The sequence below is a fragment of the Pseudoalteromonas sp. MSK9-3 genome, assembly GCF_003590335.1.
Lineage (GTDB): Bacteria > Pseudomonadota > Gammaproteobacteria > Enterobacterales > Alteromonadaceae > Pseudoalteromonas.
The window spans coordinates 57672-115342 of record NZ_MIET01000027.1 but is presented as its reverse complement, the minus strand read 5'-3'; the positions used below and the strand labels follow the sequence as shown (position 1 = coordinate 115342).

General features: G+C 41.8%; 57 protein-coding genes and 3 tRNA genes (2 of these 60 cut by a window edge). 28 read left to right on the top strand and 32 right to left on the bottom strand.

Translation table 11 applies throughout. The features are described 5' to 3' along the window. On the bottom strand, positions 1-1007 hold the 5' portion of the coding sequence (locus BGP78_RS11775; protein ID WP_119861569.1) for an AsmA family protein. It extends 946 nt beyond the left edge of the window; the window shows 1007 of its 1953 coding nt (coding positions 1-1007); the start codon lies at positions 1005-1007; the stop codon falls past the left edge of the window. 312 nt (positions 1008-1319) lie between these two features. On the opposite strand from BGP78_RS11775, the gene BGP78_RS11770 reads away from it, so the two are divergent. After that, positions 1320-2486: a hypothetical protein gene (locus BGP78_RS11770; protein WP_119861568.1), complete on the top strand. Its 1167-nt coding sequence runs from the start codon at positions 1320-1322 to the stop codon at positions 2484-2486. 266 nt (positions 2487-2752) lie between these two features. Then, on the top strand, positions 2753-3424 hold the full coding sequence (locus tag BGP78_RS11765) for a TorF family putative porin (protein ID WP_119861694.1): 672 nt from the start codon (positions 2753-2755) through the stop codon (positions 3422-3424). Between the two features lie 52 nt (positions 3425-3476). Here BGP78_RS11765 and BGP78_RS11760 read toward each other — a convergent pair whose 3' ends face one another. Both BGP78_RS11760 and purT read right to left on the bottom strand, forming a co-directional pair. Beyond that, positions 3477-4376: an aldo/keto reductase family oxidoreductase gene (locus tag BGP78_RS11760; protein ID WP_119861567.1), complete on the bottom strand. Its 900-nt coding sequence runs from the start codon at positions 4374-4376 to the stop codon at positions 3477-3479. Then, positions 4373-5560 (bottom strand): formate-dependent phosphoribosylglycinamide formyltransferase, encoded by a 1188-nt coding sequence (gene purT, locus BGP78_RS11755; RefSeq protein WP_119861566.1) that lies wholly within the window; start codon positions 5558-5560, stop codon positions 4373-4375. Before purT ends, BGP78_RS11760 begins: the two co-directional genes overlap by 4 nt. A gap of 185 nt (positions 5561-5745) precedes the next feature. Here purT and BGP78_RS11750 point away from each other — a divergent pair, with 185 nt between their 5' ends. Both BGP78_RS11750 and BGP78_RS23050 read left to right on the top strand, forming a co-directional pair. After that, positions 5746-6054, top strand: coding sequence for a hypothetical protein (locus tag BGP78_RS11750; RefSeq protein ID WP_119861565.1), 309 nt, complete (start codon positions 5746-5748; stop codon positions 6052-6054). Then, positions 6051-6695, top strand: a complete 645-nt coding sequence (locus tag BGP78_RS23050; RefSeq protein WP_119861564.1) for a sulfite exporter TauE/SafE family protein — start codon at positions 6051-6053, stop codon at positions 6693-6695. The genes BGP78_RS11750 and BGP78_RS23050 overlap by 4 nt, the downstream gene beginning before the upstream one ends. Here the strand turns inward: BGP78_RS23050 and BGP78_RS11740 are convergent. Continuing rightward, the gene (locus BGP78_RS11740; protein ID WP_310732134.1) at positions 6621-7292 is read right to left on the bottom strand and encodes a fumarylacetoacetate hydrolase family protein; all 672 of its coding nucleotides are present in this window, start codon (positions 7290-7292) and stop codon (positions 6621-6623) included. The genes BGP78_RS23050 and BGP78_RS11740 overlap by 75 nt on opposite strands. Before the next feature lie 118 nt (positions 7293-7410). Here BGP78_RS11740 and BGP78_RS11735 point away from each other — a divergent pair, with 118 nt between their 5' ends. From BGP78_RS11735 to BGP78_RS11725, 3 genes are all read left to right on the top strand, one after another. Beyond that, on the top strand, positions 7411-8088 hold the full coding sequence (locus BGP78_RS11735; RefSeq protein WP_119861563.1) for a nitroreductase family protein: 678 nt from the start codon (positions 7411-7413) through the stop codon (positions 8086-8088). A 134-nt stretch (positions 8089-8222) separates the two neighbouring features. After that, on the top strand, positions 8223-8570 hold the full coding sequence (locus BGP78_RS11730) for a rhodanese-like domain-containing protein (RefSeq protein ID WP_119861562.1): 348 nt from the start codon (positions 8223-8225) through the stop codon (positions 8568-8570). Between the two features lie 177 nt (positions 8571-8747). Continuing rightward, on the top strand, positions 8748-11309 hold the full coding sequence (locus BGP78_RS11725) for a serine hydrolase (protein WP_119861561.1): 2562 nt from the start codon (positions 8748-8750) through the stop codon (positions 11307-11309). A gap of 145 nt (positions 11310-11454) precedes the next feature. On the opposite strand, the gene BGP78_RS11720 is transcribed toward BGP78_RS11725, so the two are convergent. Then, entirely contained in the window at positions 11455-12249 is a 795-nt protein-coding gene (locus tag BGP78_RS11720; protein ID WP_119861560.1) for an ABC transporter substrate-binding protein, read from the bottom strand. 178 nt (positions 12250-12427) lie between these two features. Here BGP78_RS11720 and chrA point away from each other — a divergent pair, with 178 nt between their 5' ends. Then, positions 12428-13549, top strand: coding sequence for a chromate efflux transporter (gene chrA / locus BGP78_RS11715; RefSeq protein ID WP_119861559.1), 1122 nt, complete (start codon positions 12428-12430; stop codon positions 13547-13549). Here chrA and BGP78_RS11710 read toward each other — a convergent pair. The 3 genes from BGP78_RS11710 to speA all read right to left on the bottom strand — a co-directional run bounded on the left by BGP78_RS11710 (position 13487) and on the right by speA (position 17718). After that, entirely contained in the window at positions 13487-14734 is a 1248-nt protein-coding gene (locus BGP78_RS11710) for a mechanosensitive ion channel family protein (protein ID WP_119861558.1), read from the bottom strand. The two genes, chrA and BGP78_RS11710, sit on opposite strands and share 63 nt — an antisense overlap. 106 nt (positions 14735-14840) lie before the next feature. Then, positions 14841-15716: an acyltransferase gene (locus BGP78_RS11705; RefSeq protein WP_119861557.1), complete on the bottom strand. Its 876-nt coding sequence runs from the start codon at positions 15714-15716 to the stop codon at positions 14841-14843. Positions 15717-15837: 121 nt separating this feature from the next. Then, positions 15838-17718: a biosynthetic arginine decarboxylase gene (speA, locus tag BGP78_RS11700; protein ID WP_119861556.1), complete on the bottom strand. Its 1881-nt coding sequence runs from the start codon at positions 17716-17718 to the stop codon at positions 15838-15840. Positions 17719-18056: 338 nt separating this feature from the next. Between speA and speE the strand changes: the two genes are divergently transcribed. Continuing rightward, positions 18057-18917 carry a polyamine aminopropyltransferase gene (speE, locus tag BGP78_RS11695; protein WP_119861555.1) on the top strand — a complete coding sequence of 287 codons (861 nt, stop codon included), beginning with the start codon at positions 18057-18059 and terminating at the stop codon, positions 18915-18917. A 67-nt stretch (positions 18918-18984) separates the two neighbouring features. Here speE and hemE read toward each other — a convergent pair whose 3' ends face one another. Then, on the bottom strand, positions 18985-20049 hold the full coding sequence (gene hemE, locus BGP78_RS11690) for a uroporphyrinogen decarboxylase (RefSeq protein WP_119861554.1): 1065 nt from the start codon (positions 20047-20049) through the stop codon (positions 18985-18987). Positions 20050-20507: 458 nt separating this feature from the next. Here hemE and rsd point away from each other — a divergent pair, with 458 nt between their 5' ends. Further along, positions 20508-20978: a sigma D regulator gene (rsd, locus tag BGP78_RS11685; protein ID WP_119861553.1), complete on the top strand. Its 471-nt coding sequence runs from the start codon at positions 20508-20510 to the stop codon at positions 20976-20978. An 85-nt stretch (positions 20979-21063) separates the two neighbouring features. On the opposite strand, the gene fkpA is transcribed toward rsd, so the two are convergent. Beyond that, positions 21064-21816, bottom strand: a complete 753-nt coding sequence (gene fkpA / locus BGP78_RS11680) for an FKBP-type peptidyl-prolyl cis-trans isomerase (RefSeq protein ID WP_119861552.1) — start codon at positions 21814-21816, stop codon at positions 21064-21066. Between the two features lie 249 nt (positions 21817-22065). On the opposite strand from fkpA, the gene BGP78_RS11675 reads away from it, so the two are divergent. Both BGP78_RS11675 and BGP78_RS11670 read left to right on the top strand, forming a co-directional pair. Continuing rightward, the gene (locus BGP78_RS11675) at positions 22066-23052 is read left to right on the top strand and encodes a WD40 repeat domain-containing protein (RefSeq protein WP_119861551.1); all 987 of its coding nucleotides are present in this window, start codon (positions 22066-22068) and stop codon (positions 23050-23052) included. Beyond that, positions 23052-23264: a SlyX family protein gene (locus BGP78_RS11670; protein WP_010363806.1), complete on the top strand. Its 213-nt coding sequence runs from the start codon at positions 23052-23054 to the stop codon at positions 23262-23264. Before BGP78_RS11675 ends, BGP78_RS11670 begins: the two co-directional genes overlap by 1 nt. Before the next feature lie 17 nt (positions 23265-23281). Here BGP78_RS11670 and BGP78_RS11665 read toward each other — a convergent pair whose 3' ends face one another. Next, positions 23282-23482: a YheV family putative zinc ribbon protein gene (locus tag BGP78_RS11665; RefSeq protein WP_119861550.1), complete on the bottom strand. Its 201-nt coding sequence runs from the start codon at positions 23480-23482 to the stop codon at positions 23282-23284. A 130-nt stretch (positions 23483-23612) separates the two neighbouring features. On the opposite strand from BGP78_RS11665, the gene BGP78_RS11660 reads away from it, so the two are divergent. The 4 genes from BGP78_RS11660 (at position 23613) to BGP78_RS11645 (ending at position 27661) form a co-directional block, all read left to right on the top strand. After that, positions 23613-25532: an ATP-binding cassette domain-containing protein gene (locus BGP78_RS11660; protein ID WP_119861549.1), complete on the top strand. Its 1920-nt coding sequence runs from the start codon at positions 23613-23615 to the stop codon at positions 25530-25532. Then, positions 25529-25993, top strand: coding sequence for a TIGR02444 family protein (locus BGP78_RS11655; RefSeq protein ID WP_119861548.1), 465 nt, complete (start codon positions 25529-25531; stop codon positions 25991-25993). The genes BGP78_RS11660 and BGP78_RS11655 overlap by 4 nt, the downstream gene beginning before the upstream one ends. A gap of 448 nt (positions 25994-26441) precedes the next feature. Further along, the gene (locus BGP78_RS11650; protein ID WP_119861547.1) at positions 26442-27425 is read left to right on the top strand and encodes a hydrolase; all 984 of its coding nucleotides are present in this window, start codon (positions 26442-26444) and stop codon (positions 27423-27425) included. After that, positions 27422-27661 (top strand): YheU family protein, encoded by a 240-nt coding sequence (locus BGP78_RS11645; protein ID WP_119861546.1) that lies wholly within the window; start codon positions 27422-27424, stop codon positions 27659-27661. The genes BGP78_RS11650 and BGP78_RS11645 overlap by 4 nt, the downstream gene beginning before the upstream one ends. Before the next feature lie 5 nt (positions 27662-27666). On the opposite strand, the gene BGP78_RS11640 is transcribed toward BGP78_RS11645, so the two are convergent. Next, entirely contained in the window at positions 27667-27993 is a 327-nt protein-coding gene (locus BGP78_RS11640; protein ID WP_119861545.1) for a hypothetical protein, read from the bottom strand. A 246-nt stretch (positions 27994-28239) separates the two neighbouring features. Between BGP78_RS11640 and BGP78_RS11635 the strand changes: the two genes are divergently transcribed. Further along, positions 28240-29424 (top strand): dipeptidase, encoded by a 1185-nt coding sequence (locus BGP78_RS11635; RefSeq protein ID WP_119861544.1) that lies wholly within the window; start codon positions 28240-28242, stop codon positions 29422-29424. Positions 29425-29593: 169 nt separating this feature from the next. Here BGP78_RS11635 and BGP78_RS11630 read toward each other — a convergent pair. From BGP78_RS11630 to nudE, 5 genes are all read right to left on the bottom strand, one after another. Then, positions 29594-29670: transfer RNA gene (locus BGP78_RS11630), tRNA-Met, on the bottom strand. Positions 29671-29739: 69 nt separating this feature from the next. After that, positions 29740-29816 (bottom strand) — tRNA-Met (locus BGP78_RS11625). 70 nt (positions 29817-29886) lie between these two features. Continuing rightward, a tRNA-Met gene (locus BGP78_RS11620) sits at positions 29887-29963 on the bottom strand. Positions 29964-30148: 185 nt separating this feature from the next. After that, on the bottom strand, positions 30149-30949 hold the full coding sequence (gene cysQ, locus BGP78_RS11615; protein WP_119861543.1) for a 3'(2'),5'-bisphosphate nucleotidase CysQ: 801 nt from the start codon (positions 30947-30949) through the stop codon (positions 30149-30151). 2 nt (positions 30950-30951) lie between these two features. Next, positions 30952-31515 (bottom strand): ADP compounds hydrolase NudE, encoded by a 564-nt coding sequence (gene nudE, locus BGP78_RS11610; RefSeq protein ID WP_119861542.1) that lies wholly within the window; start codon positions 31513-31515, stop codon positions 30952-30954. 60 nt (positions 31516-31575) lie between these two features. Here nudE and yrfG point away from each other — a divergent pair, with 60 nt between their 5' ends. Beyond that, positions 31576-32238 carry a GMP/IMP nucleotidase gene (yrfG, locus tag BGP78_RS11605; protein WP_119861692.1) on the top strand — a complete coding sequence of 221 codons (663 nt, stop codon included), beginning with the start codon at positions 31576-31578 and terminating at the stop codon, positions 32236-32238. Between the two features lies 1 nt (position 32239). Here the strand turns inward: yrfG and BGP78_RS11600 are convergent, their stop codons facing one another. Further along, the gene (locus BGP78_RS11600; RefSeq protein ID WP_119861541.1) at positions 32240-32860 is read right to left on the bottom strand and encodes a dUTP diphosphatase; all 621 of its coding nucleotides are present in this window, start codon (positions 32858-32860) and stop codon (positions 32240-32242) included. Positions 32861-32965: 105 nt separating this feature from the next. Between BGP78_RS11600 and BGP78_RS11595 the strand changes: the two genes are divergently transcribed. Continuing rightward, positions 32966-33604, top strand: a complete 639-nt coding sequence (locus BGP78_RS11595; protein ID WP_119861540.1) for a peroxiredoxin-like family protein — start codon at positions 32966-32968, stop codon at positions 33602-33604. A gap of 29 nt (positions 33605-33633) precedes the next feature. Here BGP78_RS11595 and BGP78_RS11590 read toward each other — a convergent pair whose 3' ends face one another. The 3 genes from BGP78_RS11590 to BGP78_RS11580 all read right to left on the bottom strand — a co-directional run bounded on the left by BGP78_RS11590 (position 33634) and on the right by BGP78_RS11580 (position 37114). Next, positions 33634-35982, bottom strand: coding sequence for a fatty acid cis/trans isomerase (locus BGP78_RS11590; RefSeq protein WP_119861539.1), 2349 nt, complete (start codon positions 35980-35982; stop codon positions 33634-33636). Next, on the bottom strand, positions 35982-36350 hold the full coding sequence (locus BGP78_RS11585; RefSeq protein ID WP_119861538.1) for a hypothetical protein: 369 nt from the start codon (positions 36348-36350) through the stop codon (positions 35982-35984). Before BGP78_RS11585 ends, BGP78_RS11590 begins: the two co-directional genes overlap by 1 nt. Positions 36351-36445: 95 nt before the next feature. After that, complete coding sequence (locus tag BGP78_RS11580; RefSeq protein WP_119861537.1) at positions 36446-37114, bottom strand: SDR family oxidoreductase; 669 nt, start codon at positions 37112-37114, stop codon at positions 36446-36448. Positions 37115-37282: 168 nt separating this feature from the next. On the opposite strand from BGP78_RS11580, the gene BGP78_RS11575 reads away from it, so the two are divergent. After that, entirely contained in the window at positions 37283-38023 is a 741-nt protein-coding gene (locus BGP78_RS11575) for a transporter substrate-binding domain-containing protein (RefSeq protein ID WP_119861536.1), read from the top strand. Here BGP78_RS11575 and BGP78_RS11570 read toward each other — a convergent pair whose 3' ends face one another. Further along, on the bottom strand, positions 38024-38824 hold the full coding sequence (locus BGP78_RS11570) for a VOC family protein (RefSeq protein WP_119861535.1): 801 nt from the start codon (positions 38822-38824) through the stop codon (positions 38024-38026). A gap of 100 nt (positions 38825-38924) precedes the next feature. Continuing rightward, positions 38925-41645, bottom strand: coding sequence for a bifunctional diguanylate cyclase/phosphodiesterase (locus BGP78_RS11565; RefSeq protein WP_119861534.1), 2721 nt, complete (start codon positions 41643-41645; stop codon positions 38925-38927). 51 nt (positions 41646-41696) lie between these two features. On the opposite strand from BGP78_RS11565, the gene BGP78_RS11560 reads away from it, so the two are divergent. Further along, entirely contained in the window at positions 41697-42680 is a 984-nt protein-coding gene (locus BGP78_RS11560; RefSeq protein WP_119861533.1) for an extracellular solute-binding protein, read from the top strand. Between the two features lie 4 nt (positions 42681-42684). Here the strand turns inward: BGP78_RS11560 and BGP78_RS11555 are convergent, their stop codons facing one another. Next, positions 42685-43170: a hypothetical protein gene (locus tag BGP78_RS11555; RefSeq protein WP_147386079.1), complete on the bottom strand. Its 486-nt coding sequence runs from the start codon at positions 43168-43170 to the stop codon at positions 42685-42687. A gap of 291 nt (positions 43171-43461) precedes the next feature. Further along, a complete protein-coding gene (locus tag BGP78_RS11550) occupies positions 43462-43755 on the bottom strand; it encodes a hypothetical protein (RefSeq protein WP_119861531.1) in 294 nt (97 codons plus the stop codon). Positions 43756-43928: 173 nt separating this feature from the next. On the opposite strand from BGP78_RS11550, the gene BGP78_RS11545 reads away from it, so the two are divergent. After that, positions 43929-44294, top strand: coding sequence for an RNA-binding S4 domain-containing protein (locus BGP78_RS11545; protein ID WP_119861530.1), 366 nt, complete (start codon positions 43929-43931; stop codon positions 44292-44294). Between the two features lie 134 nt (positions 44295-44428). Next, complete coding sequence (locus BGP78_RS11540) at positions 44429-44884, top strand: PaaI family thioesterase (RefSeq protein WP_119861529.1); 456 nt, start codon at positions 44429-44431, stop codon at positions 44882-44884. Here BGP78_RS11540 and BGP78_RS11535 read toward each other — a convergent pair. After that, complete coding sequence (locus BGP78_RS11535; RefSeq protein ID WP_182912279.1) at positions 44859-45590, bottom strand: ABC transporter substrate-binding protein; 732 nt, start codon at positions 45588-45590, stop codon at positions 44859-44861. The two genes, BGP78_RS11540 and BGP78_RS11535, sit on opposite strands and share 26 nt — an antisense overlap. A gap of 172 nt (positions 45591-45762) precedes the next feature. Here BGP78_RS11535 and BGP78_RS11530 point away from each other — a divergent pair, with 172 nt between their 5' ends. After that, positions 45763-46857, top strand: a complete 1095-nt coding sequence (locus BGP78_RS11530; protein WP_119861527.1) for an NAD(P)/FAD-dependent oxidoreductase — start codon at positions 45763-45765, stop codon at positions 46855-46857. On the opposite strand, the gene BGP78_RS11525 is transcribed toward BGP78_RS11530, so the two are convergent. The 4 genes from BGP78_RS11525 to BGP78_RS11510 form a co-directional block, all read right to left on the bottom strand. Continuing rightward, a complete protein-coding gene (locus BGP78_RS11525; protein ID WP_259386301.1) occupies positions 46852-47382 on the bottom strand; it encodes a DUF4124 domain-containing protein in 531 nt (176 codons plus the stop codon). The two genes, BGP78_RS11530 and BGP78_RS11525, sit on opposite strands and share 6 nt — an antisense overlap. Before the next feature lie 120 nt (positions 47383-47502). Next, complete coding sequence (locus BGP78_RS11520; protein ID WP_119861525.1) at positions 47503-48243, bottom strand: phosphoadenylyl-sulfate reductase; 741 nt, start codon at positions 48241-48243, stop codon at positions 47503-47505. 46 nt (positions 48244-48289) lie between these two features. Beyond that, entirely contained in the window at positions 48290-50002 is a 1713-nt protein-coding gene (cysI, locus tag BGP78_RS11515; protein WP_119861524.1) for an assimilatory sulfite reductase (NADPH) hemoprotein subunit, read from the bottom strand. A gap of 74 nt (positions 50003-50076) precedes the next feature. Then, positions 50077-51891: an assimilatory sulfite reductase (NADPH) flavoprotein subunit gene (locus BGP78_RS11510; protein WP_119861523.1), complete on the bottom strand. Its 1815-nt coding sequence runs from the start codon at positions 51889-51891 to the stop codon at positions 50077-50079. A 305-nt stretch (positions 51892-52196) separates the two neighbouring features. On the opposite strand from BGP78_RS11510, the gene BGP78_RS11505 reads away from it, so the two are divergent. Next, positions 52197-53834 (top strand): endonuclease, encoded by a 1638-nt coding sequence (locus BGP78_RS11505; protein ID WP_119861522.1) that lies wholly within the window; start codon positions 52197-52199, stop codon positions 53832-53834. Between the two features lie 90 nt (positions 53835-53924). Here BGP78_RS11505 and BGP78_RS11500 read toward each other — a convergent pair whose 3' ends face one another. Both BGP78_RS11500 and BGP78_RS11495 read right to left on the bottom strand, forming a co-directional pair. Continuing rightward, positions 53925-55091, bottom strand: a complete 1167-nt coding sequence (locus BGP78_RS11500; protein WP_119861521.1) for a DUF3103 family protein — start codon at positions 55089-55091, stop codon at positions 53925-53927. 222 nt (positions 55092-55313) lie between these two features. After that, on the bottom strand, positions 55314-55691 hold the full coding sequence (locus tag BGP78_RS11495) for a hypothetical protein (RefSeq protein ID WP_119861520.1): 378 nt from the start codon (positions 55689-55691) through the stop codon (positions 55314-55316). Positions 55692-55861: 170 nt separating this feature from the next. On the opposite strand from BGP78_RS11495, the gene BGP78_RS11490 reads away from it, so the two are divergent. From BGP78_RS11490 to BGP78_RS11480, 3 genes are all read left to right on the top strand, one after another. Next, entirely contained in the window at positions 55862-56575 is a 714-nt protein-coding gene (locus BGP78_RS11490) for a hypothetical protein (RefSeq protein ID WP_119861519.1), read from the top strand. 48 nt (positions 56576-56623) lie between these two features. Next, positions 56624-57241 carry an endonuclease gene (locus BGP78_RS11485; RefSeq protein ID WP_119861518.1) on the top strand — a complete coding sequence of 206 codons (618 nt, stop codon included), beginning with the start codon at positions 56624-56626 and terminating at the stop codon, positions 57239-57241. 105 nt (positions 57242-57346) lie between these two features. Further along, on the top strand, positions 57347-57671 hold the 5' end (the start) of the coding sequence (locus BGP78_RS11480) for a S41 family peptidase (RefSeq protein WP_119861517.1). Its footprint extends 1301 nt past the window's final position; only the first 325 of its 1626 coding nucleotides appear in the window; its start codon is at positions 57347-57349; its stop codon lies beyond the right edge, outside the window.

Sequence of the window (57671 nt, the reverse complement as noted above, 5' to 3'; positions counted from 1 at the left end):
ATGCCTAAATCAATATTGGCGTTAATATTAGGTTTCGTTCCTAATACAATTTTACTTTGCCCTTTTATTTCTAACTCATCTAACTTAGCAACCAACGAGTTAAGCGTAAACGTATTATCAACAAACGACATACTTCCCGCAACGCTAAACTGATTAAATGCGTTATCTTTGGCTGGGAGCGCAATATTCTGCCACTGGGTTATCGCTTTCACTGACTCACCTGCAAGGGTTAATTCGCCTTGAATGTCTTTACCCTGGTGTGCGACCACCCCATTAAATTCAAGATTCAACAGTTGTGAGCTAAGGCGCTGTTCAATGTTAAACGCCTCTCCTACAATCGCCTTTGCCGGTGTATCAACCACCGACATTAATGCAAATTTTTGTGATTGATAAGTGATCGCACCATTAACTGTAAGTGCTTTGTATAAAGACGGGAGCTGAATACTTAAATCAAGTTCATTAACACTATGTTGAACGCCAGTTTGGCCATCAATGTAAGTAATTGAACCACCATAAATGGCGACTTCACCTAGACTGACATCAAAACCACTCGGTAATGACACCGCTGAAGGCTGTTGCGTCGTTGTTGTCTGTGTCGATGTAGGAAGGTTGTCTTGTGTCGGAAATAACTGCCAGTTAGGCTGACCCTGTTTATCAGTCTCAAGCGTGATTGTCGGGTTATTAATAACAAACCGCTCTAATTTGGCTTCACCTGACAATAACGAAAGCCAAGGTATATGTACTGACAATTGCTCCATAGAGAGCATATCCTCAGTACTGCCCGTCGTCATATTGGAGAAGCGAACATTGTTTAACGTGACATTTAAGCTGGGCAATATTGATACTTCACTATCACCTGCGATTTGTAAAGTCCTACCCGTTGTAGACTCCACCTGTTTAGAAATTTGATCAATTATCGTCTGCGTTGGCACTAAAAACGGAGCTGCTACAGCTACGCCAACCACAACGACAGCCACACCGCCAACAATTTTAACTACTGCGTTCATATCTTTCCCTATCAGTCTCATTGCGCTATGCCTATATAGTAGCCTTGGTGCGGTATAAAATCATCAATGAGTTTGTGAGAGAGTGTGGTTTACCCTCATATGGAGGTAATTGAAAACCTTATATTTCACAGTAATAATGCGCTACTCATGTGCTCACTCTCTATCACTACGCCATTTACGATGTACAATTCTTTATATCGATGATTGTAACTTTCACATTCTTCGGTATGATCCACCACCTTGTCAGTTTTGCGAACCATTAGCTAAACTGTAATGATAAAAATATGCTTATGTGTGGAGGCGCCAGCCAGTATGAAGAAGTTGCTTATTTCCCCGTCGAAAATGGCTCTAGGTGAACAAGAAAGTCAGATTTACCAAAATATATTAAAACAAGCCACTGAGATAAGCTTAAACTTGATGGCAGTAAAAGTAGAGCAGCATCCAGAAGACTTTTTAAGTTGGTGCTATGAACTACATGATGTTGCAAAAAATCGCATCAATTTTGATTTACTCGATGACCACCAGTTACCCATTGTCAAAAAGTTACAAGATCAGCTTACTTCCGCTATCAGCTTTTTACAGCTTAAAACCTTGCGTGTTGCGCCTTGGCCGGTACTGACTGGTTTTGTTTCTCAGCATAGTGAAGTGCTAGCACTAGAAGAACAACTAAAGCTCACTGACTATATCGCGACATTACGTGCAACACCGCTTAAAGACATGATTGTAGAAGATAGGCTTGCATTCAGTGGTAAACATGCTGCCTCTTTAGACCCAAGCGTATACAACTTTGATGTTGAATGGTTTGCCTCGACAAAAAATGCCAAAGGCTTCCATCAACTGTTTGCAGACTTCCCCGGAGAGTTTGATGTTGCACTGGCACACATTCCACTTGAAGGACCTGTGAGCGAGCAAGATTACCAGCAGTTCATGATTGCTTACCTAACAGCTTTTGCCAACAGTGAAGAAAAACCAACTTTGGCCCCTGCTACTCGGTTACTAGCCATGCGTCGCCCTGATGTGTTTACGCCGATAGCCAACACGAAACTAGATGCACTATGCTCGGCTTTAGGCATTACCAAACTCAATAACCGTGACTTCGAACGTTACTGGACTGATATCGTCAAAACAATTCACGCGATGCCTTGGTTTACGATGACCTCGGCAGCAGATGAATTTGAGCAGCAGCTTGCAGGTATAAAGGCCCTGATCCCTTGTTGGTTTTACCATGCAGATAAAGACACTGCCAATCAATCTAATTATATAAAACTACTAAACAAGCCAACGAGAAGTACAAGCTCTGGCGCTAAAAAATCAGTTCGCCGTGGTAAAGAGTCGGCTGAAATATTAGTTGACCGCGCTTTAAGCGATGAATCTATCCCACAGCATATTCGCGATAAGCGTGACTCGATTGTCTCTGAAGTAGAAAAAGGCCGTAGTGTTGATGAAACCATCTCATTAATGCGTGCCATATTTGGCTAGCCTCATATGATATATGGCACTTCATATTAGTGCCATATATCGTGCTTTAATAAAAACCTCTAAAATTAATGCAACATCTCAGTGCAACGCTAAAAGTCGTTGCACCACGTAAGGTCAAATTTTTCCCAACAACTTTACTTTCCGCCCTAGCAAGAATAAAAAAATCAGCTATACATCAATGTAATGAATTAAAAATAATGCAACTTATTGCACATGGCGCAATTATTGCTGAATTCTGTACATCTCTAGCGCATCAAGGAATAACAATGAAAAAACTACTACCACTCATAGTTACAGCATCATTATTAAGTACAACATCATTTCATAGCGTGGCAGAAGTCACTGCGAACGTAGCCGCCAGTTCCAATTATTTTTGGCGCGGGATCACCCAAACCAAAGATGGCTCAGCTGTCTCGGGCGGAATTGACTATAGCGATGACTCAGGCTTTTACGCGGGTACTTGGGTCTCCAATGTTGATTTTGGTAACAAAACAAGTTACGAATTAGATTTATATGCAGGCTTTACTGGTACCCAAGGTGACTTAGGCTACGATGTTGGTTATATCCACTACGCTTACCCAGATGCATCAGGAAGCAGTGATTTTGGCGAGCTATATGGTGCGTTAAGCTGGCAATGGTTGAGCTTTAAAGCAAGTTACCTGACTCACGCACAAGAAGATCAAAGTACTGAAGAAGAAATGCTGTATTTAGAGTTAGGCGCCAGCTTTACAATTTTAAATGAGACAGAACTCGCATTTCATATCGGCCAATCAAGTGGCGACACCGTTATGGAGTGGACTGGTGAAGATGATAGCTATATGGATTACGGGGTAAGCATTGCTAAAAATGGCTTTACTCTTGGCTTTGTTAAAACAGACCTAGACGCTGATGATGATATTAAAGCGTACGTGAGTTATGGACTCGACTTTGAACTATAGAGTCATACTCACACAGCAACCAAAAAAGGCCCATCAGGGCCTTTAAAAAACTTTAAGGCACACTATGGCCTGTTGAGGATTGCCATATCCGATACCACTGCTCTGGATTCATCGTCAGTAATTGGCTCTTAGTCGCAGCGCTCACTCGGTCAATATTTCCGGTGCCCAATACAATCGACGGTTTACTTGGTAAAGTCGATAACCAACAATACACCACTTGGTCTAAAGACGTTGCGCCAATTTCCTCGCCAACCTGCCGTAATACAGCTTGTAATCGTAATGCTTTTTCATCATCACGACTAAATAGCTTACCACCTGCCAAAGGCGACCAAAACATAGGTGAAATATCTAATTCTTGGCATTGGTCTAACGTGCCGTTCTCTAATGCTGCCATTTCATAGGGTGAGCACTCAAGTTGATTGGTCACCAAAGGAAAATCGCATCGCGATTGTAATAGTGATAATTGCGAGGGTGAAAAATTAGAGACGCCAAAATGTAGCACATCGCCTTGCTGTTTTAATTGCTGAAAAGCTTCTGCAACTTCATCGGCACGCATTAAATAATCAGGTCGGTGGATCAGTAATACGTCAATTCTATCGGTATTAAAATGCTGCAATGATTGCTGCACAGACGCTATTATATGCGCCTTGCTTGAGTCATAATGATTTGCTTTCCCAGCCAGCCCTTTTTTAGCCAGTGCCGGACGAATGCCACATTTGGTAATAATCTTTATTTCATCTCGAATACTGGGCGCTAGTTTTAGTGCGGCACCAAATGCAGCTTCACACTCGTATTGACCATAAATATCGGCATGATCTGTATGGGTTACACCCAGCTCAATACACTCTTTCAAAAACGACACACATTGCTGTTCAGACAATTGCCAATCTAATAAACGCCAGAACCCCATCACAAATGGCTCGACTACGCGTTTACTTTTCCCTTCACTCATATGGTCACCTCCAACCTACTAACCACTTCTTTGGCTTTATCAACAGCCAGCTGCACATCTGTATCTCGCGCTAAAGCAACTCCCATTCGCCGAGTTCCTTGAACTTCTGGCTTACCAAATAACCGTATATCTGTATTTGCTAAACTCAAACCATGCGCAACATTGCCAAATATCACTTGACTTGATTCACCCGTCACTAAAATAACGCTCGATGCGGAAGGCCCATAAAAACTAATATTGGGAATTGGCAGCCCTAATATGGCTCGTACATGTAACGCAAATTCACTCAAGTCTTGTGAGATTAAAGTAACCATGCCGGTATCATGTGGTCGAGGAGATACCTCACTAAAAAAGACTTCATCACCTTTAACAAACAATTCCACGCCAAACAGCCCACGCCCACCTAACGTATCAGTGACCAAGGTAGCGACTTCTTTGCTGCGCTCCAGTGCTAACTTGCTCATTGCCTGTGGTTGCCAACTTTGCTGATAGTCACCACTTTTTTGTACATGCCCTATCGGCTCACAAAAGCTGGTTCCCTCTACATGCCTGACGGTCAATAACGTGATCTCATAATCAAAATCAACAAAACCTTCAACAATCACTCGACCTTGTCCAGCTCTGCCCCCTTCTTGCGCATATTGCCATGCTTGCGCTATATCTTGAGCATGCTTAACCACACTTTGCCCTTTACCTGAAGAGCTCATGATTGGCTTTACTACACACGGAAAACCAATGGCTTCTATAGCACGCTGAAAATCATCAAAGGTATCAACAAATTGATATTCTGACGTGAGGATATTTAACTCCTCAGCGGCCAAACGACGAATACCCTCTCTATTCATAGTGAGCTGTGTTGCCTTAGCGCTAGGTACCACCGTAAAACCTTGCTCTTCTAATGCAACTAGTTTATCCGTCGCAATGGCTTCTATCTCTGGCACAATGTAATCTGGTTGCTCTAATTGAATAATTTTCTCAAGCTGCTCACCATCTAGCATAGATAAGACATAAGACCTATCTGCCACTTGCATCGCTGGGGCGTGTTCATATCTATCGAGTACGATGACTTCACAGCCTAAGCGTTTGAACTCAATCACCACTTCTTTACCTAACTCTCCACCACCACACAACATCACTTTGCATGCGGTGGCTGAAAAAGGTGTGCCTAACTTTTTAATTTTCATTTTTTTCCTTGGTAGGGTATCAGCAAGCTTTATAATGCCCGATGTATAAATACTTGAGTAGTAAATATTTATTACTGTAAGAGATACCTGATAACAAACTTTTATCGTGGCCAATAATTAACCTACCTTGAAACATGTAGAGAGAACAGGCACAATACTCGCACAAAGTAAACAAGGTGTTTCAAATGTTAAATATAAAACCTAGAGTTTCGAAACTCTACTGGTTTACGCTTTTCGTCGGGCTATTATTTTGGGCTAGTAATTATTATCTACATTTCAATGCTGAACAACTCACAGCCAGCTGGAAAACGGGCTTAACGATGTTATTCGGCTCATTCGTCGCGGGATCAACACCATTAGGCGGCTGGGCCGTTGCTTTCCCTATATTAACTAAAGTACTTGCGGTACCTGCAGAAGACGCAAAAGTATTTTCACTGTTCATTCAGTCTATAGGTATGTCATTTGCAACACTCTTTTTTATTAGTAAAAAATAGAAATTGACTGGAAAACGCTAAGTTATGCGCTTACTTTTTCCGTTTTGGGGCAGTTTGCATGCTTGTTTATTAATATCGAAAGCGGTCTAGTTATTAAACATATATACACCTGTTTTTTACTCCTGGTTGCAATTATATTGCTTGATAGCTTCACTCATCCCCCTAGGACGCATGCTCTCATTTTTGCACGCAAAAAACTTGCCACAGCGGCTTTTATTGGCGGGTTGATTAGCGGTTTTTTAGGAGCTGGAGCCGATACACTGTTGTTCTTTTACTATGTAATTTTGATGAAACAACCTGCAAAAAAAGTGATCCCAACAACCGTTGCTCTCATGGCAGCCAACGCAATAATTGGATCTATACTTATACTATCTAGTAACTATGTCCCTTCGTCATTTGTGATAACAAGTTGGTTTTTTGCAGCACCTGTTGTCGCCTTAGGCGCACCATTAGGTGGGCTTATAAAGTCGAGATATTTTTTACACGCTATAAGCCTAGAGTGCAGAATATCATCACCTCGACCGGACTCATTAGCCGACGGATCCCCCCTAAGCCGTAAACTCTACCTAAGTAATTATCGCGGTACTGTAGTATTTTGCACCGTTTTCATACTGCAGCTGGAGCTTATCACCGTGTGCTAGTGCACCAACACCTGCTGGAGTTCCGGTCATCACAATATCACCAGGGTAGAGTGAAAAAACCTGCGTAATGTTTGCTATGAGTGCCTCAACGGAGTTGATCATCAAAGAAGTGTCACCTTGTTGTTTGAGCTCACCATTAATCCAAAAACGATATTCACTGTTGTGTAAGTTGTGATGCTTTGATACCGGTGTAAAAGGCGTCAATGCACAACTCCCATCGTAAGCTTTCGCCCGCTCCCACGGTAATCCTTGGCTTTTTAAGCGGGTTTGTACATCACGTAATGTTAAATCCAACCCTAAACCAACGCCAATCATAGCATCAGCATAATTCACAGTATCTCTGTCAACAACACTGCCAATCAGGATGACTAATTCAGCTTCATAGTGATGTTGGCCTAAGTCCTCACGTAATTTCACTTCGCTGTCAAATGCTTGGAAGCTGCTACTGGGTTTCATAAATAGCAATGGTTCATCAGGAATAGGGTTATTTAGCTCTTGTGCATGAGCAACATAATTTCGACCCACACATACAGCCTTTCCCATAGGTAAATCAACGGTTCTACCATCATCCCATGTCGCTTGATACAACATATTCATTTACTCCCTGTATTTAATTAATTACATCATAAATTAACAGATTACTAACGCATATTGCACCTAGGCACAGCACAGGTTATAACTTGCATTATACTAACTAAAATAAACAGGTAATCCTATGCAAGACCATGCCAATGTCGCCTTAAGTGACTTTATTGAGTACCCACAAGATGAAATGTTACAACGCGCCAATGACTTCCTCGCAAATACTAAGCGCCGTCACTCCATCCGCAGTTTTAGTGACCGTCCTGTACCACAAGAGATCATAGAAGCATGCATAAAGACAGCCGCAACAGCTCCCAGTGGCGCAAATCATCAACCTTGGCACTTTGTTGCGATCAACAGTCTTGATGTCAAAAAGCAAATTCGCCAAGCTGCTGAAGATCTTGAGCGTTCATTTTATGAAGGCAGAGCAGGCGAAGAATGGTTAGATGCATTAAAGCCACTCGGGACCGACGCGCAAAAACCGTATTTAGAGCATGCACCATGGCTTATTGCTGTATTCAGCCAGAAAAAAGGCGGGATCCAAAGCGAAGATAAAAATACCAATTACTATGTTCATGAATCAGTTGGACTCGCGACTGGATTTTTAATTCAAGCATTACATAATGCAGGCCTCGCAACCTTAACACATACACCGAAGCCAATGAGCTTTCTTACCGATATTTGTGGCCGTGATCGTGATAATGAACGCCCTTATATGCTCTTAATCGCCGGTTACCCCAGTGAGAATGCGAGTGTGCCAGAGCATGCATTAGTCAAAAAACCCTTCGAAGAGATCGCAACCATTTTGTAACGCGCTAATCTCGCTGGCCGTGAAATCACTAACACGTTCAGCGAACGCCTCTTATTGCAATAGGTCTATGTCTTTTTACACAAGCTTCACTTTGACTATATACTTTATGAGTAACCTAAACTAGGAGTGCCATAATGCTAACCAGCATACAAGACGTATTAAAAACCGTGCGACCTAACCAGCGCTGTATTACTGCGGCACAAGCTAAAACTGAGCTACTTAATAATCACGGCCTGCTGATTGACGTAAGAGAACCCAGTGAACATCAACAGAAATCGATTTCTAATACCCTTAATATTCCAAGGGGCTTACTAGAGTTTAAATTACCTGACATAGAAAAGGACGCCGAGCGGCCCATATACTTGCACTGTGCAGCAGGTGGTCGCGCCATATTTGCAGCAGAGCAACTAACGCGTATTGGTTATCAAGATATTAGCGTGATCACCTGTAAATTTGACGATGTTTACGCAACTTTATCGTAATCCATATTACTCCTGCTTTTGGAGGTACGTGTTGCTTTTAATCGTATCTCCTCATTGTATAAAAGTGTAGGCACACGCTTACCCTTCATAACAATTGTTCAATATTTACACACATCTTTTGCCACCCAAGTCCAGCTAAAATTCCCTTAACATAACCAGTACGAGAGGGAACATACGATGTTAAAAAAGTACAAAGTAATTGGGATACTTATCTCTGCACCATTCATGCTCATAGGCTGTAACAGCGATAAAAAGCCAGAATTTGATAACTCATTCATTGGTGTATGGCAAAAAACTGCATACGGTGAAATACTCGATATTTCTAAGGAGACTATTTTACGATATGAATATAACCAACATAGTTGTATCAAAACACATACTTTACAACGCAATAATGGGCTGCCTCCTGAAATATCAGCCCTCTCTCGTACCAGTAACAACATGCTTAATGTCACTTACCAAGGTGAACTGAGTAGTAATCCATTTACTAAAACCTCGACCCTGCCTACTTCGTGTAAATCTCCTATAAACACAACGGGCCAAGTTTCAGCAACGCAAACGTTCGATCATTTTTGGCATACGTTTAACGACTATTACGCATTTTTTGAACTCAGAGAAGTCGACTGGCAAGCACAGTATGATCAGTTTAAGCCATTAATCACTGATGCGATGGACGATGAGGCACTCTTCACTATCATGTCGACAATGGTTGAACCTTTGCAAGATGGTCATGTCTTTCTCAGTGCGGAACAATATGAGTTTTCAGGCGCAAAACCGTCTCCCTTATTAGATGCAATTCAGGGGCTCGCTCGCGCCTCGCTGAGAACAGGTCAAGAACTTGATGAGTCCGATGTGATCAGCAGCCTTATTGCCAGCCACCAAAGTATTACTAGCACTTATATTACACCCGCTAGTTTGCGCGCATTACCCGAAACGAAAGACACGAAAACATTTATTTGGGGGAAAACTACCGATAATATCGGCATTTTGACAATTAATAATATGGCTGATTTTGATGCGCTTGAGGATGCAAGTAACGCCGACCAGTTGCAGGCTTTGCAAAGCCAATTAGATATGATCATACAAGACCTTGCTGAGACAGATGCATTGATTGTAGATATTCGTATAAATACAGGGGGAAGTGATAATCTAGCCTTAGCCATTGCAGGTCGGTTTGCCACGCAAGATATTTTAGCTTTTAACAAACAAGCCATCAATGAGAGCGGCTTAGGTACCCCCGTACGAGCACTAATAAAGCAACATAGTGCACCATACAACAAACCGGTTTACTTACTTACCAGCCAAATTACAACCAGTGCAGCTGAAATCTTTACCATGGCAATGCGCCAATTTTCTCATGTAACACAAGTTGGTGAAGAAACATCTGGCGAGTTTTCAGATGTCCTTTCTTTTACGTTACCAAACGGATGGGAGATGGGCTTATCGAACGAAGTGTATCGTAATGCGCAAGGGGAGAATTTTGAGCGAGTTGGCATATCACCCCATATCAATGTGTCTGCATTCAACACCTACGAAATGGATTCACACCGCTTTGCCAGTTACGATTATGTACTCAACCACTTAGGTAAGCAGAGTTATCTTCCACTTAAGCCGCATGAATTTACAGCACAAGTGAATGAGATTATGGCTAAGTACCACTTACCAGGGCTATCAGCTGCCATAATACATGAAGGCGCTACGGTATTTTCTGCTGGGTTTGGGGTACAAGATCTTAATAACACAGCAGTGTCTGCAGATACTCCTTTCTTTTTGGCTTCAGTGAGTAAAGTATTAGTCGGCGCAACCCTTGCCCAAGCTGTAGACAAAAAGCATATTTCATTAGATGAAAAAATTACCCCGTTACTTCCCTTCCCATTGTATGTGCCTAATAACCAAGCCAACGAAATCTCTTTTCGTCACCTTATTACCCACACCAGTAGCATCATAGATAACCCGTCTATTTTTAACTGTACTTACTATGTGCTAGACAGCCAAGTGAGTTTATATAATTTAATGACAGAAGAAGATCTGTGTCCATCACAAGTTGATGCCGATTTACCTGAATTTTTCCGTCAATATCTAAGCGACAAGGGAACTTTTAATACCCCACAAAATTATAGCCAGCAATACGACTATTCTGTCGGTGAGGTACACATATACTCAAATATTGCGACTGATTTAGCCGCTTATGCACTCGCGAAAAAATTAGATACCCCGTTTACCGAACTGTCACAACGTTATGTCTTCACTCCGTTAAATATGCACAATACCTATTGGGGTCTAGATACACCCAGTTCGGATGTTGCCAAACGCCTCTATTTAGATCCAATTACGATGCAACCTGCTGTATACCCTAATTACCGCAGTATTACCTATGCCGATGGCTCAGTGATATCCACCGCCAATGATCTGACATACTTTCTCAAGGCGGCGATGAATAAAGGTAAAGTAGACGGCAAACAAGTCTTTTCGCGCAATATGGTCAACCAAATGCTGTCCTCACAAACTGAAACACCAACACGCAGTCGAGACATAGGGTACTTTTGGCAGCTAGATGGTGACATCATTCATCACAATGGGGCAGATCCTGGTGTACTCACTTATTTAATCGGTGATACTCGTACACAAAATGGCATCATCTTGCTCAGTAATGGCGATATTAACGTAGATATGCATGGAGAAGCTCTGGATGAAATTAAAACGCTAGCATTGCGCTTGGCTTACACCTACCAACCATAAACGTATTCGCGAGGTGCAATGCACCTCGCCCTACTTTTCATAGCAACTTACACTCTTCTCAAATAAGGGTTATATGTGTCATTGCGATGTACTCTATTCACTGTGTTTTTAAGCACAATATACACACCAACTGAATAGCACTTTACTAAGGTGAGTGAGGCAGCAGCACTTTTGGAATTTTGGGCAAGTGATAAGGCGCGATAACTCTATCTAAAGTGCCTACTTTTGCCATATCTATCATGCCTTGATTTAGCTGTATAGCAAGGGCGCTTTTGGCAAACGCTTTACTAAACGCCATGTGACCATATATGGTATTGGTATAACGATAAGCGACTTTTTTTAATTTCGACGCGGGTTGATCTAATACACTCATCGCAACTTCAGCGGTGTCTTCAACGGCAATGACTAAGTCAACTCTGCCCTTTAATAGCAAATCAACAGCCACGCGCTCAGAAGGAACTGCAACTTTGTTTAAACTGCGGTCTTCATTGAATTGAGTGAAATACACCCCGCCGCGCATCACAGCTATGCGTTTATTTTTAAGGTCAGCATACGCATTAACTTCAATGTCACTGCTTTGTTTGGCATAAAAAACGAAAGAAGACGGCAACGCCATGTAAGGAGGTGAAACAAACTGCATCATTCTTTCACGTTCAGGCGTACGAATAAGGCCACCTAACACATCAACTTCACCTTGGATCAACATACGCATACAGCGTGAGAAAGGACAAGGCACAGGCTCTATTTTGTAACCCTTTTTTGTATACGGCTGCAACTGCGTTAAAATATCAATAATAAGGCCGGATACATCCCCCTCATCAGTTATAACACTGTATGGCGGTGCATGGTCAATAGCGACATATACTTTATCATGATCAGCATAGGCGGTATTTACCAGTAACAATACCATTAGCCATAAACTGACAATAGAGCATTTCAAATCATCTTACCTCTGCTGTTTGGTAGCAACCCATTACGTTTATTTAAGTGTAGTGCCCAAGCATTGTCTATTCAATGACCCTCTGTTTTGTACCGCGAAAATGCGCCTTATCGCACAGTCACAAAAATGTCATAATTATATGTAACGCTGGCGTGCTAACCATAACATAAGGTGACCCATGGTATTGAGTATTTTCTATCAGTTTTTTTTATTAGGTTGCACCAGTTTTGGTGGTCCAGCCGCACATCTTGGCTTTTTCAAAAAGCACTTTGTTGATAATTTAAACTGGCTTTCAAACGAACGATACAGTTCTATGATCAGTTTGTCACAAATACTGCCAGGGCCTGGCTCGAGCCAAGTCGGCTTTGCTATTGGAGTTGAAAGGGCAGGCTTATTAGGCGGCATGGCGGCATTTATTGGCTTTACGCTTCCCTCATTCTTAATCATGTTCGTATTGGCATTGACCGCGTCCGAATTACAAGGCACTTTGAGTGCCGTGATCCATGGCTTAAAACTATTTGCAGTGGTCATTGTCGCCGATGCCATTTTAACGATGGCTAAAAGCTTTTGTAAAACAACAGCACTGAAAGTTGTGACTTTCGCAAGCACCTTATTTATGCTGATCTCACCCAGTGTATTTAGTCAGATTTGGTTGCTTGTAATAGCCGCTTTCGCAGGCGCTATTTATCGTTTCTCACATGTACCCAGCACATCAAAAAACACCACAGCTCAATGGCAATGGCCGACTTTGGTCATATTTATCGTGTTGTTTGCTTTATCTTTACTGAGTTTGCCCAGTGCCATTTTTGCTCAATTTTATCAAGCAGGCGCATTGGTATTTGGCGGGGGCCATGTGGTACTACCGCTATTGCAGAACAGTGTTGAACATGTTTCTCAAGAGAACTTTCTCACAGCCTATGCTGCTGCACAAGCTGTGCCAGGTCCAATGTTTACTATTGCCACTTATCTAGGGGCAATTGCTCACCCTGATAATGTCATCTTAGGCGCTATTGTTGCGACGCTGGCGGTCTTTCTACCCGGGTTATTACTCATGTATACATGTCAAAATAGTTGGTACGCATTAAGTAATTTACCTAAATTTGCCAGTATTACTGCCGCCATCAATGCGGCAGTTGTTGGTTTACTTGCCGCAGCATTTTATCAACCTATTTGGTTATCTGCGGTCTCAGAGCTTTGGCATATTGCCATCGTACTCATTGGCTTTTCTTGCATGAAACTATTTAAGCCGCCCATCTGGACCATGCTCATTGCCTTTGCGGCTTTGGGCTTCATCTTGTAGGGTATTTATTTGCAGTTGCCCCGATACACTTTGGTACGGGCGCAACTCAAATTCCGACATCACTGCCAACATATGATCCATTATGTCAGCCTGTAAATGCTCATAAAAAACCCACTGTTTATTTACGCTAAAGCAGTAAAACTCAATCGGTAAGCCATGGTGTTGTGGGGCGAGCTCTCGCACCATTAAAACGCAATCTTGACTAATGTCTTTATGCTTGCGTAAATACGCCTCACCGTAACGACGATACAACCCTATATTGGTCAAAGGTTCGGGTAACTCCCCCATATTCGCAATTTCAGGGAAGGTGCTTTGTAATTGTGCGACTTGGGTCTCAGTCAAGGTTATGATGCTATGCATATCAATTAACAAGGCCCGCTTGATGCGCCTTCCTGCAGACTCTTGCATTGCTCGCCAATTCTTAAATGAATCGGTGATCAGCATATAAGTTGGGATCGTTGTAACCGTATTGTCCCAATTACGAACTCGCACCGTGTTTAGCCCTAAATCTATCACCTCACCATCTGCGCCAAACGCATCAACTTGGATCCAATCACCAATGGTAACGAGTCGATTGGCCGCAATTTGTATTGAAGCAACTAATCCTAAAATCGTGTCTTTAAACACCAACAAGGTCACTGCCGCTATGGCACCAAAACCCGACAAAATATAGGTCGGTGATTTATCGAGGAGCAAACTAATAATTAAGATGCTGCAAATAATAAAAGTCATGAGCTTGGTAACTTGCACAATCCCTTGTATTGGCACATCTTTGGCAAATCTTAACTGGCTATAAATACCATGGGCCAAATTCACTAAACTGCTCACCAAAAAGCCAGATATTACAATCAGAACGATTTGACCCACCGACCTTAAGCTGATCAATACCCACTCAGGCGCGACCAACACTCTGGGATAAAATGCAAGAAAAGCAACGCAGCTGAGCATCGCGGCTAACCGGCCTGTAAACTTATTAAGATGCTCACTAAGCATGCCTAATCGTGATGGGGAGAACTTCGTTAACGTATTTTGAATTGTTGGAAAGACCAGCCTACGCGTGAATAAATACACGATTACAACGGCCATAAATCCAATACTGTTCGCTGATATAGCACTTAACAGTGTCTCTTTTGGTAGCCCGTCAAACCAAGGCGCTAATAAATCTGTTATGTGAGCGATACCCATAATTGCCTTACTCCTTATTTACGACTTTGTGTTGTTCATCACGTCCATGTGAAAACTCAACTGACACGTCAACCCCAGTACCTACTTGGGTTATAATATCAGTGAACTATTGCTGCTTTTGGAGTGCTCGCAGCTGATCATCTTTGTCACTCCATAAACGGTTCAGCTCTGACTGGAACCGCACTCTAAACTCATTATCGTTACTATAATCACCAATAAGTTCTTCACTCACTGGCATCACCTCAATATGTACATCTACTTGGTTCACTTTACCACTAACAAAATCAATAAAGTTCGGGATCCCTTCAGGGTAATGAATGGTTACGTTTACGACTCTGTTGATTTGCTCCCCCATCGCTTGCATCACAAAAGCAATACCACCCGCTTTGGGCTTTAACAAATTATCAAACGGGCTTTTTTGTCGTTGGTGCTTATCAGGTGTAAATCGGGTGCCCTCAACAAAATTTACAATACTCACAGGCATGGTTTTAAACTTTTCACAGGCCTTACGTGTCGTTTCTATGTCTTTACCTTTCAGTTTGGGGTTTTTACGCAACTGACTTTTACTGGTCCGTGTCATGAACGGAAAATCTAATGCCCACCAAGCTAAACCCAATACAGGCACATACAATAACTCTTTCTTCAAAAAGAAATTTAAAAACGGGATTTTCCTGTGTAATACACGCTGCATAATTACAATATCAACCCAGCTTTGATGATTTGCAATCACCAAATACCAATCTTTTTGCTTAACATCTTCTAGCCCTGTCACAGTTAACTTAAATGGGGCGATTAGATTTTGATTTAAGCTATTGCCTGCTACCCATAAGCTGGCACACTCTTTCGCCACTATACTGCATACCTTTTGCCATGCTGGAATAGGAATTAACTTTAATAGCCCAAAGAGAAAAATGGGAATAAACCAAACGAGAGTATTCAGTGCATACAAGAGTAAACTGAAAATGCGACGTAACAACGACATTCAATGTTTCCTTTACAACCTAATTCAAAAGGCGCACACCTTGCTATACATATGCGCCTAATTCATGACAGAGAATAATACCTTGTTTTTGCATTATGAAAAACCACAGAACCTAAAAACCTCAGTCCTCAAAGTAAGTATACCCGGCAAGTCCTGCATTTAATTCAGCCAAATATTGTTCTTTTATTTGCTGAGTAGTATCTAATTGGCTCACTTGCTCAGAGAAATTCTCCGAGAGTTTTTCATGGTCATAGTGCACCACTTTGAGCACATCAGCGACGCTGTCTCCTTTTATGGCATTCGTTAACGTATAACCTTGCTCCGTCATCTCGACATGCACCGAGTCTGTATCACCAAATAGGTTATGCAAATCCCCTAAAATCTCTTGGTATGCGCCTACCATAAACATGGCTAAATGGTACTGTTGACCAAATTTATACGGCGGTATCGGTAAACTTGATTCAATACCTGAGCCTTCAACATATTCCCGAATTTGTCCATCTGAATCACACGTAATATCTTGGATAATGGCACGTTGTGTTAGCGGCTGATCTAACGATTCAATAGGCATCACAGGAAATAGCTGCTGGATCCCCCACACATCAGGTAAAGATTGAAATAAAGAAAAATTCACAAACAATTTATCGGCCAATTTTTCGTTTAAATCATCTAACACTTCTCGGTGTGAACGCGCATTATCGTTTAACGTTTCACGGACTTGGTGCAAAATCGTAAAGTACATTAACTCAATTTGTGCCCATTGCGTCATACTCACTAGCCCATGCACATACTGCCCATGAGCCTCACTGAATAAGTGCATGGCATCATGATAAGCCTCAAGCGCTAAACGCGGTGTAATACCATGCAATACTTGCCATAACTGATGTAAAATAACATGGTCTGTTTTGCTTGGCGCAGTACCACATGTTTGTTTAGGCGCTTGTTCGATATCGATAACATCTGTCACTAACACCGCGTGGTGCGCTGTTAATGCACGGCCCGACTCAGTAATAATGGCCGGGTGTGCCAGATTATGCTGCTCACATACATCTGCAAAGGCACTCACAACATTGCGAGCATACTCTTCAACCGTATAATTCATTGAGCACGCACTACGAGAGCCTGAACCCTCATAATCAACACCGAGCCCACCGCCTACATCGACGGTTTTTAGCGGGACACCTAAACGTGTTAATTCAGCAAAGTGGCGGGCGCACTCTATCAAAGCACGTTGAATATCTCGGATATTGGCAATTTGCGATCCTATATGAAAGTGCACTAAGTTCATCAGGTGCAGTTTGTTATGCTGCTTTAATGTTTCAACTGCTTCTAAAACCTGACCCGCAGTTAAGCCGAACTTACCTTTTTCGCCACCGGTATTTTGCCACTTGCCTTTGCCGACTGAGTTTAAGCGAATGCGAATGCCAATCGATGGTTCAATACCCAAATCATCAATTTCTTTGATTAACGAAGTCAGCTCTGAGAGCTTTTCAACGACGATATTCACTTTATGACCCATCGCCTGTGCAATACAGGCTAACCGCAGAAACTCGCTGTCTTTGTATCCATTACATACAATGGTAATAGGGCTCGTCGCGATACCTAAAATAGCCATTAGTTCAGGTTTAGAACCCGCTTCAAGCCCAACTAAGCCACTCGGGTGGGCCAATAACTTACTCACAACGGAGCGCTGTTGATTCACTTTAATTGGATACACACAGGTATATTCACCTTGATATGCCTTTTGCTCACAGGCAAGTGAGAAAGCATTTGTCATGGTATCAACACGATGCTGCAAAATATCGGTGAATCGCACCAATACAGGTAACGTTAGTCCTTGCGCTTTGAACTGCTCAACTAAGTCTGTAAATGAGATTGCCGGCGTTTCTCTTTTACCATCCGGGAATGCGACCAACTCACCTTGTTCATTGATATCAAAATACCCATCACTCCAATGTGCAACATTGTAGATATCTCGTGCTGTTTCTAAGCCCCACTTCATGGCAACCTCAAATGACTTTTATCTAAACGCGTATTTTAATACGCGTTTAGATTATTAGCGACCACAATTCATCGGCTTTACTGCAAATATTGTCTTCTATTAGATTACTTTCTGCTCGTCAAAAACCTAAGTAAAAGGTATTAACACATCAAGATCGTTACTGTGAGTGATAACTTATGCTTGGGTACTCCCTATCCATGCATTTTAATTTTATTGCCGGACGTTTATTTACTATCCCGCTCTTCACCACTATTTTTAAAGATAAGTTAAAATAGATTGAGCAAACACGTGCTCACTGGCAAAATTACCCGAAATAGAATATTAAGTGTGAAATAAATATGGCAAATCTAGAAGCTAACCGCTGGTTCACTGAAGTAAGTGACCGTGATGGCAGCGCTTTTTCTCTGCGCATCAATAAAAAGCTCGATGAGATCCAATCTCCATTTCAAAAAGTCGAAATGTATGAAACAACCGATTTTGGTAATTTAATGATAATTGATGGTTGTACTATGGTGAGCAGCCGAGAAAACTTCTTTTATCATGAAATGATGAGTCATCCCGCTTTGTTTTCTCACCCAGCACCAAAAAATGTGGTGATCATCGGTGGTGGTGACTGTGGCACACTACGTGAGGTATTAAAGCACCCTGACGTAGAATCAGTGACCCAAATAGACATCGACGAAGTCGTCACCAATATGTCCCTAAAATACTTCCCTGAGCTATGCGAGTCTAATAACGACTCACGCGCTACCGTGATGTTTGACGATGGCATTAAATTTATGCGCGAAGCAACAGCTGACTCAATCGATGTAATCATTGTTGATGGCACTGATCCGGTTGGTCCTGGTGAAGGTCTATTTAACCATGCGTTTTATACCAGTTGCCTAAACGCACTACGCACAGGTGGGATCATGATCCAACAAAGTGAATCACCGCTGATGCATATGCCTTTGCTCATTGAAATGCGCGATGCGATGCGTGATGTTGGGTTTAGCGACTTACAAACCTTACCGTTCCCTCAACCGATTTACCCTAGTGGTTTATGGTCATCTACCATGGCACGAAAAGGCGAAGCTTTCTCTGGATTTAGAGAGCAAGATGCTGACAATGCCAAGTTTCATACTGACTATTACAACGTCGGCATTCACAAAGGCGCACTAGCTACACCAAACTTTATGAAGCGTGCTTTTGAAAAATAAATAGAATTATATGAATAAAAAAACCCAAGCCTTGACTTGGGTTTTTTTATTCACTCAGTAAATAACGTTACTTGTGGTATTGCGCGCTGAACTCATGTACTGCATTGATAAATACGCCCGCATTTTCTGGGTCAACTTCAGGTGTAATTCCATGGCCTAAGTTAAATACATGACCATTCCCCTCGCCAAATCCAGCTAAAATGTGCTGTACTTCTTCGCGTATACGCTCTGGCGTGCCATGTAACATTGAAGGGTCCATGTTACCTTGTAATGCAACTTTATCGCCTACACGACGTTTCGCATCACCAATGTCAATAGTCCAGTCAAGCCCAACAGCATCACACCCTGTCGCTGCAATTGCTTCAATCCACTGGCCACCATTTTTAGTGAATAACGTTACTGGTACTTTGCGACCATCATTTTCACGGATAAGACCATCAACAATTTTATGCATATATTGCAAAGAAAACTCTTTGTAATCACGCGGGCTTAACACGCCACCCCATGAATCAAATATCATCAATGATTGTGCACCAGCTTTAACTTGCGCATTCAAATAATCAATGACTGAATCCGCTAACTTATCTAATAGTAAGTGCAGTGTTTTTGGCTCTGCAAAGGCCATTTTCTTGATTTTACCAAAGGTCTTGCTGCTGCCACCTTCAATCATATAAGTAGCTAATGTCCAAGGTGAACCAGAAAACCCAATTAAAGGCACTTCACCTTTAAGTTCACGACGAATGGTACTTACCGCATTCATAACGTATCCCAACTCATCGGTTGGATCTAGCTTAGGGATTTTCTTCACATCAGCAAGAGAACTGATGGGGCGTTCAAATTTAGGGCCTTCGCCTGTTTCAAAGTATAAGCCTAAGCCCATCGCATCTGGAATCGTCAAAATGTCGCTGAATAAAATAGCCGCGTCCAGTGGATAACGACGTAACGGTTGCAATGTTACTTCACACGCTAACTCAGCATTTTTACACAAGCTCATGAAGTCACCAGCTTGAGCGCGAGTAGCACGATATTCTGGCAAATATCGGCCTGCTTGACGCATCATCCATACTGGAGTGACATCAACAGGTTGTTTCATCAACGCACGTAAATAACGATCATTTTTCAATTCGCTCATAGCGACTCTCTCAATTCCAATGCTTTAAAAATTGTGCAGATTGTATCACTATCAAAGCAAACGCTCTATCAAAAGCCCACATCAAAATGACGGAATATGATCTAGATTAAACACCCAACACTGCAAAACACAAACAAACTAACCCCAAAGCGAACGCCGTACATAAAAAACACAAAAACGCTACAAAATATAAACTTTATCATTAAATGATTTAATTACCCAAATCACAACAAACACTTTTTATAATAAAAATAGCAATTATTATCAACGAGCTATTTAGAATATTGACTATCAATTCGAATACTTTTTATTGCCTCTTAATATTAAATTCCCCAAAACAACAACGATATATAAAACAAAGGCTTACATTATTAATTGATAAATAAAAGAAAAATAGGTTGACCTTTGAGGCAGATTTCATTTTCATAGAGGAAAACAACCCGCTAAAGGAGTCCACTATGCTTTCTAGATTAGAACAAGCCCAACAAAAGTGGGGAGGTAGCCATAGTGTTATTGATGCATGGTTGGCTGAACGTCAGGAACTGTTATTACTATATTGTAAAATTGCTGGCTTTTCACCTTATGAAAAGAGTGAACAAGCACTGCCAGATCAGATGCAGATCCAATCATTTTGCCAAATATTAATGGACTATCTATCTGCTGGCCATTTTGAAATTTATGACAACATTGTTGAAGCCTGCAAAGAAAAGGGCACCCAAAGCGCACAGCTTGCTCAAGCCTTATATCCTAAAATTGCCTCAACGACTGACATTGCTTTAGACTTTAATGACAAGTATGCAGAGGCCAATCAAGACAATGCTCTGGTTGAGTTTGATAATGACTTATCTCAGTTAGGTGAAACTTTAGAGCTTCGTTTTGAGCTCGAAGATGAGTTGATTGACAACCTCTATGCAAACTATAGTCGTTAACTCGTTCTACATTGCGGGATGTTGAAATACATCTAATAAAAAAGGGCCCGATGGCCCTTTTTTATTATGAATCATTGCTTGGCAATTATTCTGCAGCCGCTTCTGCTTTTTCGTCTTGAATTTCAAGTAATTCTACTTCAAAAACCAACGTTGAATTAGCTGGGATCTTACCAAGGTCACGTTCACCGTAGCCTAGGTTTGAAGGAATAGTGAACTTGAATTTAGACCCTACTGGCATTAACTGTAAACCTTCAGTCCAACCAGAGATAACACGGTTCAATGGGAACGTAGTTGGCTCGTTACGAGAATAAGAGCTATCAAACTCAGTACCATCAATCAAAGTACCTTTATAATGTACTTTAACCACATCAGTAACTAATGGTTTTTTACCATCAGCAGTGCTTAGCACTTCATACTGTAGGCCAGATTCAGTAACCGTAACACCTTCTTTTTGAGCGTTGTCAGCTAAGAATTTTTCACCTTCAGCTTTGTTCTTTTCAGCATCAGCTTTTGTTTTTTCAGCTTGCAGCTCACGTACTGATGTATCAAGTGCAGTTAATACTTCACGAATTTTTTCTTCGTCAAGTTTCGCTTCACCCGCTAACGCATCTTGGAAACCACGCATTAATAACGCTTGATCAAGTTCTACACCAAAGCCTTTTTTGTCAGCTAAATCTTTTTGTAGGAAATTACCTACTGAAGCGCCAATACCATAAGCTTGTTGTTGTAGTTCTGTTTCAAGCTTCACTTCTACCGGCTTCTCTTCAGCTTTTTGATTACATGCAGTCAATGCTAAAATTGACGCAGCAACTAAAGACAATTTAATCGTCTGTTTCATTCTATTTAGTCTCTCTTAATCTGACTTACCTTACAGCAGTCTGTTAATATTATATTAATGGTTAAATCTATTGTAGCCACATTATCATTCATCGCAGTCGATGCCAAACGCAAACGCTAAACAGCGTATAGTAAACGCGACTTTAGCGGGTTGATACGCTAGTATCAAAGAATGCATCACTTTAAAATGGGCAGATAGCACATAGTCTACCCTTTGAGTAACATGACGTTAAGGGAAAATACCGATATTATGCCCAATGTTTTTCATGCCAGTGCTTTACTGTCACTTATGACTTTACTAGGCTGCTCTGATGCACCAAATCAATCCGATTTGACCATTGAGCATGCTGCACGAGGCGCTTTTGCAGCCGCTTTGTCTCATGACGGTCGTTATAGCCTAGTTTCGTCTGTAGAACATGGTGTTAGTCTATGGGATAATCAAGAGCATGGTTTAAAATATCAGTGGCACCAATCCCAAATACACAACAACTTAGTCCATTCGCTCGCCATTGCCTATGACAATAGCTTTGCTGTTACTGCTGAAAACAACACCTTTGCTATTTGGAATATACAAAGCGGCCAAAACCAAGGGTTCTTTCAAATAAAACAAGGGACCATTCGTGATATTGCAATTAGCAATCAAGGCCGGTACGTCTTATATGGTCGCAGTGACAACGTAGTTGTTCACTTAGACTTAGTCAGTGGTAGGCGTATAGAGTTCCTTGGTCATCAAGAAAAAATTAATAGTATTGCGTTATCCCCTAATGGCCACTTTGCCCTCACAGGTGCCAATGATTACAGCGCCTACTTTTGGGATACACGAACAGGCCAGGTCATTCACCGCTTCAACCACCCCAGTAGAGTGACTAAAGTCGCGCTGGATGCCAGTGGGCAATACGCTTTCACAGCCGACAGTTTAAAAAAAGCCAGTATTTGGCAATTGACTTCAGGTGATCTTGTTTCACAATTGCAGTATATTGCGCGACAGAAAATATTCAGTGCAGTGCGCTTTAGCGAAAAAAGCAATTTGCTGTTAACCGGCTCTCCCAGTCGCCAGCTTGACTTGTGGCAAGTAAGTAACGGTAAAAAGCTAGATTCTTGGCTGGTTGAACCCAGAGCTGGCAGCAGACCAAAATCTGCGGTCGTATTTGACGTCGCATTTTTAGAGCAAGAAAACGCACTGCTCACCGAAAGCTCCAGCGGATTACTAGAGCGATTTAAGCAAGCGAGCCATTAATGACCGATTTAGAAAACAGAGTGATGGAACTTGAGGCTAAAGTATCTTTTCAAGACGATACGATAGAAACCTTAAATGATGAACTGCGCACGCACCAAAGACACTTGGCAAAAATGCAACGCCAAATTGAATTGATCGGCGAGAAAATGAAAGAAAGTCAAGATTCAGGTCTTATACCGCAGCATCAAGAGCCACCACCGCCCCATTATTGATACATTTAGGCCAGAGTTTATTCTGGCTTAAATACACCAATCACTTGTTCAAACTGCCGAGTAGAAGCTTGTACCGCTTCTTTTGGTTGTGTCATAACGTGACCACACTCAACGCACTCTACTTTTTCTACGTCATGCTCTTTAAACAGCATCATCACATCCATCTTTTTACATTCTGGGCAAGATGCGCCGGCAATAAAGCGTTTCTTTTGTCTCACTCTGCTCCCCTAATACTGGGTTATACTACAACCCAGCTATTTTATCCTAAAGCGACTAAGCATGATACGCTTGAAAAGGATAAAGCAGATCATGTTATGATAGCCACAATGCGTCTTTAGAATTGAAATTATGATCCAGCTGTCTGATATTGAATTACTTCGTGGTGGTAAAACACTGTTAAAAAATGCCAACGCTACTTTATTTCCCGAACATAAAGTCGGCCTAGTTGGCGCAAATGGGTGTGGTAAATCGTCTCTTTTCGCGCTGCTAAAAGGTGAATTGCAATTAGACTCTGGTGATTTTCAATTTCCTAAAGACTGGTCTATTGCCTCAGTTAAACAAGAAACCCCCGCATTAGAGATAAGCGCCCTTGAATATGTATTACAAGGTCATACCGAGTATTACCAGTGCCGTATGGCGCTGAAAGAGGCTGAAGTCAATGGCGATGGTGCAGCGCAAGCCAAAGTGCATCAAAAACTAGAGCTAATTGAAGGCTATAGTATTGAATCTAAAGCAGGCGAGCTACTTCATGGTTTGGGGTTTAGCAACGAACAAATCGACAACCCTGTGAGTGCTTTTTCTGGTGGCTGGCGAATGCGTTTAAATTTAGCACAAGCACTTATTCGCGATGCTGATTTGCTGCTTCTTGATGAGCCCACCAACCACTTAGACTTAGACGCAGTGTATTGGCTTGAGCGTTTTTTACGCGCTTACACTGGCACGCTGGTACTCATTTCGCACGACAGAGAGTTTTTAGACGCGGTGATCGACCAAATCTGGCACATAGATCAAAACCTCATCAATGTATATAAAGGTCACTACTCTCAGTTTGAGCGTCAAAAAGCAGAACGAATGGCACAGCACCAAGCCATGTTTGAAAAGCAGCAAGAACATATTGCCCATTTAGAACAATTCATTACACGATTTAAGGCCAAAGCAAGTAAAGCTAAGCAAGCCCAAAGTCGCGTAAAAGCACTAGAACGTATGGAAAAACTGGCGCCCGCCCATGCTGACTCACCATTTAACTTTGAATTTGCACAGCCCAGCGCACTGCCTAATCCCTTAATGACATTAGATAACGCGGTGGCAGGATATGGCGATGTCACCATCTTACATAAAATCAAATTAAACCTTGTGCCGGGTAGTCGCATCGCTTTACTGGGTCGTAATGGCGCGGGTAAATCAACGCTTATTAAGCTATTAGCTGGCGAATTAACACCACAAGCGGGTGAAGTATTTCAGCATCAAGGGTTAAATGTCGGTTATTTCGCTCAACACCAGTTAGAGTCGTTAGACTTACAAGCAAATGCCATCACACATTTACAGCGCTTAGACCCTAAAGCCAGCGAACAATCATTAAGAGATTTTTTAGGGGGATTTGCATTTATTGGCGATAAAGCCCTAGAGCCAGTAGCCCCTTTCTCTGGGGGTGAAAAAGCACGTTTAGTACTCGCTATGCTCGTTTACCAAAAGCCTAACTTACTGCTACTTGATGAACCAACCAACCACCTAGACCTCGAAATGCGCCACGCACTCGTTATGGCACTCCAAGGGTTTGAAGGCGCGATGGTGACGGTATCGCACGATCGCCATATGCTAAAAAATACCGCTGATGAATACTATTTAGTCGATAACGGTACTGTTACACAATTTGGCTACGATTTGGATGAGTATTATCAATGGTTACTTAACGCCAACAAAGAGGCTGCTAAAAAGCCAGAAGTTGAGTCAAAGAGTCATTCGAGCAGTAACCGTAAAGAACAAAAACGCCTAGAAGCCGAATTCAGAAAGTCAGTCCAACCGCTTAAAAAGCAAATAGAAAAATTAGAAAAATCACTGGATAAATATACGGATGAACTATCCGCAATTGAACTACAGCTGGCTGACAACGATCTTTATCATGACGATAATAAAGCCAAATTGACGACACTGCTTAGCCAACAAGCCGACGTTACCCCAAAGCTCAATCAAATTGAAGAAGACCTACTGTTGTCACTAGAGGAGCTAGAAGAAAAAGAGCGCGCATTTGAAGAAGGCGTTGATGCATGAAGGTGCTTTCAGCAGCACATTTCTGGCTGTTTTCTTGTGAAGTCTATGCAATGAAAGATATGCAACCTCAGCTGTTGTCATTGCAAGACAAACACAATAAAAATGTAAATTTATGCTTGCTGTTACTGTATTTGGATACACTTCAAATACAGCTTTCAGCCGCTCAGTGTCATGCGCTGGAAAGTCTTTGTGGTGATATCGATGCGCAATTTTTAATGCAGCATCGTTTATTACGCCGTACCTTGAAATCAACCTACCAACAGCACCCCCATTATCACGATGTTCGGGCCCAATTACTCAATAGTGAGTTAGCTCTTGAAAAGTTTCAACAATCGCTATTAGTCGACGCATTAAACAAGACCGTTATGACTGAGAATTTAACAGCAGATAACCTCAGCCTGTACCTTGAAAGTCAGCACCTGAACGCACTTAAACGGTGCTATTTAGGCCCAAAAACATGATCGAGATCAAAGTGTCCAACTAAGTCCTACACCGCACCTAATAAACTTGATCTTGATCATCATTTGCTCAGCCTTGCTCTACTAATATGAGTACATCAACTAATTAGGAGGCACGGCAATGAGCGTATTCTTCAGAGACTTTTTTACTGACCCAGTCTTATTTTTATCATTCGGGTTTTTAGCGATTGTTATCGGCCTGTGTCTTTTCTATGTGTATTATTTCATGAAAAAAATAAACGATGCTGAGGTGCCTGAACAATAGCATTGTTATTCAGTACATAGATAAACCGTCAGTTCCCGACATTAAAGAATTAAGCACGACGCACAAAGCACCTTACTAACCTAGTTAGTCGGGTGCTTTTTATTAGCTGCGATTTCGCTTATATAATCCTCAACAGGCACAGTGTTTTTTGTTAAACTAGTTGGCCCGTTGATAGCAAGATGTTTTATGGACTACTCATTTAAAAGTGCATGGTGGATGCGCAATAGACATGTGCAAACGATACTGCCGCGTTTTTTTAGACCTTTTCATAAAGTCCCGGTGTGCTTTGAAGAACTGAATACGCCAGATGGCGACTTTCTTGAGCTAGCATGGGCACCACAGAAAAAAACCAAAGCACCTATTGCCATTATTTTGCATGGTTTAGAAGGTAATATTAATAGTTTTTATGCCAAAGGTATGTTGAACGCCCTGAGTAATCATGGTTTTAATACCGTTCTAATGCACTTTCGAAACTGCTCACGCGCGCCCAATAAATTAGCCAGGGCTTATCACAGTGGTGAGACAAGTGACTTGGCTTACCTAGTACAAACATTAAAGCAACGCTATGTTGACAGCCCACTCTACGCCGTCGGGTTTTCCTTAGGCGGAAATGTGCTAGCAAAGTATTTAGGTGAACAGCAGCACAATAGTGGTTTATCTGGCGCAGCGGTGATTTCAGCCCCTTACCACCTGTCATCTTCTTGCCAAGTGATCCGACAAAGCTGCTATGGTCTGTACCAAAAATACTTGCTTGATAGAATGAAAAAGTCATTCTCTCGAAAGCTACCAACTATTCAAAGTGTATTACCAATAGATAAAAACACGCTAAACAACCTAAATGACCTATGGCAGTTTGATAACCTCATTACCGCCCCTCTGCATGGTTTTAAAGGCGCGGAAGATTATTATCAAAAGGCCAGTGCCCAATCTTATCTAAAAACGATTCAAACCCCGACTCTGCTGATCCACGCCAAAGATGATCCCATGCTATCTACACAGGCTATTCCTGATCAAGGTCAAGTCAGCGGTTCTGTTAAACTGGCGGTCTCTGAACAAGGTGGGCATGTTGGTTTCATTGGCGGAAAAAATCCCTTAAAGCCTCAGTTTTGGCTTGAACAAATCGTGCCACACTATTTCTCTTCTCTTAAAGTTACGGACAAATCTCGATGATCATTCCCCATCAACAGCTCGACCCTAATACACTGACTAACCTACTAGAGCACTATGTATTGCGTGAAGGGACTGACTATGGTGAACAAGAGTTTTCTACTGAGCAAAAAATGGAACACGTTAAAGCCCTGCTTATCTCAGGAGAGGCTTTGATTGTATTCTCAGAGCTACATGAATCTGTCAATATAGTGACTAAAGCCCAATTTAATGCCATGCAAAGTGAAGATTACCAGTAGTTCAGCTACTTTTTCATCCTGAACACTGTCTTTATGTAGTAGGCAATCGCTCCCAATATAGATGTAATAAATAAATTAATAAATGCGAAATACAAAGTTCCTTTTATTTCTTCTACACGACCAAAATCAAATACTCCATATATGTTATAAGTGACCAACACAATAGCAGATACAAATGGTAGAGCTAAATAAGCGTTAATATTTTTAGCATTAAATGGATATTGCTCATGTACAAAGTAAATAAATATACCAAGTGAACCAACTAAGAGTTTAAGAATACTAGAGCTAATTATTAATTCTAATATATATGTGAATACAACGATAAATACCATACAGATCCAAGCTAATTAAGCAAAAGCAAAGCCTATGGTATCATCAAAAAAGGTACATTATTAGATCATGTTACACCATCAACCTACCTAGTTCCTAAAACATTACATTTAATATTGAGTGCTATACATCACTACCAGAAACTCGTTTTGACGCGTGAAAAATCAAGATTACTCCTAAGAAAGTTTTTACCGCTTTGTTTTTCAGTTATAGTCTAGTCATGACAACTAAACTATATAGGCAAAATCATGACCTTACGCTATTCTCTTTGCGCTTTGGCATTGGTAGTTTCAGGTGTACAAGCTAAAGATTATCAAGCATCTGAACTTGCTCACCGTCTTGCACAACAAAATATTCTGATAGATACACACATTGACGTACCGTATCGTTTAAAAATGCAATGGGATGATGTAACTAAAGCGACAGACGGTGGTGACTTTGATTACCCAAGAGCTGTAAAAGGCGGCTTAAACGCGCCATTTATGTCAATTTACATTCCCGCAAACCTAGAATTTGAAGGTAAAGGAAAAAGCTATTTACTCGCAAACCAATTAATTGATGGTATGGAAGCCTTGGCTTTTCGAGCGCCTGATAAGTTCGCAATTGCTTATTCAACAAAAGACATTCACAGCCATTTTAGACAAAAGAAAATGTCCATTGCGATGGGAATGGAAAATGGTTCGCCAATTGAAGGGGATCTAAGTAACCTCAAACATTTCTTTGACCGCGGCGTGCGTTATATCACCCTGGCACATTCACAAAGTAACCATATATCTGATTCATCGTACGATGTACGTAGAAAATGGAAAGGACTGAGCCCATTTGGCAAAGAACTCGTAGTTGAAATGAATAAGATTGGTATGTTAATTGATGTATCACATATTTCTGATGACGCTTTTTATCAAACTATGGAAATATCTAAAGTACCGGTTATTGCCTCTCACTCCTCGTTGCGCAAGTATACACCCGGTTTTGAGCGCAATATGGATGATAAAATGCTAAAAGCCCTGAAAAAAAATGGGGGGGTTATTCAAATAAACTTTGGCTCTAGTTTTGTCACCGCCACCTCAAGAAACTGGTACGACGGACGGAACAAAGCACGTCAAGAGGCGCAAGAACAGGGCACTGCAAGCACCAACTTTGCGGCGGCATACCGTGCGAAAAACCCATTCCCATTCGCTACGTTAGAGCAAGTGCTTGATCATATTGATCATGTTGTTAAGCTCATAGGCATTGATCATGTTGGCATTGGGTCTGATTATGACGGAGTAGGCGACTCTTTACCCATTGGCTTAAAAGATGTATCTACCTATCCAAACCTAGTACAAGGGTTATTAGATAGAGGATATAGCCAAGGACACATTAAAAAAATCTTAGGGGGAAATACTCTGAGAGTATGGCGACAAGCTGAAGAGTACGCACGTCAATTTTAACGTTTATATCAGGCAATGATGAGATTATTGTTGCCTATACTCACTTCATTTTAAATAGTCACTCAGGTAGTTTTCTGTAACATTAAACGTAATTTAGAAAAATCAGAAGAGAAGTCGCTTTAAAAAGCGATATTTAAGATAAGGGGTTTTAGATTTAAAATACAGGAATTGGTTGCGGGAGCCGGATTTGAACCGACGACCTTCGGGTTATGAGCCCGACGAGCTACCAGGCTGCTCCATCCCGCGCCTGTATTGCAGAGATTGTTTTAAGTTGCTCTACATGACAACTTTGGCTACCAAACTTACAAAAAGAATTGGTTGCGGGAGCCGGATTTGAACCGACGACCTTCGGGTTATGAGCCCGACGAGCTACCAGGCTGCTCCATCCCGCGCCTGTATTGCAGAAATTGTTTTAAGTTGCTCTACATGACAACTTTTGGCCACCAAACTTATAAAAAGAATTGGTTGCGGGAGCCGGATTTGAACCGACGACCTTCGGGTTATGAGCCCGACGAGCTACCAGGCTGCTCCATCCCGCGCCTGTAGTTTAAGCTATAAAATCTTAAACTTAACCCTCAAATAACACGTTAAGATAACTTGTCTTTCGAAGAGGTCGCTATAGTATAGGATCCTATTTTAAATGCAAGTATTTAAGTGCTTAATTTATACTAAACACGCTTATTTATAAGGTTACTGCGCAACTTTGGTCTCTATTGACCATTTTTCACTCTTTAGGGCGTGTGTGTGGTGTGATGATTGTGCGCCACGGCCAATCTGCATGACCCATCACAATGAAATCGGGGTTTTCAATACTATCTCGTTGATTGTAAGTTAGTGGGTTAAATTCAGCATCAGTAATGCTGCCACCCGCTTCTTCAACAATAACTTGTGACGCACCGGTGTCCCATTCCCCCGTAGGGCCTACTCGCAAAAAACAATCTGCTTTACCTTCGGCGATAATACACGCTTTAAGTGAACAGGAGCCCATAGGTACCGTATCAAATTTATTCTCTACAAATTGGCTTACCACGGCTAAGTTTTGTCTGCGGCTCACCGCCAGTGTCAAATTACTGGGTTGTGACACGCATATCTGTTGCTCATTGCCGTCGGCTCGTTTAAACGCGCCAGCACCTTTTAAAGCATAATAGGTTGTGTTTTTCACTGGCCAGTAAATCACCCCCAACACAGGTTCATTATTCTCAATCAAGGCAATATTCACCGCAAAATCGCCACTTTCTAGAATAAACTCTCCTGTCCCATCAAGGGGATCTAACAACCAGTACCGCTGCCAATGTTGGCGCTCTGATAATGCAGGAATAGGAGTTTCTTCCGACATAATAGGAATATCAGGCGTTAGCTGCTTTAATCCTGCCATCAGCACATCATTCGCTGCGATATCGGCTAATGTTACCGGCGTATGGTCTGACTTTTCACGCGCACCAATGTCATCATTTTTGTAAATAGCCATAATGGCTGCGCCAGCTTGTTCCGCTAATTTTATACAGGGCTCTAATAATGTATGCAAAATCACGCCTCCGACGCTAAAAACTGCTGAAGTAGTAATAAGGCAGCCACACTACGCGCTTCAGTAAAGTCAGACTGTGTTAATAACGACTGCCACTCATCCAAGGGCCACTTTACAACAACCAATTCTTCAGGTTCATCGCCTTCCAGTGACTCAGGATACAAATCTTGCGCCACGAGTATGTGCATCTTCGCATTAAAATAACTCGGCACCAGCGATAAAGTTTTCAAATCAGAAAATTGCTTCGCCCCCATACCCACTTCTTCTTTTAACTCGCGATTACCCGCTTCAATGGGCGCTTCTCCGGGATCAATAAGTCCTTTCGGGAACCCTAATTGGTAGTTGTGCGTGCCCGCACAATACTCTCTAACTAGTAAAAGCTCATTATCAGCGGTGATTGGGATCACCATCACAGCCCCGCGCCCACCGCCACGTACACGTTCATAAGTACGGTTTTCTCCATTAGAAAACTGTAAATCAAGAGACTCAATGGTGAATAGCTTACTTTTGGCCACAACTTCACAAGTTATGATCTCAGGTGGTGACGGGTGCTTTTTCTGTGACATAGGCGTTTTTTTGCTATTATGGCGGTAACTTAATCATAAAGCCTTTAACGAAAAATGCCTATGCTAAATTGGTCAAATATCGATACCGTTTTACTTGATATGGATGGAACGCTACTTGATTTACACTTCGACAGCCACTTTTGGTTAACCGTTATCCCACGAGAGCATGCCAAAAAACAAAATATCACGCTAGCTGAAGCAACCGCTGACATAATGAAGCGTTATGAAGCCGTGGGCGGGCAAATTCAATGGTATTGCTTAGATTATTGGCAAGCACAGCTCGATTTACCAATAATGGCACTCAAGCGCGAAATACAACATTTGATTACCATACGTGAAGACACGCCCGCTTTTTTAAACGCGTTAAAATCGGCAGGGAAAGAGCTTATTCTATTAACGAACGCACACCCGGATAGCCTGTCCTTAAAGATTGAGCGCACCCAATTCGATCAGTATTTAGATAAAATAATTTCAACGCATGAATATGGTGTGAGTAAAGAAAGCCAAAGCTTATGGCAACAAGTACAAGCAGACCTACAATTTGATAAAGCCCGTACTTTGTTTGTTGATGATAGTTTAGCGGTGCTCGATGCAGCAAAGCAGTATGGTATTGCCCACTTATTAGCCGTGGCGAATCCGGATAGTCAGCAGCCAGCAAATAACATTACTGGCTACCATGCAATCACAGATTACCGTACTCTATTACCATTAACTGATCACTAAATTAGCTTGGGTAGCGTTCGACTAGTCCAGCATAGACGTTCTTCGCAAAGTCTGGGTGCTCTGTATCTAGACTTTTTACCACCTCTACGAGATGTTCGTTGTCTTCTTGACCATTCCACACTTTAATATATGTACCATCTTTATATCCATGGTCTTGACGGAAGAAGTTGAGTGTATTTTTACCTACATAACCCCGGTATAAATCGTCAATACTCATATCAATTTGCTGCATACAACCCGAAAATGCTTGCGCATTGAATGTTTTTTCAGCGACAGCAGAAGCAGCAAGTTGCTCTAATGTTTGCTTAAAATCAGCGTCACACTGTGGTTGCTGTAATTGCGTATCAAGCTGCTCTGCAAGCGCTTGGTATGAGGTTTTTCCATCAATGCGCAGTGATAATCCAAAATGGAAAATATCGACAAGCTCTAGAATCACTTGCTCTGTATCAGGCGTTTGTTTTTTCCACCACTTCCAGCCGTAATGGTCCAGCATTTCGGCACATTCAACCCAGATAGCACGATACCAATCAAACCCTTGATTAAACCATTGCTCATGAACTTTAGTGTTCATGGCATTTTGCATTTCTAGCATTACAACCAGTTTAGTGACATTGGCAGACATTGTGCTCTCTCTATGATCATTTCAAAGGCAATATGATACCCCACTGAAAGAAATTCGCCACTTGTCCGTTCTAATACTGTTCACTAATTTAAGAATGAGAGTTCTATGCGTTTTTTTACTGTAATATCTATGATAGTCATCGCCCTAGTGAATATTCACTCAGCAAATGCCGCTCAAATCACCAACATTGCTTCATCTCCTGAACAAGTAAGCCCCCTATTACCTGGACTAAACGCTCCAAAACTTACCCTTATGAACCAAAGTAATAAAGCGGTAAATTTAGAGCGTCTTTATGCAAATAAAGCCACCGTTGTGGTGGTCTATCGCGGAGGCTGGTGCCCATATTGCTCTCGCCAACTTGCTGGTATAAAGAAAATTGAAAGCCAAATTGCACAATATGGTGCGCAAATTATTGCAGTGGCACCAGATAGCCCTGCAGAGCTGGCAAAAAGCAAAATAGACTCCCCCAACTACCAGTTACTATCAGATAACAAACTGGCATTTACTCAAGCATTGGGATTGGCCTACTTTTTAGATGATAAAACGGCCAAAGCGTATCGCGATCGTATGGGAGTCAACTTTGTTGATTTAGACGGACAAAGTAAAGTTGCATTACCTGTACCAGCAGTATTTGTGATTGATAAAAAAGGGTTGGTGCAATTCCAATATGCTAATCCAAATTACAAAGTGCGCTTGGATGAGTCTGTTTTGCTAGCAGCAGTGAAAGCAGCCAGCGCGCTATAGGCTATATTTAAAACCGCTAGTACATTGAACTAGCGGTTTTCTAAACGATTGTAGTCAAATACACCATGCTCAATTCCACGATATTCTTTTGCCACTTTATGCAAAATATCGCTGTATTGCCAAAATTGAGGGTGTGTACGACGAATCGCAAAGTCCGCTTTTAAATCAGCATACTGCGCTTCATTTGATATTTGCTGAATCCGTGACACAAATTGCTCTGCATGCGCTTCATTAGGTAAATACCAAATAGCTTCTGGATAATCCCCAATAAATCCGGGTACTAACGTTGCTGTATCTTCATGGTAGGCGCGTTGCCCCGTTTCATTTAATAAGCTAGAAATATTGTAATGCGCATTATGATGGATAAGCGTGTACGCGCTATGCCCATTACCCTCTTTATTTTGCTGTAAAATAAACGACACTTGTGGCAGTAAATTAACGGCTTGACTAGGTAAATTGTTAAGGACGTTAAACAGCTCAGGCACAGCTTGATAGTCGTATTCTTTACTCAATATCGGGGCTAAGTATTGCTCCATCTTTGTCATTAACTCGTCTTTAGGCGTGTCAGTAACATATTCAATACCTGTTTGTGCTCCCCATAAAGCGTTGCGATTAATGAACTCACTTAAACTAATATGCGAACGACGATACCAGTGCTGCTTTACGTGTTTCCGAGCCTGTTTAGGCAGCAAATTAATAAAGTTTTGCTCCCCTTCTAAGCGTAAAAAGTCCATATATAGACGAGTATTTAATTGATGCCCAATATTGCCATAGACATCAAACCCAGCCACCAGCAAGTAATGAATACGTTCAAATAGTGCATAATCTAACACCCACATGGTCTTAGGCTGCTGCCCAATAAATCCTTTAACCACAGTGGCACTATCAAAATGACGAAATACAGTTAAAGCCGCATTTTTATTGTGCCCTTCTCCTTGCCATAACAAGTCCAACGTTAACTTATTGCTCTGCGCCAACAGTTTATTTGCTAAGGCTGTTTTTGCTTTCAAGTAATCATGTTGATGCGCCGCATATTTAGTCCAACTCGATATAGGCAGTACATTACTTTGATCTGATGCAGGCAATGCCAGTTCATCATCGTGAGTCAGTAATAGTTCACTCACCTGCGCTGAGCTATTTTTATCTGGGTCAACAAACGCGACCCAAAAATGGTCATTGATCACATTTAGAGCAACCTGACCACGACACACAGGGCCTTTGATGTAGCCTTTGATGATCAACTCTGCTTCATCCAGCATAAATTGGTATTTAGATTTAACAGGGATCTGTGCAAAAGCTTTGAACGGGTTTGACGCTATCTTGGGCTGATAACTGGGTAAGGTGTCGACCTGATAGTCCGCAGCAATAAACTGCTCATACAAACGCCGCATTTTATGACCATTTAGCGCCAGCGGCATGTGTGTTTTAGCTAAGATGGTACTGCGTTCATGCATCAATCGATAATAGACTCGCGATGTATTTGGCTCATCATACGGACGCCGTGTCGCTATTAATTCAATTTCTTGCCCAGGTGGTGTTTTTGAGCGCACCAGCTTAAAAAAGTTAACGGGGCGGTTTGTATTTTCACTCGGAAAATAAATATTGGCCAAATACCAATGTTCATAAATATAGCGTGCCGACAATTGATACTTTAATGGGGTCTGATTGAGAAATGCTTCCCATTGCCTCACTTGCTTTTGTTCAAAATCGCTTGCAGGCCCAATATGCGCCATTTTCGCACCACTGCGCAGCCAAGTCGCTAGTGTGTTAAATTCGCTAGGGGATATCGCCGGTAACCCATAGGGCATACCGCCATGCGGTTGTCGTTTAGCCAGTGTCGCGAATTCATCCATATTGGCACAACTTTGCGTTCGATCTAGCGAAAAATCATATTCACTGCCGAGTACCCCTTGTTGTTGCATAGGGTTGCGCATTTTGAGTAGCAAACTATTGTAAAGCACGCTGCCCATTAAGTTCGCTTGTTCTGTTTGTACCCGTTCATTTAAAACGGGTGTAAAACCCTTATCACGCCACGCCTGCGTGTCTTGTGCATCATACAATAAGCGGCTAGGTTTTTGTGCCAATAACCGAGTACCATCATAAACCCGCTCTGTACTGATCCCTCTATCAATCCCTTCGGGGGACGTTAATTTGAGCTGACAGGGTGCATCGTAACAACCATGGCACACAACACAACGCGTATCTAAGACAGGCTTTACCGAAGTTAAATACTGCGCCCCCAAACCTTGTTTATTACTGCTTATCCTAGCCTGCGGCTGTGCTTTACCAAATAAATCATCATATTTGCTAAAACCAATTGCCGCACACCCTGATAAAATTACGACTGTGAGTAATAGTGTCCAAAGGCGCCGTTGCATTACTCTTCCTCGACTTCTTCACCTAAATCAAACGTTGGCATCATTTCCATTGGTGGCGAGATGAACATTTGCTCAGCGTCATTACTCAAAACCGCGCTTAACACAGGGCCATGATTTAATAGCAGCTGTGCTTGATGGCTACTTTCTAGCAGTCCAGAAAAAGCCGGCGTTAACACCTCTAATTGGTACTGTTCCAACGTAATGCTCACGCTCTGCTCAGTATTGGGGTTTTGACATAGATTCGCCAGTAATGCCTCGTCTAACACAACATTTAAAACAACATCTGGTGCTTCAATATCGCGAGATTCAATCTCATCATTGAGCAAAAATAAAGGTAAAGACAGTGGGGTATCTTGTGATAATTCCATAATTTTCCGATAATATGAGCACAAATAGTTGCCCTCATATTAGCATAAATAACCTGAACCTTGCGTGATTTACCTTTTCAGCCACATTTACGACACTACCAAGGCAGCACCTCGGAGTTTGAATGCCAAAACCCGCCTGTATTCTCTAGATTCAACTCTTCAATACGCATGATCAACCTCTGCGCAGCGACCTCAGCAGAAATATCCCCAGCAAAATTCACCATCGCCGTTTGTACAAAACCCGGGTGTAACAAACCAACAGCGACGCCTTTCGGTTTAAGCTCGTGCGCTAAACTCACACTGGCTGCATTTAACGCTGCTTTTGACATACGATACCCAATATAAGCCCCTGAACTATTATCACTAATAGAACCCATACGGCTGGTGATCATAGCCACTTTAGCCCCTGTTTTTAAATGTGCTTGAAGGGCGTAGGTCACTTTAATTGGCGCAACGGCATTTATCTGCAATTGCCGCTCAATCGCAGTAAAATCCATATTGGCTAATGTTTCATTACTAAATACGCCCGCATTGTTAATTAAAATATCGATTGACGTATCCGTTTGTTGAGACACCAAGCGTGCAACACCTTCATCACAACTAACATCAATACCTGTTATGACACGGATATTGTCAATACTGTCTAATTCAGCAGATGACTGACGAACGACGGCTGTTACGGTAAAACCAGCACTAGCGTACTGCTTACAAAACTCTAAACCAATGCCTCTGTTTGCACCCGTGATCAGAACATGCTTGCTCATATTACTTCCTTTTTAGATTAATTAAGCCAATATAAAAATACTTAAACATCTCTCATCAGCACTTAAATTTGTGAACTATACACCTATAAATTCAAGCCCAAACGCAACGCTATTTATTCATATACCTGCTATGTTTTAATGAGTATTTTTAAATAAGTACACTTTTAAATGAAATTCATTTTTTGTCTTTTATGCATTTTGGTACAGCCTCTTAGCTCTGCAAAGCCTTATACCATCAATGCAAGTGAAGCTTTGTCATATCAACTTGGCCAACAGCAAGTTGTCGCCATAATGCGTGAGATTTATCGCCCTTTAAACATTACGCCCCACGTTATCTTTATGCCCAGTTACCGAGGATTAAAACATGTAGACATGGGAATACTAGATGCCGAAGGTGGACGAGTCGATGTTGTGATGAAGAAGTATAAAAATATCATCAAGGTCCCTGCTCCAATCGCAAGCTCCCAATTGGCGATATTCTGCCTGACAGAAAAAGCCTGCACAATAAACCGTGATGTATCTATTATTTTGATCCATGGGAGCTTAATCTCTGAATACTATTGTCAGCGCAAGCGCTTAAATTGTACTGCTGTGCAAAACGATGTATCCGCATTTCAAGCGTTAGTAAAATCAAAAGCACATATATTGTTAGCAAATAATATTTTCCCGACTGGTGCATTGTGCGCTTCTGGATTAAAAAAAGTCTATGTTCGCCTATTAAAAGATGAGCGATATCCAGTTTACCATTACGTGCACCAAAGTAATGAGCGCTTAGTAAAGCAACTTAATCAATCCATTAAAGACCTTCAAAAATCGGGCAAGCTACGTGCTTTATTAGAGGTATTGCAGCGTAGCTTTATTAAATGTGGGGGTCAGGTTATCGAGCTTCCCGATACCTATCTAAAATGATTATTCCTCAATATCCCCAGAAGTTGATTCCATTATAGAAAAAACAGCGCCGCTTGGATCTGTTAACACTGCAAACCGTCCAATACCTTCAATGTCTGTAGCAGGTACACAGACCTGACCACCCAAGTGCGGTGTGTTTTCAACCATAGCGTCACAACTTTCGACTGCAAAGTAGATCATCCAATGTGCAGGGGTATCTTTGCCCCACTCATCTGTCATTGGCATAAGACCCGAAACGGGCTTGCCATCAATGTTAAACAGGGTATACGTTATTTCACCCATCGGCACTTGCTCAGCTTGCCAGCCCAATAGTTGCGTATAAAACTCAGAACTCGCTTGCACATCTCGCGTTGTTAATTCATGCCAATAAGGTACATTAAACTCTAACACACGTTGTGAGCCGGAATGTTCTTCTGCTTGCCATAGTGCGACGAGTGCCCCACCCGGATCACTAATCATTACCATACGCCCAGCACCAGGCACATCATGAGGACCATGAATAATCTGGGCACCTAATGTCTGCGCTGCAACAGCTTTGCTATCAACATCTTCAACCGCTATGTAGGCTAACCAATGGCTGGTTATATTGGCATCAACCTGATCAGGCATCATTTGGTACATCGCGGCTATATCATCTTGATGCTTTTTCAACATGGTATAGTAGCAATCTTCGCCGATCGGCTGATCGTCAAATTGCCATGAAAAAAGCTGGGTATAAAATGGTTTTGCTACCGCCCAGTCACTTGAACATAACTCAGCCCAGCAGAATGTTCCCGGAGTTGCGGAGGTTACCTTTGCCATACTGTCCTCTCTTTTTAATTATTTTACGCTTTAACAAGTAAAGCACAAAATACCATGCCTAAATGGTTTTATTATCATTAAATAAAGCGTTAAAAGCAGGTTAAGTCACTAACTCTAGATAAGGTGCGCTGTTAACCTGTATAACTAAGGATACGGCACTTCCCCGAGCCAACGGCTTGCTCATTAGATAGCCTTGGCTTTGCTGGCAATGTAATTTACTCAGCACCGCTAACTGCTCAGGTGTTTCTATTCCTTCAGCTGTAACAACTAAATCAAAGCTTTTCGCAATGGCACAAATGGCTTCAATGAGCTGTCGAGCACTGCCCATATTCTCTATGCCTTCAATAAATGCTCTGTCTATTTTTAAACCGGTTACAGGTAATGCATTCAAGCGCGCCAAGCTACTAAAGCCTGTCCCAAAGTCATCAATGTAAATACCAAATCCAAGTTCATGAAGTTGCTCTAATGGCTCGACTAGACTATCTTCAGTCATCATCATGGCCGATTCAGTCAACTCGATTTTAAACTGTCCAGGCTCAACTTGATTGTGAGAAAACAGCTCAATAAGCCAAGGTACAAATGAACCGCTTTGTATTTGTAAGGGTGAAACATTGACACTCATGAATAAGTCATTTTCACCACATTCATGCATAAAAGAAACCGCATTTTTAAATACCCATTGGCCGAGCATATTTATTTTGGCGCACTCTTCTGCAATTGGAATAAATTCAGCGGGACTCACAAAACCAAGCTCCGTGCTATGCCAACGTAATAACGCTTCAAATCCACGCAGTCGTCGTCCTTCGCAGCAATATATGGGTTGAAATTGCAGACTTAATTCACCATCGCAATCAATATCATGTAAGGCTCGTTCTATTCGTAGTTTTCTTGATGCTTCACAGGCAATGGCTGAGCTATAAATATAATAGCAATTTTTTCCTCTTTTCTTCGCTTCATACATGGCAATATCGGCATCATGTAATAATTTCTCTGCCTCATAATTGACACATGGTACGGTGAATCGTCTCACCCCCACACTGCCACTGATACTGTGACTTTGTTGTTGATATACAAAAGGCTTACGCACTTCAACAAGAATATCTTCCAGCATACCTTCTAACGGCATAGGCAGTTTATCGAGCTCTATCAGTACAGCAAACTCATCCCCACCTAAACGAGCAATGTCTGAAAAACTCCCGAGTAAGATCCGCATTCGCGTCGCAAACTCAACGAGCAGCCTGTCGCCTGCCAAATGTCCTAAAGTATCATTGATTAATTTAAAGCGATCTAAATCAATATATAAAAGGACATATTGCTTTGCAGAGGCATTACGGCATGCTTCAACCAACCCTAAAAAGGTTTGTCTGTTGAGTAAGTCCGTTAAACTGTCGTGCTGTGCTTTATATTTAAGTTGTTCATTAAATAGTTTGAGCTGGGTTATATCTGTTACTCTTCCTTCATATAGGGTGCCGCCAGGTCCATGCAACCAACTTCCTGTTTGCCTAAGCCAGATACTGTCAGCACTTTCGACTTGCGCCAACCACTCTAATTCATCATGCCGTGATTTATGATCAATGATCTTTTGCCACTGTTTGGCAAACTCATCATCGACGATATACTGACTCAAATATGCGCCTAATTGCTGGTTTTCATTGCCTAGAAGTAAACGACGAAAAGCAGGGTTTGCATCAACTAATTGCCCATGTGCATCTAAGACAAACAACCCTTCACTGCTATTTAAAAACAAGCTTTTATACTTTCTTTCCGCACTAATTTGCTGTTGTAGTGCAGCTAAACGTTTGTCTGATTCAATGCTTAAGCGGTCATTCGCTTGTGCCAAGCTCGTCGTGCGTTCAATTACAATTTTATTAATAACATTGTTACGCGATACTAAGTAGCGAAGCTGCATCCAGACTAACCAAGCACACAAACATGCAACAGTAAGGAACCCCACAATCATAAGATGCCGGTTCTCTAATAAGCTAGGGGACAACTGCTTATGACTATAGAGTTGCAGTGTCAGCTTTTGGCCATAAAAATCGATCGTTTGATTTGCTCCCACATCACGGTGCGCAAGATCATAATTATTTTGCCAATCAGAATTAAATAGTTCTTGTTGATCCGTATACACCCTTAAATGCTGCTGGCTGGTTTGATAAATGTGACCGAATAAACCTTCCAGTAAAATGGGCAGTTCAAAGCTCAAGCCAAGCACGGATGACGCTCCTTGATGATCGGGTCTTTGCAATAACAACGTCCATTTATCCTGATGAGACCAATTCACCGCCATCAGGCTTTGATGCTCATATAACATATCAATTTGCGCATCGCTAAACGCCAAGCTATCTCCCATTGTATGCCCATAGTCAGCTAAGGGCGCCACATTCATGAGTGTAAGATAATGCGTGCTTATTTGCCCTTGTAAACGCACCGTGTAATCGAAAAAGCCAAGTTGACGCTGCAATACTTCAATACTTTGTACTTGTTCAGGTTTGATGATCCGATACATTTCTAAACGCAATTCGACATCTCCGCCTGGTAATTGGGATTGCGCGACTTGGTTAAATAAGTCCATTTTAAAACCATCGTCTAGATAGGCATCAATGGAATAAAGTAAATGCCCTACATAAGCGAGTTTAGTATCAAGCTGATGATGATACTGAGATAGCTGCTGCTGTAACGTTTGTCGCTCTTGCTGTTGATAATAATTATTCAGCAAAAAGCCGACATAAAGCATAGCGGAGACAAAAAGCAAAAAGCAAAAAGCACCAAATTGCACTGGAGAGCGTAAAACTGAAATAATCGGCGTAACTATAGACATATGTAATTGACGTTGTATTCTATACACACCTGATAATAGTTCTTATTTACAATGAAGAAAAGCAAACTTTTACTTTATTCCCTTATATTGATACAAAGTACACCAATATTTGCCCAGTCAGCACATTTAAATGTCTATTCATTTCGTAAATATGAACTGATAGAGCCTGTGATCAAAAAATTTGAAGCGCAGCACAACATAAAAGTGAACGTCGTTAATGGTAAATCCAAACATCTGCTTTCACGGTTAAAGCAAGATGGTGATAGCTCTTTGGCTGATGTCGTACTAAGCTCTGACCTCATTCAATTACATGATCACAAGAGTTTGTTACAACCCATACCCGAATTGTCAAAGTGGGAACATATCCCACATGAGTTAAAAGATGATGACGATATGTGGGTAAGTATTTCAATGCGCACTCGTGCCCTATTTAGTCGCAAAGGTGCAAAATCTCCCCCACCAATACACTATAGCTCCCTAACTCAAGAGCAATATAAGGGTACTTTTTGTGTCCGAGAGTGGCAACATAGTTATAATAAAATGCTCGCCGCGTCTTTATTTGCTTCCAATGCAAAATCTGACATTGCTTGGCTACCAACGGCAAATACCTTACTGGCAAAACGACCAACTGGTGGGGATAGAGATCAACTTCGCGCGCTGGCTCGGGGTCAATGTCAGTTTGCACTGGCCAATCATTATTATTGGACCATGATGAAGCAATCAAATAATAAACGTGATCGCGATCTTGCCAATAAACTTAATATTCATTATATGCTAACAGCAAATGGCAGTACGCCCATTTCAACCACAACCGCTGCGATTGCCAAACACGCTCCTAATAAAAAGCATGCGCAAACGTTTATTGCGTTTTTACTGACCCCAGAAACGCAAAGCGTCTATGCAAACTCATTAGCAGAATACCCGGTGATCACTCAAGTAGATAATACCACGGTCCCGTTTACGCCCAATATTTCTGCGGTTAAGCAAAGCTTGCCACTGTTAAAACTCGCGACAAAAAGTTTACCAAAGTCTTAAGACGCTACTCAGCGAAAATGATTTGAAGGTTACAATTAAACAGGGCTAGGGGATATGACTTATGCCCTAAGACTTGATAAGTTGTTGCCTTTTTAGGCCCTTGCAAGGTCATCACCTGATGCTGCTGTGCTTCATAAACCTGCTGAAATTCACCACGCGTGTCTGCATAAACCAGCGTTAAATAGGGCTTATGATACAGCCACTTTCCCTCAATATAAGAGGGAGTATCCCGGCTAAATGCTCGCCATCGCCCACTTGCTAACAAAGTGACTCGACTATCGTTGTGGTCACAATCAGTCGAATATAATAAATCAGGGAAAGTCGTTTGTTTCTTCTGAATTGGAAAATATAATCCTAAGTTTCCTTTAGAATAAAAGTGTTTATGGCGGTTAAAGATGTTTACATCTAACCTCTCAAATCCCAATGACTTTACCACTGCGGTTAACTTATCTACAAATTCTCCAGTGAGATCACCTGGAAAATACACCAATGTCGGGTGACGATATTCTGTGCTTACCGCATACGAGTTTGGCAGATACGTGATCCCTTCACGTTCGAGCTTCTTAGTTAATTAAGGCCATTGAGCTTTATCGAGTCCACTATAGAAAACATGCATTTTTGGGGCGCTACAACCAATGCAAAAAAATAGCCAGATAACGAGCCCCATTTTTCCTAATAACACTTTTATATAGCCTGTTTTTTACATCAAATGATTACAAATGTAATCCATGAAAATAAAAAACACAAATAAAGATAATAAGTTCAGGTTGATACGCGTGATTTAACCATCCACATCATACTGCTTAGCCCATTGCTGCACTGATTTTTTTGGGTACAACACATCCTTAAATAAACGATGTCGAGTATAATTCAGTGTGACTTTCTTCGTTGGTGCCCCAGACACTACTTGGCTGTGATATTCATTGAAATGTGAGATTAAATTTAAGCTTTGTACGCTTTTATTTTTAACGCGAGCAAAATGTAATTTTAAATAACTACGCACATCATCTGCGGTCATCAGATCTGTCGCATCTAAATTCATCAACTCTTTCTTTAATGTTGAACGAATACCCATAATGATTTAACCCTCATAACCTAACGCAATACGCTCTGGCGCTTAACCCAGTTGTGTAGCAAGATACACAACAATTACGGCATTTAAGTTAAAGACCACAAAAACAGATAAAAAGTTTCGTGACCCACCGTATCCAGCGGTATACTGTCGCAAATTGAATAGGAGTTGTGTAAATGTCTGATGAACCGATTGACTATATTGAAGTAGAGTTAGAAGAAGAGCCGATTGAGCTATGTAATTTACTCAAAGTACTTGATCTTGTTGAGACTGGTGGACAAGCAAAAATGCTCATTGGCGAAGGCTACATTGCCGTCAACAATGAAATTTGTACCGTTAAGCGTAAAAAAATGTACTCTGGCGATAATTTACACTTCGATGGCGATGATTACCTACTCACGCTCTCGCCCGACGCCATACCAGCTCAAAGAGCTGAATCTACCCCTGAGCCTACTGAGCCAGAAAAAAAGAAAAAGCGTAATCGGAGTCGAAGAAACAAAAAAGATGCAGATACAGGAAGAAAACCGATCTCGTTTGGCTAAACAAGACATGCGACCATCATTTTAATGAGCCCCCATTCGATATCTTCTTGAGCAATAGCGGTTATCTTTGCACTATTGCTCATTCGCCACAGACAATGATATAAAACCCACTCAGTTTATACAAAGGAAGTGATATGTCTATTTGGTTTCGCCCTGTGACGTTAGAGTTTTGCAATGAGTTAGATAATGGCTTACATGGCCAAGGCTCTCTGATGAAAACCCTCGATATTCAAATTGTGGAGATCGGGGACGACTACCTGGTTGCAACGATGCCCGCGACACCGCATCACCACAACCCTATTGGTTTGGTTCATGGCGGTGCGAATGTTGCTCTTGCTGAGACAGTCGCAAGCTATGCGGCCAACTTTGTTATCGATTTCGAACGATTCTATTGTGTCGGCCAAGAGATCAATGCCAACCACCTCAAAGCTTCCCGAAATGGTATATTGACCGCGACAGCGCGTGCATTGCACATCGGCAAGCGCACCTCTGTTTGGGAAGTGAAAATCGTTAATGCTCAAAACCAATTGTGTTGTGTATCAAGAATGACCGCAGCGGTGGTTGCTAGAAGTGGCCAAAGTGCGTCGTAATTAGCCGCTCATAGAGACCATTTCTTTTTATTTTAGCCAAACCTAAATTAAATTGCTGAATAATTTCATCACCTTGAGGGTGTGTTTTTAATGCCCCCATATGTAAAGGCCAAGAAATTAAAGCGGGCTTTAATACGGCTAATTTTTTTAGGTTCGGTAATGTTTTTAAGTGATATTTGGCAGCCCATAGATCCGCAACAGCAACATCGGCTCTTCGTTTTTCCACCAGCTCTAAGCATGCTTGTAAACTCGATAAGGGGATCAATTCTAGCCCTTCAATCGAACTTAAAAAATCATAATAACCATATCCACGAATGACACTCATGCTTAAAAAGCGCAAACTTCTGGCACCTGAAAAGCTCAATGCGTCATCAACATGATGAACCACCACCATTTCATTATTAAAATACGGCTCAGTAAATAACAAAGTGTTTGAACGTTTCGCAGTCCACCATAATGCGGGTACCACATCAACCGCGCCTTGATCTAACAAACGCATCATGCGGCTAAAAGGAGCAACCCGCATTTCAAAGTGAATATCTTGCGCCGCAAAAGCAGCTGTCACCACATCTTTGACCAACCCAGAGCCATCTTCAAGTATATAAGGTGGCCATGGATTATGCCCGCCCACCACGGTCTTTATTGGCTGAGCTGCACTTTCCTGAAGCCCAAAAATAAACCAAGCTATGTAGAGTAAATACCTCATCTCCCTCTTCATCCTCATTGGTTGCACCCCGTAATTGTAGTCTAAAAATTTCAATTCACGGACAGTATTCATATACGCAGGCGCACACTAATATAGCAGCGTGACTGACTAGGCGAGCATTTGTTACTATAGCGATTAATGAATGCTTAAGCCGTGCTATGGAAAAGACGTTATGGAAAAGTTAGACACCGTCGTTGTGGGGGCTGGGGTCGTTGGTATGGCGATTGCTGCTAAGCTCAGTGAAAATCAAGACGTATTACTCATTGAGCAAAACGCGCAATTTGGTGAACACAGCAGCAGCAGAAACAGTGAGGTTATCCATGCGGGTCTTTACTACCCTACTGATACTTTGAAGGCGCAACTCTGTGTGAGGGGAAAAGCCTTACTATATCAGCATTGTGATAAATACCATGTACCCTACCTAAAAATAGGCAAAATACTGACTGCGAAAACAGTCTGTGAGGCCGAAACACTGCACCAAATCGAATGCCAAGCCCAACTAAATGGTGTGACAGACTTAAAGCGCGTCTCTCCCTCACACATTCAGCATTACGCACCAGAAATACAGGCTACTGAAGCCCTCTATTCCCCTTCCACTGGGATCATAGATAGTCATCAATTCATGCTCTCATTGCTAACAAAACTTGAGCAAAACCAAGGACACTATGTCGCCAACACCCAGTTTTTAGGTGCACAGCAGACACAAGACGGTTACATTGTTGAATTAAACTGTGATGGCGAACCTTTCCAGTTACATTGCCGTAATTTAATCAATGCTGGGGGCTTATTTGCACAACGTAATGCCATGCTAATAGAAGACCTAGATGACTCTTTTGTCCCTGAGCTGCATTATTGTCGAGGGCAGTATTTTAGCTACCAAGGACAGCATCCATTTACGCATTTAGTCTACCCCGTGCCTGAACAACATGGGTTAGGTATTCACGCCACTTTAGACCTTGCTGGTCAGCTTAGATTTGGCCCTGACACACACTTTATTTCTTCGCTTAATTATCAAATAGATGACCGCGAGAAAAATAAGTTTGTACACGCTATTAAACAGTATTGGCCAGCACTTGATGACACGAAACTACAGAGTGCTTATGCGGGAATTAGAGCCAAAACCACCCGTTCAGGTACGCAAGACTTTACGATTCAGACATCTGATACTCACGGTTGTCAGGGTTTAATCAATCTCTTTGGCATAGAGTCTCCAGGACTAACGGCCAGCCTCGCTATTGCTGAGCACGTACACTCTAGTACCCTATGATCCCCCCCCGACGGCGTCATCAATCGTTTTAGCCCTCTCATCCATTAGCTTTTGGACATTTTGCGCATCTTCCATGAGCTTTTTAACTGCACTCGGGTTAAGTGCAGAGGGTATCCCTTGCCCAGACTCGCCATCACCTTCCTTAGTCGCCAGCGTCTGTAAAATAGCAGTATCTTCAGCAGCCATAATCGTCACCTTACTTGGGTCTAATGTATGTTGCTGGTTATCACCATTGGAATTGGGCTTGTCAGAATAAATCCAATTGCCTTGCGCATCACGCCATTTATAAATAACAGGCTGCGTCTTTACTGGGCCTTGCTCATCCACTAATGCACGCGCCTCGTCTACGGTGTTCTCAATTGCCCGCTTAGATTGACTCAATACATCACCAGTACCGGCCTCAATTTTATTGATAACATTATCTACGCTAAGCCAAGTCTTGCCGTCTGGTCGTTTCAGCACAAACAAAGACCCTAAACAAATCAGCATGATCATAATCATCATATAGGTTGCTGCTTTCATCATTCACTCCTTCGTGTACTTCTGTCATTTTAGTCCTTAACCCTACATCATACACAGAGGGTGAGCATAAAAAAAGCACAACAAAAGTTGTGCTTGTAAAGGGTATCTGACACTGGAGAATGGTTAGATACCGTCACCGTCAATATGTAAGCCACATTCACGGTTCAATCCAAAAAATCGTGTTTCTTCTTCCGTCATACCTGGTTCGAGTTTACGAGTAGTATGCACATCGCCCATCGATACGTAACCTTGCTCCCAAAGAGGGTGATAAGGTAAGTCATGCTTAGTCAAATATTGATAAACATCACGGTTATTCCACTCAATAATAGGATAAACCTTGACCGTACCACGGCTAATTTCCAATATTTTCTTGTCCGCACGTGTCGAAGACTGATCTCTGCGCAGGCCACTAAACCATGTGCCTACCTGATGCTCTTTTAACGCTCTGGTCATCGGCTCTACTTTATTAAGCGTGTTATATTGCTTAATACCTTCTTCACCAAGCTCCCATAACTTACCATATTTGGCTTCTTGCCATGCAGGGCTAAAGTTAGAGCGATACACCTGCAAATTTAAGCTTAACCGTTCAGTTAAGTAATCAACAAACTGATATGTTTCAGGAAAAAGATAGCCAGTATCAGTGAGTACCACAGGAATATCTGCTTTTTCTTGCGTTACCAAATGCAGCATTACCGCGGCTTGAATACCAAAGCTAGACGATAAAAATGCATTGGTTGGCAAATTTTCTAAAGCCCAAGCCACTCGCTGTTGCGGTGTCATGGGCAACAGTAAATCATTTGCTTGTGCTAATAAATGACGCTGCTCATCGCCACTTAACTGTAATATATTTTTATAGTCACTCATGCTTATTCCTAAAGTAGGCAGGTTGCCCTGCCAATATCCTATTTGTTTAAGCGTGGAAGTCTGTTTTTGAGACTTTTACTTCAGCAACAATGCCTTTGCGGATCACAAAGTCACCAAAGCATTCATCTTGCTCACGCTCATTTACCCACTGACCGATCAATGTATCTAGGGCAGGTAAATACACATCTTCGCCTACATTTTCTAAATACAACTTAGGAACACGAGTTCCTTCTTTGTTACCACCTAAATACACGTTGTATTTGCCTGGGCCTTTTCCGACTAAACCAACTTCAGCTAATAGCGCGCGGCCACAGCCATTCGGGCAACCCACAACACGTAATATGATGCTGTCATTTGCCACTTCATGCTTTATCAGTAATTGCTCAACTTTAGTAACTAAGTCAGGTAAATAACGTTCAGCTTCAGCCATCGCAAGTGGGCACGTTGGTAATGACACACACGCCATAGAGTTTTTACGTTGTTCCGTATCTGCATCATCAATCAAACCATGTTCACGGGCTATTTTTTCAATTTCCGCTTTTTGCTCAGTCGGTACACCCGCAACAATCAAGTTTTGATTCGCTGTCATGCGGAAGTCACCTTGGTGAATTTCAGCTATCTTGCGACACCCTGTTTTTAGCGCTTTATCTGGGTAATCTAAAATACGGCCGTTTTGAATGAATAAAGTTAAGTGATGTTTACCATCAATACCCTCAATCCAGCCGATGCTGTCGCCACGATGCGTGAATTCATAAGGTCGGCTATCGGCAAACTTAACACCCGCTCGCTTTTCAACTTCAGCTTTAAACTCATCAATACCAAAAGTATCTAGGGTATATTTAGTCTTAGCATTTTTACGATTAACACGGTTACCCCAATCACGCTGAACCGATACAACGTGCTCAGCTACCTGAAGCGTATGCTCTAGTGCAATGAAACCAAAGTCATCGGCTTTACGAGGGTACGTATTCACATCACCATGCGTCATGGCTAAGCCGCCACCCACTAACACGTTAAAACCAACTAATTTTCCGTCTTCTTCAATGGCAACAAAGTTCAAATCATTTGCATGCACATCCACTTCGTTATTCGGTGGGATAGTCACTGTTGTTTTGAACTTTCTCGGTAAATAAGTAGACCCTAGAATTGGTTCAATATCTGTGGTGTCTTTACGTTCACCATTTAACCAAATTTCTAAATAGGCACGGGTTTTTGGCAGTAAGTGCTCTGAGATTTTTGCGGCCCACTCGTAAGCTTCTTGGTGAAGCGCTGACTCTACTGGGTTAGTAGTACACAGTACATTACGGTTTACATCACCCGCAGTTGCGATTGAATCAATGCCTACATCATGCAAGGTTAAATGCATTTCTTTAATATTTGGCTTTAATACGCCATGAAACTGAAACGTTTGACGCGTGGTTAAACGAATACTACCGTACATGGTTTTATCACCCGCAAACTTATCTACTGCAAGCCATTGCTCTGGTTTGATAATACCGCCGGGCATACGTGCTCTAAGCATGACATTGTGCAACGGCTCTAGCTTTTGCTTAGTCCGCTCTGGACGAATATCACGGTCATCTTGCTGATACATACCGTGGAAACGGATCAATTGGAAGTTATCTGCTGTAAAACCACCGGTCAGTGGATCAGATAAGTCTTCGGTGATTGTGCCGCGTAAATGTTTACTTTGTGTTTTTAAACGCTCGTTATCTGCAAACTTAACGTTTTGATCATGCTTACTATTGGGCTTGCTCATTGATGAATTCCTAAATACTTTACTTTGACGGTATACCCTACGCGCATCGCAGGGTATATAAGCACACGCACCGATTAATAGACGTCTTTTTGGTAGCGGTTTGCACTACGCAACTCTTTTAAATATAACTCTGCCTGCTCATCATCTTTACCACCATGTGCTTTAACAATATCCACAAGGGCTTGATGAACATCTTTGGCCATGCGATTCGCATCACCACACACATAAAAATGTGCACCTTTTTCTAGCCAAGCAAACACCGCTGCGCCTTTTTCACGCAATCGGTCTTGTACATAAATCTTCTCAGCTTGGTCACGGCTAAAGGCCAAATCGATGTGGGTTAACAAACCTGATTTTACATAGCCCTGTAATTCCACTTGATACAGGAAATCTTGAGTGAAGTTAGGGTTACCAAAAAACAACCAGTTTTCACCTTGCGCTTCTCGCGCATCACGTTCTTGTAAAAACGCCCTAAATGGCGCAATACCAGTGCCAGGACCCACCATAATAACAGGCGTTGCATCATCGCTTGGCAAACGGAAGTTGTCATTATGCTCGCTAAAGACCTTTACGCTGACCCCTTCTTCCGCTCTTTGCGCTAAATACCCAGAGCAGCCACCAAAGTGCTGTTCACCAAACGCTTCAAATTCAACTAACCCTACCGTTAAATGTACTTCTTCTTCCACTTCTGCCTGGCTTGAGGCGATTGAATACAAACGCGCTTGTAGCTTACGACAGCTATCAGCTAAGGCTTGAGCCGTAATATCGGCCGGATTTTGTAAAATAATATCAAACACTTGACGCGCTTCGATATATTCACGCATTGCCGCTTTATCTTCCACCAGCGCCAATAATTGTGCATTATTCGCAGCTTGACCATACTTTTCTACAAAGCTTGGGTATGACTGTGTCAGCTCAAGCTTTTCAATTAATGCAGTGCGAATATCAAGCGTTTCTTTACCTAGTGTCACTTGTTCATCGGCTGTGATATTTAACGCAGCCAATACTGCTGTAACTTGCTCTTCATCATTTAAGAAATAGACACCCAATGAATCACCCGGTGTATAGGTAATATCTGAGCCTTCTAATGAAATTTCTACATGGCGTACATCTTTGCTTGAGTCTCGGCCGGTAATTTTTTGCACGATAGATAACTCAGCTGAAAATGGGTTTTGCTTTGTATATTGACTGGCCGCTGCAACGGGTGCACCAAATGGCATGCTGACTACATTTGCACCTGCACTTTGCTGTGCTTTTAATTGCGGTTCAAAAATATCCAACGCACCAGTGATCCACGCTTGCGCTTCATCTTCATAATCGACGTCTAAATCAGCACGTGGGTACGCTATTTCAGCACCTAACTTTACCAAGCGCTCTTCAAAATCAATGGCAGTCTGGCAAAAGAATTCGTAGCTTGAATCACCTAAGCCAATCACTGCTACTTGGGTGCCGTCTAATTTAGGGGCTTTTTTACCCGCTATAAATTCATGTAATGTTTCAGCATCTTCTGGAGGCTCACCCTCACCATAAGTTGAGACCGCCACCACCAAAAACTTTTCTTTTTTCAGAGCCGACGCTTTATAGTCAGACATGCTGACAAGCTTAACTGTTAAGCCTCTCGATTCCGCTTGCTCTTTTAACTGATTAGCAACACCTTTTGCGTTACCCGTTTGCGAGCCATATAAAATAGTTAATGGTGCAGCATCGCCAGCAGGTGCAGCCGGTTGACCTACAGTGCCACTTAATGCCGCGGTGTTTGCATTGGCAGCCAAATAACCACTTACCCATGCTTGTTGAATCGGGTTTAGTTCCGCAACTAAACCTTGTAGCTTTTGCACTTGCTCTTGTGTAAGCGGGCTTGCCGCAGCACTAAGTTGACTTAACAACATTGAAAATTCCCCGTAACCCTAAACTATTTTTTGCTTAGATTGCTCTTCTACAACGCCCTTACAGGACGTAAGGATTTATAAGTTGAAAGCATACGCATCTCTAGCGCTAAGAAAAAGACGAAGATCTGCTTTGTTATTCCATTTAGTTATTGATAGCAAGAAAATCCAACAAAAACAGCTTAAAAGAATTGTTTTAAATTAAACAACTCTAAAGTTAACATATGCCCAACAAGCTCTGTATAAAAAACGATCTTGTTTAACTTTAATAAAACAATAATTCTTTAAACAAAAAATAGAGAAAAATAATGAAACACGGGAATAAGGCAACACGAACTATCGTAGTGGCCACACTTGGATTAACAATACATAGTCACGCTATTGCACAGGTGGCAAACGGCAACTTCGAATCTTGGCAACAAGGTAAACCCACACAGTGGAGTACCATCGACAGTGGCATCACTGTAACCAAAAGTAACACTACAGTTAAAAGTGGTACATCATCCGCTCAAATAACAGTCAGTACAGCATCACAAAGTAATACCGACTTATTACAATCCATCTCAGTTCAAGCAGGACAAACTTATGACTTTAGTACTTGGGTGTACCATACAGAAGGTAAGGTTAAAGCACGGCTGATCGTCGATGGTTACCAAAATTACTCTGATCCTTACATCACGCAGCAATGGCAACAAATCAGTCACCAATATACTGCAAGCACCAATAAAGTAATTAACGTCGGGTTGCGCTTTTACGATGTGAGTGGCTTTGATGGTAGTGAAGTCGTCTACCTTGATAACTTTCAACCATCAGATTCACTTCCGCCCACCACACCACCGCCGACTTCATGCACTAAAAACCCCTTAACGCTCAAACTCACGACAGATAAATACGCCAGTGAAACCAGTTGGCAGCTTAATACTGACCAAGGAAACACCATAGCCAGCGGCGCTGACTTTTCGAACAACACAACACACACAGAAACACTATGCATTGCCGATGGAACATACAGCTTTGTTATTTTTGACAGCTATGGCGATGGAATTTGTTGCGAATTTGGCAACGGAGCATATTTATTGACGCATAATAATCAAACTATTGCAGAAGGTTCCTCATTTACGAATCAAAAAACTCATCGCTTTACCTTGGGCAGTGATGGTGGCGATAATGGCGGTGGCACTCCAGGTGATTATTACGCATCAGCCACGGGGCTAACCGGATATGCGCTCAAAACACAATTGCATAACATCATCAAAGCACATAACTCTCAGGGTTATAGTGCTATTTGGCAATTTATAGACCGCTCTGAACGTGATATTTATTTTGAAAAAGATAATTCAGTGCTAGATAGATATTCAGAAAAGCCAAGCTCAATTGATGCCTACAACTTTGTGGCTGTATCAGATCAGTGTGGTGCATATCGAGGAGAAAGCGATTGTTACAACCGCGAACACTCTTTCCCTAAAAGTTGGTTTGGTGGCAAGGTTGAACCAATGAACTCTGATATTCATCATATTTTTGCAAGCGACGGATTCGTCAACTCAAAACGGAGTAACTTTCCATTTGGTGAAGTAAGCTCGGCAAGCTTTACGTCAACAAATGGCAGCCGAGTAGGATCACCGGTAAGTACGCTAAATTATAATGGTACAGTGTTCGAGCCAATCGATAAGTTCAAGGGAGACTTTGCGCGAGTATACTTTTATATGGCAACCCGCTATGAAAATAACATTGGTAATTGGCAGAACAATACCACCCATAGTGATGCAGTATTAGATGGCAGTAGCGCTCGCGTTTTTGAACCTTGGGTCATTGCTATGTTACTGCGTTGGCATCAACTTGACCCTGTAGACGACTTAGAAACTGCGAGAAACCAAGCTGCCTATGAGTTTCAAGGCAATCGTAACCCTTACGTCGATCACCCCGAATTTGTTTCCCAAATTTGGTAGTAAGCAGGGTGCAGGTTTTAATAACCTGCACCCTTGATTAAAAAAACGGCCTAGTCCATTAGGCCGTAACCGACTTAACGGGGAACTCTCTTATCTTGGATTAATATTTAATGGCTTAATGGTGACTTTGGCATTACCACTTGCCCCCATGTGGTTATTATAATTTTGACCTTCAAATAACGTATAAAACACATCAACATAGTCATCATCATTGCTAAACCAATGAGCTGGCATCGCTTTTATTAATTGGTTTGTTAACTGTGGAATAATCGCATAGCCTTGTACATTCGGATCGGGGATCGCCCGCATGGCTTGTGTCACAATATCTAAAAAAGTCGTCGCAAGCGTTTGATAATTGGTGTTGTCGTCCTGCTCCATCAAGAGTACATCAGCGGCTTGCCAGCGATAGCGATTCCAGTGGATCAAGGTTTGATTAGGTGTATAGTCGCGTCCGTCATTGTCAAGATACGGCATATCAACAATATCCAGTATTGGTTCATCCCTCGTTGGGCTTACACCAGTTACTACTGCGTATATCTCAGCATTACCCGAAATCCACGGCTCTTTATCATCATTTAAACGAATACGTTTTAAGTTACTGGTAGAAAGCACGTCAGCGTCATTTTCTGAAGAAGTAATAATCGCGCTAGTTTCTGTATCTTGGTTTTGTGCAAATATGCTTTGCATAATTGCTAAACCTTCGCGCGCGCTTTTTCGACCATCAATTTCTACAATAAGAACAGGCTGTAATGGCATTGTCTGTGCGTCGAGCAGATGAACATTCCCATCATGATCATAGGCCTCGATATAAAGCCAAGATGTATCATCGCCTTTTGGTGCAAACGCTATAAGCGGTTTCTCGCCGCTACTCCAAGGTGCTAACATCGCACTATCTGCAAGCCTCAGTTGAAAAATTGCATTATTGTTAACATTCAAACCCTTGAGCATTCTCGTATAGCTTGATGCGACGTTCACTTGTTCCGCCGCACGGCCTGACATTAAGCTAGCTTGCAATGGGATGGACAAGCGCTGTTCACTCATCATTGTTTGTAACCGAGGCGTAAGTGCCTGTATCTGGCTGGCTATAACCTTTGAAATTTGTTTCTTTATATCAATAACTTGAAATTCTTTTGGCGAGAATAAATCTAACTCATCAAATGTTTCCGTCATTAACTCTTGCTGCACTGATTGTGCATGAACATGTACACTCGCTACCGTCATTAAGGTGGGGAGCATTATTCTTTTTAGTAATTTCATCTTCCTATCCTGTAAGTTATCCGCGTGTATTGAATACAGAAGATAAAACTTACAACAAAAAAGATCAACAAATTTAATTTAAAATTAACAAATGAGAGCGTAAAAATATAAAGCAATAAATTAAATAGATTTAAATCAGGTGGTTAAAATATAGATTCTAATGCGAAGGGAAATAGAGTTAAAGGTCTAGCAAAGAGCTAGACCTACTCAAGTGATACGCCGTTATTCAATTGGGTAAAGTGTGATTTCCATCCCTGCACCAATAGCTGAAATACGCAATAGCGTATCCGCATGCAATGCTTGCGAATAGCATTTAGGCGAAGTGCCTGAATTAAAACCTATATCAAAGGTACGCTTTGAACAAGATAACCATTGCTTCAATCCAGCTTTAGTACAAGATTCTATCAATTCACATAAATGATTAATTGCTTTATCTGGGCTCGTCACGTCAGCATTTGCTTCAATTCTTGCCAATTGACGGTATTCGTCTTTGTCATAATGCAAAATCATGGCATTCTTTTTCAAATCATTAATTAATGCGCTTATGTCATGTTTAGATTCTAACTCGAGGTCTACATTTAAGAACTGAATGTCTGACATGTTTTCTGATTTACCTTATGTAATATGATGATGAACGTAGCTACATAGTAAAGTGTAACCAAGTAACATCATGCTGGCTATAACAAACTCACACTGCGACAATTTAACGCAGTGACAGCAGGCGGAAAAATAGTAAACTGTGCCTCTTTTATACTAAAACTCACATAGTCATGAACAAACGCTGGTTAAGACCCGCACGCAAAGTGCATAAATGGTTAGGGTACCTACTCGCAACTCAGATATTTGCGTGGCTACTCGGTGGACTAGTGATGAGTGCAATCCCTCTAGATAAAGTACACGGTAAGCACTTAGCTAAACGCCAGATTGATTCACCTTTTTCAGCTTTAAACTACCCGGCTGATTTGAATTACATAACCAAAAAAGTCCCAACCGTATCGCATATTTCGTTTATTCACTTTCTTGATACCCCGATAATCAAGGTCAAGGGTGAGCAAACTCTGTGGTTTGATGGTATTACAGGAAAGCAATTTAACCCACCCGCTAAAAAAGAAATCACACAACAAGCCACTCTTCACTATTTAGGTATTGGCCAACCTGAACACATTCAGTTACTCGATGTGGGGCCACGAGAAATAGGTTATCGGGAAAATATATGGCAAGTTAGCTTTAACGACTGGCAAAACACCACGATATACCTCAATGCACAAAGCGGAGAAGTGCTTACGGTAAGAAGTCACATATGGCGTATCTTTGACTTTTTTTGGATGCTTCACATTATGGATTATGACGAACGGGATGACTTCAATAACCCACTACTAATTAGTTTTGCCTCGTTTAGTGTGTTATTTTGCCTTTCAGGAATACTACTACTGCTACAATCTCCTCCTTGGCGTAAAAGAAAAATAAGCAATCAACTGCCATAACCTTTATTGATATAATTGCATTTCTGATGTCCACATACTGTGAGAGAAATGTACTTTATTATTGTGTTATATGCGACTTTATTGGCTTTACCTAGCCATGCAAAAGAGTTTAACAGCTTTTATCAAGCCAAGAGATACCTCACAAAAACCATAACGAAAGACCAACGAACACTTTACTGTGGCTGTAAAATTATAAAAACAGGCAAAAAGCTCAGCCCCGATGCTCGCTCTTGTGGGTATGTTCCTCGTCGCCCAGTCACCCATGCAGGTAAAATAAATAGCAGAACAACGCGTATTGAGTGGGAACATATTGTCTCTGCTTGGGAGTTTGGTCATCAACTACAATGCTGGCAGCATGGCGGCCGAAAAAACTGCAGAAAAACCAGTTCATTATTTAGAAAAATGGAAGCGGACATACGTAATCTTGCACCGGCAATAGGTGAAATAAACGGCGACCGGTCAAACTATCGCTTTGGGCCCTTACCGCATACTCCATTGCAACACGGACAATGCCAAGTGAGAATCAATTTTAAAAAACGCATCATTCATCCACCTAAATCAGCCAGAAAAGACATAGCTCAAGCCTATTTTTACATGAGAGACACATACCAGCTGAAAATTTCCGCAAAACAGACCAAGCTTTTCAATTATTGGTTATCTCTCTAAACTAAAATGTAACGGCTTATCTGCAGGCTAATACAGTTGCTATTGTGCATATTAGTTGCTAATTTCTATACATGAAGCTGTTCATATCCATTAGAGGAATTGTCAATGTTCACTCGTACTACCACACCTATCACCTCAATATTAGGTATTTCAATAATATTATTAACCGGATGTGGTGGAGGTGGTGGCAGTAGTACAAACACAAGCAATAATGCAACAAATGGTGCAACACCGCCTGATACTACTTGGCAAGCTGCCCAGTTTCAGCCAGCAGAGACTTTTGCAAATTATTGCGCCAACCCCCGAACAGGATTGGACCCTTTTGAAAACACAGCTTACCCAGACAAACAAGGCAATGTCGCGCATGAAAAAATGTGGCTACGTTCTTTAACCCATGAAACATATCTATGGTATGACGAAGTTGCAGACA

What these genes read in the sequence shown, in the direction of transcription:
- BGP78_RS11770 (WP_119861568.1), top strand. Translation starts at nt 1,320, where the DNA reads ATGAAGAAGTTGCTTATTTCCCCGTCGAAAATGGCTCTAGGTGAACAA.
- BGP78_RS11765 (WP_119861694.1), top strand. Translation starts at nt 2,753, where the DNA reads ATGAAAAAACTACTACCACTCATAGTTACAGCATCATTATTAAGTACA.
- BGP78_RS11760 (WP_119861567.1), bottom strand. Translation starts at nt 4,376, where the DNA reads ATGAGTGAAGGGAAAAGTAAACGCGTAGTCGAGCCATTTGTGATGGGG.
- purT (WP_119861566.1), bottom strand. Translation starts at nt 5,560, where the DNA reads ATGAAAATTAAAAAGTTAGGCACACCTTTTTCAGCCACCGCATGCAAA.
- BGP78_RS11750 (WP_119861565.1), top strand. Translation starts at nt 5,746, where the DNA reads ATGTTAAATATAAAACCTAGAGTTTCGAAACTCTACTGGTTTACGCTT.
- BGP78_RS11740 (WP_310732134.1), bottom strand. Translation starts at nt 7,292, where the DNA reads ATGAATATGTTGTATCAAGCGACATGGGATGATGGTAGAACCGTTGAT.
- BGP78_RS11735 (WP_119861563.1), top strand. Translation starts at nt 7,411, where the DNA reads ATGCAAGACCATGCCAATGTCGCCTTAAGTGACTTTATTGAGTACCCA.
- BGP78_RS11730 (WP_119861562.1), top strand. Translation starts at nt 8,223, where the DNA reads ATGCTAACCAGCATACAAGACGTATTAAAAACCGTGCGACCTAACCAG.
- BGP78_RS11725 (WP_119861561.1), top strand. Translation starts at nt 8,748, where the DNA reads ATGTTAAAAAAGTACAAAGTAATTGGGATACTTATCTCTGCACCATTC.
- chrA (WP_119861559.1), top strand. Translation starts at nt 12,428, where the DNA reads ATGGTATTGAGTATTTTCTATCAGTTTTTTTTATTAGGTTGCACCAGT.
- BGP78_RS11710 (WP_119861558.1), bottom strand. Translation starts at nt 14,734, where the DNA reads ATGGGTATCGCTCACATAACAGATTTATTAGCGCCTTGGTTTGACGGG.
- BGP78_RS11705 (WP_119861557.1), bottom strand. Translation starts at nt 15,716, where the DNA reads ATGTCGTTGTTACGTCGCATTTTCAGTTTACTCTTGTATGCACTGAAT.
- speA (WP_119861556.1), bottom strand. Translation starts at nt 17,718, where the DNA reads ATGAAGTGGGGCTTAGAAACAGCACGAGATATCTACAATGTTGCACAT.
- speE (WP_119861555.1), top strand. Translation starts at nt 18,057, where the DNA reads ATGGCAAATCTAGAAGCTAACCGCTGGTTCACTGAAGTAAGTGACCGT.
- hemE (WP_119861554.1), bottom strand. Translation starts at nt 20,049, where the DNA reads ATGAGCGAATTGAAAAATGATCGTTATTTACGTGCGTTGATGAAACAA.
- rsd (WP_119861553.1), top strand. Translation starts at nt 20,508, where the DNA reads ATGCTTTCTAGATTAGAACAAGCCCAACAAAAGTGGGGAGGTAGCCAT.
- fkpA (WP_119861552.1), bottom strand. Translation starts at nt 21,816, where the DNA reads ATGAAACAGACGATTAAATTGTCTTTAGTTGCTGCGTCAATTTTAGCA.
- BGP78_RS11675 (WP_119861551.1), top strand. Translation starts at nt 22,066, where the DNA reads ATGCCCAATGTTTTTCATGCCAGTGCTTTACTGTCACTTATGACTTTA.
- BGP78_RS11670 (WP_010363806.1), top strand. Translation starts at nt 23,052, where the DNA reads ATGACCGATTTAGAAAACAGAGTGATGGAACTTGAGGCTAAAGTATCT.
- BGP78_RS11660 (WP_119861549.1), top strand. Translation starts at nt 23,613, where the DNA reads ATGATCCAGCTGTCTGATATTGAATTACTTCGTGGTGGTAAAACACTG.
- BGP78_RS11655 (WP_119861548.1), top strand. Translation starts at nt 25,529, where the DNA reads ATGAAGGTGCTTTCAGCAGCACATTTCTGGCTGTTTTCTTGTGAAGTC.
- BGP78_RS11650 (WP_119861547.1), top strand. Translation starts at nt 26,442, where the DNA reads ATGGACTACTCATTTAAAAGTGCATGGTGGATGCGCAATAGACATGTG.
- BGP78_RS11645 (WP_119861546.1), top strand. Translation starts at nt 27,422, where the DNA reads ATGATCATTCCCCATCAACAGCTCGACCCTAATACACTGACTAACCTA.
- BGP78_RS11640 (WP_119861545.1), bottom strand. Translation starts at nt 27,993, where the DNA reads ATGGTATTTATCGTTGTATTCACATATATATTAGAATTAATAATTAGC.
- BGP78_RS11635 (WP_119861544.1), top strand. Translation starts at nt 28,240, where the DNA reads ATGACCTTACGCTATTCTCTTTGCGCTTTGGCATTGGTAGTTTCAGGT.
- nudE (WP_119861542.1), bottom strand. Translation starts at nt 31,515, where the DNA reads ATGTCACAGAAAAAGCACCCGTCACCACCTGAGATCATAACTTGTGAA.
- yrfG (WP_119861692.1), top strand. Translation starts at nt 31,576, where the DNA reads ATGCTAAATTGGTCAAATATCGATACCGTTTTACTTGATATGGATGGA.
- BGP78_RS11600 (WP_119861541.1), bottom strand. Translation starts at nt 32,860, where the DNA reads ATGTCTGCCAATGTCACTAAACTGGTTGTAATGCTAGAAATGCAAAAT.
- BGP78_RS11595 (WP_119861540.1), top strand. Translation starts at nt 32,966, where the DNA reads ATGCGTTTTTTTACTGTAATATCTATGATAGTCATCGCCCTAGTGAAT.
- BGP78_RS11590 (WP_119861539.1), bottom strand. Translation starts at nt 35,982, where the DNA reads ATGCAACGGCGCCTTTGGACACTATTACTCACAGTCGTAATTTTATCA.
- BGP78_RS11585 (WP_119861538.1), bottom strand. Translation starts at nt 36,350, where the DNA reads ATGGAATTATCACAAGATACCCCACTGTCTTTACCTTTATTTTTGCTC.
- BGP78_RS11580 (WP_119861537.1), bottom strand. Translation starts at nt 37,114, where the DNA reads ATGAGCAAGCATGTTCTGATCACGGGTGCAAACAGAGGCATTGGTTTA.
- BGP78_RS11575 (WP_119861536.1), top strand. Translation starts at nt 37,283, where the DNA reads ATGAAATTCATTTTTTGTCTTTTATGCATTTTGGTACAGCCTCTTAGC.
- BGP78_RS11570 (WP_119861535.1), bottom strand. Translation starts at nt 38,824, where the DNA reads ATGGCAAAGGTAACCTCCGCAACTCCGGGAACATTCTGCTGGGCTGAG.
- BGP78_RS11565 (WP_119861534.1), bottom strand. Translation starts at nt 41,645, where the DNA reads ATGTCTATAGTTACGCCGATTATTTCAGTTTTACGCTCTCCAGTGCAA.
- BGP78_RS11560 (WP_119861533.1), top strand. Translation starts at nt 41,697, where the DNA reads ATGAAGAAAAGCAAACTTTTACTTTATTCCCTTATATTGATACAAAGT.
- BGP78_RS11550 (WP_119861531.1), bottom strand. Translation starts at nt 43,755, where the DNA reads ATGGGTATTCGTTCAACATTAAAGAAAGAGTTGATGAATTTAGATGCG.
- BGP78_RS11545 (WP_119861530.1), top strand. Translation starts at nt 43,929, where the DNA reads ATGTCTGATGAACCGATTGACTATATTGAAGTAGAGTTAGAAGAAGAG.
- BGP78_RS11540 (WP_119861529.1), top strand. Translation starts at nt 44,429, where the DNA reads ATGTCTATTTGGTTTCGCCCTGTGACGTTAGAGTTTTGCAATGAGTTA.
- BGP78_RS11535 (WP_182912279.1), bottom strand. Translation starts at nt 45,590, where the DNA reads ATGAGGTATTTACTCTACATAGCTTGGTTTATTTTTGGGCTTCAGGAA.
- BGP78_RS11530 (WP_119861527.1), top strand. Translation starts at nt 45,763, where the DNA reads ATGGAAAAGTTAGACACCGTCGTTGTGGGGGCTGGGGTCGTTGGTATG.
- BGP78_RS11525 (WP_259386301.1), bottom strand. Translation starts at nt 47,382, where the DNA reads ATGATGAAAGCAGCAACCTATATGATGATTATGATCATGCTGATTTGT.
- BGP78_RS11520 (WP_119861525.1), bottom strand. Translation starts at nt 48,243, where the DNA reads ATGAGTGACTATAAAAATATATTACAGTTAAGTGGCGATGAGCAGCGT.
- cysI (WP_119861524.1), bottom strand. Translation starts at nt 50,002, where the DNA reads ATGAGCAAGCCCAATAGTAAGCATGATCAAAACGTTAAGTTTGCAGAT.
- BGP78_RS11510 (WP_119861523.1), bottom strand. Translation starts at nt 51,891, where the DNA reads ATGTTGTTAAGTCAACTTAGTGCTGCGGCAAGCCCGCTTACACAAGAG.
- BGP78_RS11505 (WP_119861522.1), top strand. Translation starts at nt 52,197, where the DNA reads ATGAAACACGGGAATAAGGCAACACGAACTATCGTAGTGGCCACACTT.
- BGP78_RS11500 (WP_119861521.1), bottom strand. Translation starts at nt 55,091, where the DNA reads ATGAAATTACTAAAAAGAATAATGCTCCCCACCTTAATGACGGTAGCG.
- BGP78_RS11495 (WP_119861520.1), bottom strand. Translation starts at nt 55,691, where the DNA reads ATGTCAGACATTCAGTTCTTAAATGTAGACCTCGAGTTAGAATCTAAA.
- BGP78_RS11490 (WP_119861519.1), top strand. Translation starts at nt 55,862, where the DNA reads ATGAACAAACGCTGGTTAAGACCCGCACGCAAAGTGCATAAATGGTTA.
- BGP78_RS11485 (WP_119861518.1), top strand. Translation starts at nt 56,624, where the DNA reads ATGTACTTTATTATTGTGTTATATGCGACTTTATTGGCTTTACCTAGC.